42 protein-coding genes and 1 other RNA gene (1 of these 43 running past the window's edge) are annotated in these 57,671 nt (G+C 43.9%); 29 read left to right on the top strand and 14 right to left on the bottom strand.

Translation table 11 applies throughout. The features are described 5' to 3' along the window. Positions 1-37: 37 nt before the first annotated feature. The 3 genes from RMY27_RS09280 to RMY27_RS09290 all read right to left on the bottom strand — a co-directional run bounded on the left by RMY27_RS09280 (position 38) and on the right by RMY27_RS09290 (position 959). Positions 38-295: a hypothetical protein gene (locus RMY27_RS09280; protein WP_322662480.1), complete on the bottom strand. Its 258-nt coding sequence runs from the start codon at positions 293-295 to the stop codon at positions 38-40. Then, the gene (locus RMY27_RS09285; protein WP_322662481.1) at positions 267-584 is read right to left on the bottom strand and encodes a hypothetical protein; all 318 of its coding nucleotides are present in this window, start codon (positions 582-584) and stop codon (positions 267-269) included. Before RMY27_RS09285 ends, RMY27_RS09280 begins: the two co-directional genes overlap by 29 nt. A gap of 123 nt (positions 585-707) precedes the next feature. Beyond that, positions 708-959, bottom strand: coding sequence for a gas vesicle protein GvpG (locus RMY27_RS09290; RefSeq protein WP_322662483.1), 252 nt, complete (start codon positions 957-959; stop codon positions 708-710). A gap of 211 nt (positions 960-1,170) precedes the next feature. On the opposite strand from RMY27_RS09290, the gene gvpN reads away from it, so the two are divergent. The 18 genes from gvpN (at position 1,171) to RMY27_RS09380 (ending at position 26,711) form a co-directional block, all read left to right on the top strand. After that, positions 1,171-2,343, top strand: coding sequence for a gas vesicle protein GvpN (gvpN, locus tag RMY27_RS09295; RefSeq protein WP_322662485.1), 1,173 nt, complete (start codon positions 1,171-1,173; stop codon positions 2,341-2,343). Continuing rightward, positions 2,340-2,690, top strand: coding sequence for a gas vesicle protein (locus RMY27_RS09300; RefSeq protein ID WP_322662487.1), 351 nt, complete (start codon positions 2,340-2,342; stop codon positions 2,688-2,690). Before gvpN ends, RMY27_RS09300 begins: the two co-directional genes overlap by 4 nt. Continuing rightward, a complete protein-coding gene (locus tag RMY27_RS09305) occupies positions 2,677-3,111 on the top strand; it encodes a gas vesicle protein K (protein WP_322662489.1) in 435 nt (144 codons plus the stop codon). The genes RMY27_RS09300 and RMY27_RS09305 overlap by 14 nt, the downstream gene beginning before the upstream one ends. A gap of 36 nt (positions 3,112-3,147) precedes the next feature. Beyond that, positions 3,148-3,897: a GvpL/GvpF family gas vesicle protein gene (locus tag RMY27_RS09310; protein WP_322662491.1), complete on the top strand. Its 750-nt coding sequence runs from the start codon at positions 3,148-3,150 to the stop codon at positions 3,895-3,897. Positions 3,898-4,246: 349 nt separating this feature from the next. Next, on the top strand, positions 4,247-6,070 hold the full coding sequence (locus RMY27_RS09315; RefSeq protein ID WP_322662493.1) for an AAA family ATPase: 1,824 nt from the start codon (positions 4,247-4,249) through the stop codon (positions 6,068-6,070). Positions 6,071-6,345: 275 nt separating this feature from the next. Next, positions 6,346-7,035: a GvpL/GvpF family gas vesicle protein gene (locus RMY27_RS09320; RefSeq protein ID WP_322662495.1), complete on the top strand. Its 690-nt coding sequence runs from the start codon at positions 6,346-6,348 to the stop codon at positions 7,033-7,035. Positions 7,036-7,275: 240 nt separating this feature from the next. After that, positions 7,276-7,497, top strand: coding sequence for a gas vesicle structural protein GvpA (gvpA, locus tag RMY27_RS09325; protein ID WP_163931998.1), 222 nt, complete (start codon positions 7,276-7,278; stop codon positions 7,495-7,497). Positions 7,498-7,572: 75 nt separating this feature from the next. Continuing rightward, on the top strand, positions 7,573-8,271 hold the full coding sequence (locus RMY27_RS09330) for a gas vesicle protein GvpC (RefSeq protein WP_322662497.1): 699 nt from the start codon (positions 7,573-7,575) through the stop codon (positions 8,269-8,271). Between the two features lie 451 nt (positions 8,272-8,722). Further along, a complete protein-coding gene (locus tag RMY27_RS09335; RefSeq protein WP_322662499.1) occupies positions 8,723-10,054 on the top strand; it encodes a response regulator in 1,332 nt (443 codons plus the stop codon). Between the two features lie 145 nt (positions 10,055-10,199). After that, the gene (locus RMY27_RS09340; RefSeq protein WP_229538106.1) at positions 10,200-10,562 is read left to right on the top strand and encodes a response regulator transcription factor; all 363 of its coding nucleotides are present in this window, start codon (positions 10,200-10,202) and stop codon (positions 10,560-10,562) included. Positions 10,563-10,576: 14 nt separating this feature from the next. Next, the gene (locus RMY27_RS09345) at positions 10,577-11,110 is read left to right on the top strand and encodes a chemotaxis protein CheW (RefSeq protein WP_322662502.1); all 534 of its coding nucleotides are present in this window, start codon (positions 10,577-10,579) and stop codon (positions 11,108-11,110) included. Positions 11,111-11,371: 261 nt separating this feature from the next. Then, complete coding sequence (locus RMY27_RS09350; protein WP_322662504.1) at positions 11,372-16,618, top strand: GAF domain-containing protein; 5,247 nt, start codon at positions 11,372-11,374, stop codon at positions 16,616-16,618. A 15-nt stretch (positions 16,619-16,633) separates the two neighbouring features. Next, positions 16,634-19,762, top strand: a complete 3,129-nt coding sequence (locus tag RMY27_RS09355; RefSeq protein ID WP_322662506.1) for a hybrid sensor histidine kinase/response regulator — start codon at positions 16,634-16,636, stop codon at positions 19,760-19,762. Between the two features lie 29 nt (positions 19,763-19,791). Next, entirely contained in the window at positions 19,792-20,187 is a 396-nt protein-coding gene (locus tag RMY27_RS09360; protein WP_322662508.1) for a four helix bundle protein, read from the top strand. A gap of 255 nt (positions 20,188-20,442) precedes the next feature. Continuing rightward, positions 20,443-21,426: a chemotaxis protein CheW gene (locus RMY27_RS09365; RefSeq protein WP_322662510.1), complete on the top strand. Its 984-nt coding sequence runs from the start codon at positions 20,443-20,445 to the stop codon at positions 21,424-21,426. Between the two features lie 29 nt (positions 21,427-21,455). After that, a complete protein-coding gene (locus RMY27_RS09370) occupies positions 21,456-22,727 on the top strand; it encodes a GAF domain-containing protein (protein WP_322662512.1) in 1,272 nt (423 codons plus the stop codon). 163 nt (positions 22,728-22,890) lie between these two features. Next, on the top strand, positions 22,891-25,140 hold the full coding sequence (locus tag RMY27_RS09375; RefSeq protein ID WP_322662514.1) for a chemotaxis protein CheW: 2,250 nt from the start codon (positions 22,891-22,893) through the stop codon (positions 25,138-25,140). A 506-nt stretch (positions 25,141-25,646) separates the two neighbouring features. Next, entirely contained in the window at positions 25,647-26,711 is a 1,065-nt protein-coding gene (locus tag RMY27_RS09380) for a sensor histidine kinase (RefSeq protein WP_416212322.1), read from the top strand. A gap of 592 nt (positions 26,712-27,303) precedes the next feature. On the opposite strand, the gene RMY27_RS09385 is transcribed toward RMY27_RS09380, so the two are convergent. After that, positions 27,304-27,627, bottom strand: coding sequence for a hypothetical protein (locus tag RMY27_RS09385; RefSeq protein ID WP_322662516.1), 324 nt, complete (start codon positions 27,625-27,627; stop codon positions 27,304-27,306). A gap of 737 nt (positions 27,628-28,364) precedes the next feature. Here RMY27_RS09385 and RMY27_RS09390 point away from each other — a divergent pair. The 10 genes from RMY27_RS09390 (at position 28,365) to RMY27_RS09435 (ending at position 43,702) form a co-directional block, all read left to right on the top strand. Continuing rightward, positions 28,365-28,889, top strand: a complete 525-nt coding sequence (locus RMY27_RS09390; protein WP_322662518.1) for a pentapeptide repeat-containing protein — start codon at positions 28,365-28,367, stop codon at positions 28,887-28,889. Continuing rightward, complete coding sequence (locus RMY27_RS09395; RefSeq protein ID WP_322662520.1) at positions 28,886-30,052, top strand: 5-(carboxyamino)imidazole ribonucleotide synthase; 1,167 nt, start codon at positions 28,886-28,888, stop codon at positions 30,050-30,052. The genes RMY27_RS09390 and RMY27_RS09395 overlap by 4 nt, the downstream gene beginning before the upstream one ends. A gap of 60 nt (positions 30,053-30,112) precedes the next feature. Then, positions 30,113-30,296: non-coding RNA, 6S RNA (gene ssrS, locus RMY27_RS09400), on the top strand. Between the two features lie 136 nt (positions 30,297-30,432). Further along, complete coding sequence (locus RMY27_RS09405) at positions 30,433-36,330, top strand: AAA family ATPase (protein WP_322662521.1); 5,898 nt, start codon at positions 30,433-30,435, stop codon at positions 36,328-36,330. Between the two features lie 167 nt (positions 36,331-36,497). Continuing rightward, positions 36,498-37,763, top strand: coding sequence for a pitrilysin family protein (locus RMY27_RS09410; protein ID WP_322662523.1), 1,266 nt, complete (start codon positions 36,498-36,500; stop codon positions 37,761-37,763). An 87-nt stretch (positions 37,764-37,850) separates the two neighbouring features. Next, positions 37,851-39,125, top strand: coding sequence for a pitrilysin family protein (locus RMY27_RS09415; protein ID WP_322662524.1), 1,275 nt, complete (start codon positions 37,851-37,853; stop codon positions 39,123-39,125). A gap of 178 nt (positions 39,126-39,303) precedes the next feature. Continuing rightward, positions 39,304-40,260 (top strand): peptidoglycan-binding domain-containing protein, encoded by a 957-nt coding sequence (locus RMY27_RS09420; protein WP_322662526.1) that lies wholly within the window; start codon positions 39,304-39,306, stop codon positions 40,258-40,260. 716 nt (positions 40,261-40,976) lie between these two features. Further along, entirely contained in the window at positions 40,977-41,168 is a 192-nt protein-coding gene (locus tag RMY27_RS09425) for an ATP-binding protein (protein WP_322662528.1), read from the top strand. A gap of 10 nt (positions 41,169-41,178) precedes the next feature. Continuing rightward, positions 41,179-43,221, top strand: coding sequence for a GAF domain-containing protein (locus RMY27_RS09430; RefSeq protein ID WP_322662530.1), 2,043 nt, complete (start codon positions 41,179-41,181; stop codon positions 43,219-43,221). A 97-nt stretch (positions 43,222-43,318) separates the two neighbouring features. After that, entirely contained in the window at positions 43,319-43,702 is a 384-nt protein-coding gene (locus RMY27_RS09435) for a response regulator (protein WP_322662532.1), read from the top strand. A gap of 47 nt (positions 43,703-43,749) precedes the next feature. On the opposite strand, the gene cheB is transcribed toward RMY27_RS09435, so the two are convergent. From cheB to RMY27_RS09470, 7 genes are all read right to left on the bottom strand, one after another. Next, positions 43,750-44,880 (bottom strand): chemotaxis-specific protein-glutamate methyltransferase CheB, encoded by a 1,131-nt coding sequence (cheB, locus tag RMY27_RS09440; RefSeq protein ID WP_322662534.1) that lies wholly within the window; start codon positions 44,878-44,880, stop codon positions 43,750-43,752. A 58-nt stretch (positions 44,881-44,938) separates the two neighbouring features. After that, positions 44,939-47,341, bottom strand: coding sequence for a hybrid sensor histidine kinase/response regulator (locus RMY27_RS09445; protein ID WP_322662536.1), 2,403 nt, complete (start codon positions 47,339-47,341; stop codon positions 44,939-44,941). Between the two features lie 160 nt (positions 47,342-47,501). After that, a complete protein-coding gene (locus RMY27_RS09450; protein ID WP_322662538.1) occupies positions 47,502-49,082 on the bottom strand; it encodes a methyl-accepting chemotaxis protein in 1,581 nt (526 codons plus the stop codon). 21 nt (positions 49,083-49,103) lie between these two features. Continuing rightward, positions 49,104-50,510 carry a methyl-accepting chemotaxis protein gene (locus tag RMY27_RS09455; RefSeq protein ID WP_322662540.1) on the bottom strand — a complete coding sequence of 469 codons (1,407 nt, stop codon included), beginning with the start codon at positions 50,508-50,510 and terminating at the stop codon, positions 49,104-49,106. A 297-nt stretch (positions 50,511-50,807) separates the two neighbouring features. After that, on the bottom strand, positions 50,808-52,265 hold the full coding sequence (locus tag RMY27_RS09460; RefSeq protein ID WP_322662542.1) for a methyl-accepting chemotaxis protein: 1,458 nt from the start codon (positions 52,263-52,265) through the stop codon (positions 50,808-50,810). 196 nt (positions 52,266-52,461) lie between these two features. After that, on the bottom strand, positions 52,462-53,523 hold the full coding sequence (locus RMY27_RS09465; RefSeq protein WP_322662544.1) for a chemotaxis protein CheW: 1,062 nt from the start codon (positions 53,521-53,523) through the stop codon (positions 52,462-52,464). Beyond that, positions 53,513-55,072 carry a CheR family methyltransferase gene (locus RMY27_RS09470; RefSeq protein ID WP_322662546.1) on the bottom strand — a complete coding sequence of 520 codons (1,560 nt, stop codon included), beginning with the start codon at positions 55,070-55,072 and terminating at the stop codon, positions 53,513-53,515. The genes RMY27_RS09465 and RMY27_RS09470 overlap by 11 nt, the downstream gene beginning before the upstream one ends. A gap of 471 nt (positions 55,073-55,543) precedes the next feature. Between RMY27_RS09470 and RMY27_RS09475 the strand changes: the two genes are divergently transcribed. Then, a complete protein-coding gene (locus tag RMY27_RS09475; protein ID WP_322662548.1) occupies positions 55,544-55,897 on the top strand; it encodes a phage holin family protein in 354 nt (117 codons plus the stop codon). Here the strand turns inward: RMY27_RS09475 and RMY27_RS09480 are convergent. The 3 genes from RMY27_RS09480 to argS form a co-directional block, all read right to left on the bottom strand. After that, complete coding sequence (locus RMY27_RS09480) at positions 55,894-56,406, bottom strand: cobalamin biosynthesis protein (RefSeq protein ID WP_322662550.1); 513 nt, start codon at positions 56,404-56,406, stop codon at positions 55,894-55,896. The two genes, RMY27_RS09475 and RMY27_RS09480, sit on opposite strands and share 4 nt — an antisense overlap. An 8-nt stretch (positions 56,407-56,414) precedes the next feature. Continuing rightward, positions 56,415-56,978, bottom strand: a complete 564-nt coding sequence (locus RMY27_RS09485; protein WP_322662552.1) for a Uma2 family endonuclease — start codon at positions 56,976-56,978, stop codon at positions 56,415-56,417. Positions 56,979-57,083: 105 nt separating this feature from the next. Further along, positions 57,084-57,671, bottom strand: partial view of an arginine--tRNA ligase gene (gene argS, locus RMY27_RS09490; protein WP_322662554.1) — the 3' end only. The gene runs 1,167 nt beyond the window's last position; the window shows 588 of its 1,755 coding nt (coding positions 1,168-1,755); its start codon lies off the right edge, out of view — the gene reads right to left on this strand; it ends in the stop codon at positions 57,084-57,086.

A 57,671-nucleotide genomic window follows, 5' to 3' on the forward strand; every position in this document is an offset into this window, starting at 1 on the left:
CTAATTAACTCAGCCCTGCTGGGTCATTTTGTATGGCTTAGTCTAAACTCCAGTAGATTTCAAATTTGACATCTCCCCGTGCAGTTCGCATTGTTTGCTCTCGTAAACGCTCCCAACCAAGTGCATCTATATCTTGCTCATTAATCGCTAACCAATACGAAAAACCTGTATCAAACATCGCCTCAACAGGTAATTCCAATCCCTCTGATGTTACTAAATTAATTTCAAAAAGTAGTGCATCCTCATCACAAAAAAACCGGAAATCGTCATATTGTGCCGCAAGCCCCAGATTCATTAATCCGAAAAGTATAGTGTATTTTGCCTGGATGCTGTTCGCGACACCGTAATGAAACTACTTCTAAATCTTTATCAACAAAATATTCTCCACTATCCGGTTCAACTGCAACAAACCAGTTGTAGTGAGTTTCAATTAATTCTGATTTGACTTGTTCAAAAATAGGTTTACAACGTTGGTAAAAAGCCTCGCGTTCGGCTTCATGTCGTGCTTTTTGTTCTTCATCCCACTGAATTTCAGGGAATATTCGTCCCCTGCGTGCGGTACGAGTGGGTTTGGTTTCAGTCATGGCTGATTATATTCTGAATCGCGATACTTATATTTTCTCTCATCCACACATCACAGATTAAATTCGATGAAAAAACCCTCGCGATCGGGGGTGTAGTTCCTCCTGTGCCTTCTACCTCCTACCTTACTCTTGTGTCTCATCGCCTTCCTGCTTTTCTGCTTCTAGAATTGCTAATAAAAGAGCTTCTTCCTGAATTTCAAACTCTTCTTCAGGAATTTCCCCCATATCAAAAGCAAGTTGGAGTGCAAGAAGCTGCTTGCTGAGATTTTCTTTATCGTCAATTTCAGTACTCGCCTGTTCTAAAATTTTTTCCCCAAGCCACGTTACCCCCATTAATGGGCCAGTAATCGGTAATAGTAAGAAGCGCAGAACCATATTAATTTACACTTGTGTAGATTTGTTAAAGCTGTCTCACAAGACCGTAATCTTGCTGATGACATTATATAAAACATTACTTAGTCTTATGTTGATGCCAAAATGTGTTGGATTTAAGTTCAGTTAAGGCTTCTTGACATCTGTATTTTATATCCCCGATGTGCAAAAAATTACTTTTACATAAAATTATTACTTACGAGGTACTTAGAGCTTGACAACAGTATTAAATGCATCTCCCCAACGATTTGTCAATACCCCTGCTATTCAACGCATCGCTCAACGTGCTTTGCGCTATCTACAGTCGGGTTTTTCAGTACATTTACGTGGTGCGGCTGGAGTCGGAAAAACTACTCTGGCAATGCATCTAGCTGATTTGCTCAACCAGCCGATTATCCTCTTATTTGGAGATGATGAGTTTAAAACCTCAGACTTGATTGGTAATCAATTAGGTTATACCCGCAAAAAGGTTGTTGATAATTTCATCCACAGCGTTGTCAAAGTTGAGGATGAACTTCGACAACATTGGGTTGATGCACGATTAACCCTAGCTTGTAAAGAAGGATTTACGCTGGTTTACGACGAATTCAATCGATCGCACCCGGAGGTAAATAACGTTTTACTCTCCGTACTTGAGGAGAGGTTATTGGTATTACCAACAAATCAACAGCGAGCCGAGTATATCCGGGTTCATCCTAAGTTTCGGGCAATTTTAACATCAAATCCTCAAGAGTATTGTGGAGTTCATGCAACTCAGGATGCTTTGATGGATCGTGTTATTACCATCGATATGCCTCCACCTGATGAACTAACTCAGCAGGAAATTGTAGTTCATAAAACAGGCATAGATTCTGAGAAAGCAGACAAAATCGTGCGCTTAGTGCGGATGTTTTGGAGTCGATCTGGCTCTGGGCTGGGCGGTGGATTGCGTTCTTGTCTGATGATTGCTAGAATCTGCCACGAACACGAAATTTCCATCAATTTCGGAGATTCTTACTTCCAAGATATTTGTGCCGATATCCTGCTTTCTCGCACGAATCAACCTCTGATAGAAGCAACTCGGCTACTGGAAGAGGTTTTGAGTGAATTGCATCATAGTACAAATACTCAATCTCAGCCGACTGAGATCATACCAGACAGCCAAAATCAGATTGTATTGGAACAACGAGTACCTTACGAGCATGAAGTCTACAACTACCTGTGCAATTCTCCAGGAAGGCGTTTCTCTGAATTGGCAGTAGAGTTAGGGATCGATCGCAGTCAAATTGTGGCTGCACTCAAGTCTCTCAGAGAACAGGGAGTATTAGTCCAAATACAGGGCAATGCCGAGTCGCCGAACATCTCACAAACAGTTGCTCTTGATTCTGGCCATTTAATAAACAAATGAGTACTAATACTAATCGGGGAGCTATCACCACATCAACTCAAGGTTCTACCTTGGCAGATATTCTAGAACGGGTTCTGGATAAAGGCATTGTTATAGCAGGAGATATTTCTATTTCCGTAGGCTCCACAGAATTGCTCAACATCCGGATTCGTTTGTTGATTTCTTCTGTTGATAAAGCCAAAGAGATTGGAATTAACTGGTGGGAGAGCGACCCCTATCTTAATAGTCAAACTCGCACTTTATTAACAACTAATCAACAACTTCAAGAGCGTATTGCCAGTCTAGAAACAGAACTGCGATCGCTCAAAGCAGTCAATCCTATTAATCATCAGAATGCAGGCGATTAGCAAATCAAAAGGTTCAGATTCAGGTTTAGCACCGTTGTTACTGACGGTTGTTGAACTGATACGTCAACTTATGGAAGCTCAAGTTATTCGGCGAATGGATGCTGGCAACCTCAGCGACTCTGAACTAGATCGAGCTGCCGAAAGCCTGCAAAAGCTTGAGCAGCAGGTTGTTCAGCTTTGCGAGATATTTGATATTGACCCAGCCGATCTAAATATTAACTTGGGTGAAATGGGAACTTTACTTCCCCAATCTGGAGGATACTACCCCGGCGAAACCTCTATTCAACCCTCTATTCTAGAACTCCTCGATCGCCTATTAAATACGGGTGTTGTGGTTGAGGGTGACTTGGACTTAGGACTGGCTCAATTAAGCTTAGTTCATGCCAAGTTAAGATTAGTACTCACTTCCAAACCCCTATAACTTTTTTATCTACATTCTTCTTGGTAAGACATTCTTATGAGTTATGGCTTTTACATTTATGGAATTTTGACCTTGCCTGCTCCAGAAAACTTAAATTTACAGGGCTTAGATCGGCAACCTGTAGAAATTAAAATTTTGGATGATTTTGCAGTCATCTACTCGGAAGCACAGCAAGAGCGTTATTTGGCCAGCCGTCGTAACCTGCTAAGTCATGAGAAAGTCCTTGAGGAGATCATGCAAGGAGGCGATCGCTATTTACTGCCAGTGCAATTTGGACTTTTGGTTTCAAGCTGGGAAACGGTTTCACAGCAATTAATTCGTCCTCATCAAGAAGAATTGACGCAATTGCTTGCAAAGTTATCAGGTTGCCGAGAAGTTAGTGTCAAAGTTTTTTGGGATACCGAGGCAGAAATTCAGGGACTATTGGCAGAACACCCAAATCTCAAAACCGAACGGGATAAGCTAGTGGGTCAACCCCTGAGTATGGAGCGGGTAATCCAAATAGGGCAAACCATCGAACAGGGAATGAGCGATCGCAAGCAAGGGATCATAGATGTATTTAAAAGCACGCTCAACTCCATTGCGATCGAAGTGGTAGAAAATACTCCCCAAATGGACACAATGATCTACAATGCAGCCTACCTAATTCCTTGGGAAGCAGAACCACAATTTAGCGAACACGTTGAAGCACTCGATCGTCAATTTGAAAACCGTTTGCGAATTCGTTACAACAATTTCACTGCCCCGTATAACTTTGCTCGTCTTCGATTAACAATTTCCAACTGATTAATTCCTCTCGCTGTTGAATAGCAATAAAATTTGAGAATCAAAAATTATTGAAACTTTTAATTTTTTGGAAAATTTAATTTTTCTTTGCCTTGTATTTAAGAGGATGTTTGAAAAGTCCTCTTGTCGATAGCAAAACGTTCTATAACCCCCTAAATACCCCTTGTAAAGCTACGGTGTACATACAAGTTATGGAATTGGAATTACCCCTCCCTAACCCTCCCCGTATGTATTGGGGAGGGAACTAGATTTTCCGGTTTCCCCCCTTTACAAGGGGGGATTAAGGGAGGATCTAAAAGTACCCAAAATCACAGTGAAACACTCTTCAAACAACCTCTAAGTTAAATCAATGGACGACATATTTAAAGGATTTGAACACCTATTAGAAATTGCCAAAGCTTTAGAAGAAAAAGTAGAGAAAGGCGAGTTAAAAACTTCTCTTCAAATTCGCTCTCATAATCTCAGTAGTATTCCCCGACAAGGTAATATTCCCAGAACAAATAATTCCAGCCGAGTCAGATCCAATTCCACCGTTGGCACTACACCAATGGATGATACTGATGTCACTCCCCCATCAGATAAGACGAACTCAAAAACTTCTTGGCAAGATGTCGGCGGTTTGACTGATGTTCTCCAAGAAATCAGAGAGTTAGTCGAAATTCCCCTTAAACGTCCAGATTTATTGGTTAAATTAGGGTTAGAGCCTCCGCGTGGGGTTTTGCTAGTTGGCCCGCCCGGTACGGGAAAAACTTTAACAGCCCGTGTTTTGGCAGAAGAGTTAGAGTTAAACTACATTGCCATCAATGGCCCAGAGGTGATGAGCAAGTATTACGGGGAAGCAGAAGCTCGTTTGCGAAGTATTTTTGAGAAAGCAACTCGTTCTGCTCCCTGCCTAATATTTATTGATGAAATTGACAGCCTTGCCCCAGATCGTAGCCAAGTGGAAGGTGAAGTTGAAAAAAGACTAGTGGCGCAGTTGCTTGGATTAATGGATGGATTTGCCAAAACCGAGGGCGTAATTGTATTAGCGGCAACAAATCGTCCCGATTATCTCGATCCGGCGCTACGTCGTCCGGGGCGCTTCGATCGCGAAGTTCAGTTTCGGGTTCCCGATCGCAATGGACGATTGGAAATTCTGACGATTTTGACAAGTGCTATGCCGTTGGAAACTTCGGTTAATTTAGGAGCGATCGCCGATTTGGCTGTCGGTTTTGTTGGTGCCGATATTAAAGCTCTTTGTCAAAAAGCAGCCTATATCGCCCTTCGTCGTCAAATCCCCTCGCTCAACAGTCCCGTTCCTGAGAACATGACTATCATGCAGCAGGATTTTCTCGAAGCAATTAAGGAGATAAAACCCTCAGTTCTCAGGGATGTAGCAGTTGAAGTACCAAGTGTCAGCTGGGATGACATTGGTGGTTTGGATGATGTGAAACAAAAACTTCAAGAATCTGTTGAAGGCGCACTCCTCTATCCCGAACTATACGAGCAAACCAAAGCCAAGCCTCCCCGTGGGATTCTGTTGTGGGGGCCGCCGGGAACTGGAAAAACCTTACTGGCAAAAGCGATCGCTTCCCAAGCTAGAGCCAACTTTATTGCTGTGAATGGCCCGGAATTACTCAGCCGATGGGTAGGTGCGGCAGAACAAGCAGTTAGAGAACTCTTTCGCAAAGCTCGGCAAGCAGCTCCTTGTGTTGTGTTTATAGATGAAATTGATACCCTGGCACCAGCACGGGGAAGATTTACTGGTGATTCTGGGGTTAGCGATCGCGTTGTCGGTCAACTACTCACCGAACTAGATGGGTTGCATGAATGCCCGAAAGTATTGTTAGTAGGAGCAACAAATCGTCCAGAAACCCTCGATCCGGCCTTGCTCAGAGCCGGAAGATTGGACTTACAAATAAAAATCGATCTACCAGATCGAGGCAGCCGATTAGCAATTTTACGAGTCCACAATCTAGATCGTCCCCTGGTTGATGTCGATTTAGAAACCTGGGCAACAATTACCGAGGGTTGGAATGGGGCAGACTTGGCTTTGTTGAGCAATCAAGCTGCTTTAAGCGCAATTCGTCGATACCGCGCCCAAGGATTGACTGACTCCAGCTTGATTCAGATTACAAATGATGATTTCCAAGTTACATATCAGATGCTTGCCAATCAACACCAATCTCAATAGTCTCTTATTTGAAAAAAACACAGAAGTTCAGAGCGGAAGCTACTTAAGGCAATGTGCAACTTATCCTTAGAACCCCTCTCCAAACCTCTCCCCCACAGGGAGAGAGGCTTTGATTTTTGCTCCCCTTCCTTTGTAGGGAAGGGGCTGGGGGTTAGGTTTGAGAGAACGTTGCACACAACGATACTTACTTTCCGGAAACACCTTGGATGTAAAAAGAAGTGTCCCAGAGAACTTCATGTGTACAAACTTAATTACAGAATAACTATCCCAAGTTTATGTCAATATACGTTTATGCTCTTCTAGTCCCGACCGCATCACCGCTTGTTCTACCTTTAGGGATGGAAAGGAATATTGAACTAGTTTACTCTTCTGGTTTAGGTGCGATCGTAGAGCCGGAAATCTCACTGGAGGCAATACAAGCAACGGATGAGCGTTTACTTCAAGCTGTATTAAACCACGATCGCGTGATTCGAGAACTTTTTCAACAAACTCCCCTTCTTCCTCTACGCTTTGGGAGGGGTTTTACTTCCGTAGAAAAACTGCTGAATCATCTAGAAAAGCACCAAGAGCAATATCTAGAAGCCCTAACTGAGCTAGCAGACAAAGTTGAGTACACTTTAAAATTGACACCCTGTTCTTTGCTTGACGATTCTGAGACTATTGATACCAGGGGAAAAGCCTATTTATTAGCTAAAAAACAACGCTACCAAACACAGCAAGCATTTCAAGCACAACAATGCGAACAGTGGGAACTCTTGAGCCAGTTAATTCTCAAAACATATACAAATGTTATTTGTGAAACTCGACAGTCAGATGTGCGGCAAATCCACTTTTTGGCACAGCGCAACGATTCAACTGTCAGTACGCAGCAGTTTTCCCTCTGGCAGGTACAATGCTCGCACTGGCAATTGGTACTCAGCGAACCTCTGCCACCTTATCATTTTCTCAAAAACACTCTCATATAAATTCATAAAAAATAATATTTATAACTTTCCCAGAAAAAATAAAGATGAGATGATTTTTTCTTGAATTTTTGTCTAAAAAAGATATTGTTAACTTTTTAATATTTTTTTATTTTCTTATATTTATCTTATATTTTTGGGAACACTAAACTCAGGAAGAATAAAACACATTGTGTAAGTTTTACCTACTGCTCAATCAGAGCAAGATGAAACCAATAATCAGAATTGTGAGAGTAAAATAAAATGGCTGTTGAAAAAGTTAACTCATCTTCTAGTCTAGCTGAAGTTATTGACCGGATTTTGGACAAAGGAATTGTGGTTGATGCTTGGGTACGTGTTTCTTTAGTTGGGATTGAACTATTATCAATCGAAGCTCGGATTGTGATTGCTTCAGTTGAAACTTACTTAAGATATGCCGAGGCAGTTGGTTTAACATCTCAAGCTGCTGTTCCATCTGCTGCTTAATAGCACATTATAAAAAGGGAGTCTTCATGGCTCCCATTTAATGTTTCTAATTAACAAAATAGGAGATTTCAGCTGATGGCTCTCAAGAATTTATGGGAACAAAAGCGAGTGCAGCGATTGCAAATAACTGCTGAACGCCGTCAACAAGTTAACCAGTGGAAACAACTAACTCAACAAGAACTTCAGCTGCAAGCAGATATGCTTCATCAAGAATTGAGCAGTTTTGTTACCAGCCTTCACAACGACAGGAACTTACAACAGCAGCAATTTCAGCAAGAGATTCTAGAGCGGCAATTGGAAATATTGCAAATAAAAACAGATGTCTCGCAACGCCAGCAAGAATACCGCCAACAGCGTTCAGCAAAGGCTCAGGCATTATTCCAAAACTTGCAAAATTTCCGGGCAATCTTACATAACAGTGTTTGGGACGATTACAGCCCCGAACAACCAGTTCCCCCGACTCCTGCTAAAGAAGAGAAATTAGTTGTAACAGTTCCAAAATGGTCAATCTCCCGTTCTGCAATTAAAGCCACTGGTTTTCGTCCTTCCGCCAATACCATAGCTAAAAAAGTGCCTGCCTTGAATGCGGATACTGCTAAATCTAAAGTGCAGCAATACATTCAGCAAGCTGAAGGAGCTACTCTGATAGAAATTGAAGAGGTGATAGGCTTAAGCCGGGTGCAAACGATAGATATTCTGCGCTCCTTGATCAAGCAAGGGGTACTGGAACAACGCGATCGCCAATACTTTATTCGGCAACAAGCAATTTCTTGACAAACTTAATTCAAGGTCATTTTTTGTATTTGCAGACTAGCAGAATGCGATCGCTTGTGTCTCTCGCCTTAAGCAGCAGAGTAAAAAATCGATAAGCATTAAAGCTGGTCTATGTTTTGTAGTATTCAACATTTCCATCCTTTTCCGGTCTGTATTGCAACTACATTTGTACAAGCAATTTGCTCAGTAGATGTAACATGGCAACAAGTTAACCTATTAATAATTAGTTAACCTATTAATAATTAGAAAAAGAGCTTAAATCTTTGTTCAAGCTTCCGGCTTTGAACTTTAAAAATATCCGGTTGCAAAGGGATATAACAAGCTGGGGTAGCTCAATCAAGGTTTTTAACTGTGCTATTGGCGATCGCACGATGAAGTTAGTAAACTGGATTGTTTGAGCAATTTTAATCTAAATGCAAAACTCAAGATATATAAGGAGGTGCGATCCATTGTGAATCAATTGATCGAGCAACTTCAAATTAAATTATTTACAGGCAGGCTGAATCTTGAAGCAAGGGATGGGCCGACTTGGACGCTATATTTTCGTTTAGGACGATTAATTTGGCAGGCTGGCGGTTCTAATGCCGATGAGCGATGGCGACGACACTTGTTGCGGTACTGTTCTAATGTGGATGTGACACAGTTGGAGCAGCTTGTTTCTCCCCAAGAAAATTATCGCGAGTATTCCATTCTTGCTAAGTTACGAGAACAAAAATTAATCGAACAACAACAACTTGTGAGCCTGATTGCAAGCTCAATAGCTGAAGTCCTGTTTGATATAATGCAGTACATTGAAGCCAAAAGAAATGGCGACAATCCAGCAGGGCAGTTGTCACATAGTACGGTTGTTGGTGAAGTTCCTGGGGTTCTTTTAGCTGTAATACCAACAGAGGAAGTCTTGAAAAAGGCTACACAAGCCTGGCAAGAATGGCGAGATGCAGGACTGGCAAGCTACTCGCCCAATTTATTTCCGATAATTCAACAAATTGAGCTACTCCAAGGACAAGCATCCTCTAAACAGATTATTGCTCTAGTTGATGGAACAAAAACTTTACGAGGTCTAGGGCAAAAAAGCGGTCGGGATGTCTTAGCTTTGACTCGGTTATTGATGACATTGGTAAAAACAGGGGCGATCGCTTTTTCACCCACCCCAAAGCTCAGGCAGGTTGGGATTAGTAAAGAAACTGGCAACCCGTCCAGTGCAGTTAATAATTCCAATTCTTCACTAAAGACAGAAGAGGACACTGTTTTACAAGTTGCGCCCAATTTCAACAAAGTTGCTCCCCCAGCGACTAGTAAAGAAGTTTTCAGTCCGTCCAGTGCAGTTAATAATTCCAATTCTTCACTGAAGACAGAAGAGAAGACTATTTTACAAGTTGGTCTCCCAGCGGCTAGTAAAGCAATTATTGATGTCTCAAGACCTTTAGTAGCCTGTGTGGATGATAGTCCAATGATCTGTCGCAGTTTGGAGGAAATTCTCACCCATCAAGGTTATCGCTTTGTTGGCATTCAAGAGTCATTGACGGCAGTTTTAAACCTAATTAAAAGCAAGCCAGACTTCATTTTTTTGGATCTTTTGATGCCAAAAGTAAATGGCTATGAAATTTGTTCTCAAATCCGTAAAACTCCAAGTCTCAAAAATGTGCCGGTTGTCATCTTAACGGGGAAAGATGGAATAGTAGATCGGATGCGAGCAAAATTAGTAGGAGCAACTGACTTTTTGGGTAAACCCGTAGAAGCAGACAAAGTACTCAATATGCTTCACAAGTATTTAACCGTTTAGGTTGAAGCGGTAGTCATGCCAGTGGCTCTCCTACATCAATTTTCAAAACAGATTTTGGATTGTAAATTACTTTCTATATCTGGCTTGGTGTTAATTCATTTGTCGCAATAATTTGTCAAATTCTAAATTAAATAGTTAGGAAAAAATGAAAAAAGTTCTTTTAGTTGAAGATAGCCTCACAGAATCCGAAAAGATGACACGTTATCTAGAGCAAGGAGGATATTCAGTTTATGAAGTTCGCAGTGGTGAAGAAGCTCAACTCAGGTTGAAACAACAAAAACCTGACTTGATCTTACTGGATTTGATTTTGCCAGGTCAAAGTGGATTTGAGTTCTGCCGCAAGTTGAAAGCCGATCCGACAACAAAAGCAATCCCGGTAGTAATTTGCTCAACTAAAAACACAGATGTTGATAGAACTTGGGGCAATATGAGTGGTGCCGATGGCTATTTAGTCAAACCTGTAGATGAAAATACCTTGCTCCAGACTGTTAGTAAATTTATTCGCTAAAGGAAACTGGGGCAATGTTACAGAGCAATGATAGCTTTAGAGAGCTACCCATTAATAGCCAATTTCGACTTGAAAACTCTCCTCAAGGAAACAACCAGAGGTTTTTAAGATTTCCCTTGAATGGAAAGGTAAATGGGTTACTCCCATTAGCTGATTTACGGGGAGTAATTCAGGTTGCCCTCACCGAGATTTTGCCAGTACCGCAGGTAGCAGAATTCTTGTTAGGCATCATGAATTGGCGGGGAGAAGCTATTTGGATTCTTGATTTAGCAGGTTTGTTGGGAGCTACACACTGGTGTCGGCGAGAAAGTGTGCGTAACTCTGGCATGGCAATGCTTGTTCAAGTTCAGAATCAAACCATCGGGCTGTTGGTAGAGCAAGTCAATACTATTGAAGTTCACGATCCCCAAGAGCGGTTAGCGATTTCGACATCGATGTTACCTGGCCGACTAGGCTCGTTCTTACAGGGTTACTTTGTGGATTCTCAAGGTAGCCCTTTGATGTTACTTGACACCCATGTTGTGATTCAAGCCCTTCAGCCTCTATGAAGAGTGCTGAGTTCCGAGTGCTGAGTGCTGAGTTGAAAGACCGCCCACAAGGAGCGGGGCTTTTACCAAGTACATAAGTCCTGAGTACTTCTTAATTCACTCAGCACTCAGCACTGAGTATTTTAAATTTTAGAGCTTACTTACAAGGCCAAGGGCGGATGTACAAAGGCTTCTGGACGCCCAAGCCGTTCTAAAAAAGTAACTAGCCTCCGCTCTGCATTCTACTTCTTAACTCCGACAACCTTCATAGCAAGAAAGATCATGGTAGCGCAACACAATCTTAGACCGAGCCAACCTCACTCAAATCCCAGCAACGGTTATAAGGAAACCGATAACGGGCATATCGTTGATGCACCAGCAAAACAGCAAATCACCTCCGCTCTAGAAGAATTGCGAACAGAACTGGATCAAGCTGATTGGGTGGAAACAGGGCCATTGCGAGAGAGAATCCGCAAGTTAAAAGAACTGCTAAGTGTGTTGCCATATCAAGACGGAGGAGATGGATTAGAGGTAGAGCAAGTACAGGCGATCGCTAGCAAAATCCGCCAATTTTCCGATCTAGATGCCTTGCTTGCTACTGCTGTCATGGAGATACAAAGCGCACTGCAAGCCGATCGCGTGGTGCTGTATGAGTTTACGAATCCGACGCAGGGGATAGTTGTTGCGGAGGCGATGAGGGATGGCTTTACCCCAATGCTGAAGGAAAAACTGCCCGCCGTCACTTTTGGGTTGGGTTCTGCCAAGCTTTATCAACAAGAAAAATTAGTCGCGATCGCCGATACCTACACTGCAAGCTTGTCCCCTTACCAAAAGCAGTTAATGGAGCGGTTTCAGGTAAGAGCTTGTTTGAGTTTGCCGATCTTAGCAAAAGATGGGGTTTGGGGTTTGTTGGTAGTGCAGCAATGCACTACTGCTCGCCAGTGGCAGAATGCTGAAATTCAGTTACTAAAATTAATCGAGCAGGAATTAGAAGCGCAACTGCAAGTTGCCGTGATTCAGGCTACGTTGCAACAAGAAGTGGAAAAAGACCAAATCCTTGCCGGTGTAGCGAATAAAATTCTCCAGTCCAAAGATTTGGATACCATCTTTCGCGTTGCCACCCAAGAAGTGCGACAGTCACTAAAATGCGATCGCGTCGCAATTTATCGTTTCCAGCCAGATTGGAGTGGGGAATTTGTGGCTGAATCTGTTGGATCTGAGTGGGTTTCTCTATTAGAAGAACAGCGAAACAATCCAGCAATCGTTAATAACGTTAACTATTGCAGTGTTAGGAACCTTGCAGACGAAGGGGGATTGGCTGGGACAACAGGGCGATCGCACAGTGCAGATAGTTACATTCAGCACACCCAAGGCAAAAATTTCCATCGCGGACAGATTTATCGAGTCACTAATGATATCTACAGTGCTGGTTTTTCTGACTGCTATATCAAAATTTTAGAAACCTATCAAGCCAAAGCATACATTATTGTTGCCATCTTCCAGGGAGAAAAGTTGTGGGGCTTGCTCGCTGCCTATCAAAATTCTCAGCCTCGTCAGTGGAAAGATAGTGAAGTTCGCCTAATGGTACAGGTTGCAACTCTGTCTAGTATTGCGATTCAACAGGTGCAATATCAGCAACAACTTTATCACCGCTCTGAGGAGTCAGCCAAACTTGTGGAACGAGAACGTACTGTTTTCGGCATCATTGAAAAGATTGGACAAGCAACGGATCTCCGCACCCTTTTCCGCACTACAACCCAAGAGTTGCGGCGATTTTTAAAATGCGATCGCGTTGTCGTTTATCAATTTCATCCAGATTGGAGTGGAGAAGTTATCGCTGAATCTGTGGCTGCTGGTTGGTCGTCACTGTTGGAGATGCAGGAACAAGAAAGCATTTTAAAAACAGGCATGGTATCTTCAGAGCGTTGCCATGTTAAGGATTATGGCTCCCCTGTTAAACCTGATGCCGATACCTATCTTAAGGAAACGCAGGGTGGAATGTACGCCAAAGAAAAGCGCTTCCGCAAAGTCAACGATATTTATGCTGCTGGTTTTTCACCTTGCTATTTAGAAGCATTAGAGAAGTTCCAAGCCAAAGCGTACATCATTGTTCCCATTTTCCGCGCTGGTAATCTCTGGGGTTTATTAGCAGCCTATCAAAATTCTGATGTTCGGAAATGGACTGATGAAGAGACAGGTGCTTTGTTGCAGATCGGCGAATCGTTGAGCATTGCTCTCCAGCAAGCTGAATATATCGAACAGCTACGGTTAAAAAATCTAGAAATGACCCAAGTAGCTGAAGTAGAAAACGCGATCGCGCGCATGGCGGAAAGAATGCGTCATTCCCAACACGCAGAAACGATTTACCGCACTACCTTGGCAGAATTGCGGCAGTTGTTCAAATGCGATCGCCTAGCAATATATCGCTTCAACTCTGACTGGAGCGGTGAATTTATTGCTGAATCTGTAGGAACTGACTGGGTACCTCTGGTTGGCCCCGATATCAAGACCGTATGTGAAGACGAACACCTACAGCAAACCCAAGGCGGGCGCTATCGCAACAATGAAACCTTTGCCGTCAATGACATCTATACTGTTGGTCATGCCCAGTGCCACATCGACCTGTTAGAGCAGTTCCAGGCTAAAGCCTACACCATCGCCCCCATTTTTGCTGGAAACAAACTTTGGGGTTTGTTAGGAGCTTACCAAAATAGCGGCCCGCGCCAGTGGAATTCCGAAGAGGTGCGATTGCTGACCAAATTGGGCATTCAGTTGGGGTTAAGCGTGCAGCAAGCCGAGTACATCGGAGAACTGAAAACGAAGAATGCAGAGTTGGCACGGGCAGCAGAAGAGGAACAGGTGCTGACAGGGATGGTGGAAAAAATTCGCCAAGCTCAAGAAGCAGATACAATTTTCCTGAATGTGCTGCCAAGTTTACGCAAACAATTACAGTGCGATCGCCTAGCAGTATTTCGCTTTCATCCCGACTGGAGTGTGGAATTTATTGCCGAATCCGTAAAAGATAAATGGTTGTCTTTAGCTGATTCCGACATCAAAACGATTTGGATGGACGAACACTTACAAGAAACTCAGGGCGGACGCTATCGCAATCATGAAACCTTTGTTGTCAATGATATCTACACTGTCGGTCACGTTCAGTGCTACCTAGAGGTATTAGAAAAAATCCAGGCTAAGGCTTATGCGATCGCTCCGATCTTTATTGGAAACAAACTCTGGGGCTTTTTAGGAGCATACCAAAATACTGGCCCTCGCGAGTGGAAATCCAAGGATGTGCAACTGTTGCGAAAAGTAGCTGTGCAAATGGGTATAGGCTTGCAACAGGTTAAGTATATCGAACAGCTCAAGAAGAAGAATGCAGAGTTAGCCAGAACCGCAGAAGGGGAACGAGCATTAACACGGCTGTCAGAAAAAATTCGCCAAGTTCAAGAGCTAGATACAATTTTCCGCAATGCCCTACCAGAATTGCGATCGCATTTGGAATGTGATCGTCTCGCAGTGTATCGCTTCAATCCAGATTGGGGTGGGGAGTTTATTGCCGAATCCGTCAGTCGTGAATGGGTGGCTTTGGTTGGCCCGGATATCAGGACTGTATGGGAAGACGAACACCTACAACAAACCCAAGGTGGACGCTATCGCAACAACGAGACGTTTGTGATTAATGACGTTTACACTGCTGGGCATGCCCAGTGCCACTTGAAAATTCTCGAGCAGTTTCAGATTAGAGCCTATATCATCACCCCGATTATTGCCGGAAACAAGCTTTGGGGTTTGTTAGGAGCTTACCAAAATAGCGGGCCGCGGCAATGGCAAGAGAATGAAGTCAACTTGGTAGCGAAAATCGGCACGCAGTTTGGGGTTGCCGTCCAACAATCGCAATACTTACAACAAACCTTAAGCAAGAATGAGGAACTGATCAAACTGGCAGAACGGGAAGTAGCAAACGCCCGATTTTCCTATCGCCTGCCAAGTCGGTTAACAGAGATGGCCCAAAGTCATGGTAATGTTCTGGAATTTATCCAGTTTGCCACCCACGAACTTCGTCAACTGCTGAAAGTAGATCGAGTTGGAGTTTACCGTTTTGAGCCTGATTGGTCTGGAGAATTTGTAGTTGAGTCTGTGAGCGGGGATTGGCCTAAGTTGGTGGGAACTAGCCTTGCCAGAGTTAGAGATACCTATCTCCAGTACAACCAAGGAGGGCGTTATGCCCGCAAAGAAAGTTTGCGGGTTGACAATATATATACCGTCGGTCATGACGAATGTCACATCCAATTGTTAGAGATGTGGGGAACTAAAGCCTACATGATTGCTCCGATTTTTCAAGAAGATCGGTTATGGGGGCTGATGGGAGTTTATCAAAATAGCGCACCGCGCCAGTGGGAGCAATCCGAGGAGGATGTTCTCAACCAAGCCAGCGTCCAGATTGGTCTTGCCCTCAATCTTGCAGATTACCTAACACAGGTGCGTATTCAAGAGCAGCAACTAGCAGAAGCAGCAGAGCGCGAACGCACCGCCCGCGAAAAACTCCAACAAGGAGCAATACGCGTTCTCATGGCTTTGGAACCATCCTTCAGAGGCGATCTTACCGTTCGAGCGCCCCTATCTGAAGATGAAATTGGGACGATCGCCGATGGTTACAACACTACGATCCAAAGTTTGCGAGATTTAGTGCGACAAGTGCAGATTGCTGCTGGCAGAGTGAGTGAAAATTCCAGCAATAACACTACCTCAGTAGTGAAATTATCTGACCAAGCTCAACAGCAGGCAGAACGGCTCGAACACGCTCTGGAACAATTACAAATGATGGTAACTTCCACCCAGGTAGTTGCTGCTGATGCCCAAAAAGTCGGGCAGGCAGTTCAAAGAGCTAATAACACCGTCCAAGCTGGTGATTCCCTGATGGAAAGAACCGTAGATGGTATTTTGGAGATTCGGGAAACCGTGTCGGAAACAGCGAAGAAGATTAAGCGCCTTGGTGAAGCTTCTCAGAAAATCTCGAAAGTAGTAAGTCTGATTGAAAACTTTGCCACTCAAACTAATTTGCTGGCACTCAATGCTGCGATCGAGGCTACCCGTGCCGGAGAGTATGGCAAAGGCTTTGCGGTGGTTGCAGATGAAGTTCGTTCCCTGGCTTATCAGTCTGCTAGTGCCACCACAGAAATTGAGCGACTCGTGCAAGAAATTCAAACTGGCACCAACGAAGTTACCGAAGCAATGGAAGTAGGGATTACCCAAGTTGTCCAAGGCTCGAACTTGATCGATGAGACTCGTCATTCCCTGAGTGCGATCGTGGCAGCTACCAACGAAATTGGTGGACTGGTACAAGGAATTACCCAAGCAGTTTCCCATCAAAGTCAGCAATCTCAGATGTTGACAGAGGCGATGACGGATGTTTCGGCGATCGCCCGTAAGACTTCAGAAAGTGCCATCCACATTTCCGAGTCTTTTGAGGAACTACGGATGACTTCACAACAACTGGAAACCAGCGTTAGCCAGTTCAAAGTTGACTAATCTCGCAAAACTGTTATGAACCCCGATCCCAGTAATCAAGAGCAGGCTTTTCTTGCGGAAGCGGCAGAGTTGTTGCAAACCATTGAGCAGAATCTGATTGGTCTACTTGATGAAAAAACAATAGAAAAAGTTCATGCTTTGATGCGAAGCGCCCATACTATCAAAGGGAGTGCTGCCAGTGTTGGGCAAGAAACTATTCAGACAATTGCCCATCATTTGGAAGATGTATTCCAAGCGTTATACGCTCCAGAACTGGAAATCGATCCAGAATTGGGTGCTTTGCTTCTAGATGCTTATGAGTGCCTGCGAACTCCATTGAGTGCAGCCTTGATGGGCTTATCATGCAATGAGGCAGAAATACTTGATCGCACTGCCTCAATCTTTGCCCAACTCCAACATAAACTAGGCGACTTTTTTGGTCGTGAGGCTCCGCTTCCCAGTTCGGAAGAACTTGGCTTTGATGTCGTAGAGTCAATCTTTTCCGGGAGTGTACTCCAGGATTTGCAACAGCTGGAAACTGACATCCAAAGCCAAGATCCGCAACAAATTCAAACAACACTCAACTCCCAAGCAGAATTTTTTGTCGAACTAGCAGCATCTTATGGCTTATCTGGATTGGAAGAAATTGCCCAGGCGACCCTAAACGCGCTCAAAGCGCATCCAGACAAAGTATTGCCAATCGCTCAGGTGGCTTTAGAAAATTTTAAAGCAGCTCAAGCAGCAGTACTGGCAGGCGATCGCACTCAAGGGGGAGAGATATCTCCACAATTGCGAGAATGGGCAATGCTCACTACTCCTGTCCCAGAACCACAAGGGCAGCCAGTTGCGATCGCTGCCCAACCAACACAAACCACTACAACTGAGAATCAGCCATCTCCCCTCCTCAGTGCCAGCGAAGCGGAATCAATTTGGTCGTTTTTCCCGAAGCGGACTGATAACTCCGTACCGAAAACACCGGAGGTACTGGCACCTATTTCTCAGGATTCGGTAGTAACCCCCTCTGCCATAGATCGGATTTTACAGTCAATCTGGATCGGAGATCCACAGACATCCAGCCGATACTCAGACTCAGATCGGCCAGCCTCTCCACCACCAGCGCCAAGCCTCCAGGCTCAGTCATCGGCATCACTTCCCAGTATCCGAGTAGCGATAGAACAGCTCGATCGCCTCAGCCATACAATTGGGGAATTGCTAATCAGCGAAAACCAACAAAACCTGCAATCTAACCACATCCACAAAGCAGCTCAAGACACCCTACTACAGTTTTTGTACTGTCAACAACAACTTAGTAAAGTTTTTACTTGGTCGGATCGACATCTGCTGCTTCCCGAACGCAAGCAGCGACAGATGCATGTATCTCCCCGCTCAGTTCCAACTACCGAGGCAGAATCCAATTTTGATGCCTTAGAAATGGATAACTATAGCGAGTTGCACATTCTCCTGCAAAATCTTACAGAAGACATGGTGCAATTAGGAGAACAGATTGAGGCTTTTAATGCTTTAGTTCAGCAATCTCGCTTCAGTCTCGGAAAGCGCAAGCAACTGCTTTCAGGAGCGCAGGAAGATTTGCTGCAAGCCAGAATGGTTCCACTGGGAACAGTGTTGAATCGATTACCCCGCCTCCTGCAACAGATGGTAGCAACTTATCATAAGCCTGTTGAACTCAAGCTTGGCGGTACGAAGGTACTGGTGGATAAAGCCATTTCTGAGCAGTTGTACGATCCCTTGCTGCACATGATTCGTAATGCCTTCGATCACGGCATTGAACCGATAGAAACCCGCCGCCAGCAAGGTAAACCCGAAACCGGAACAATTACAATTCAAGCTTATCATCAAGGTAACCGCACTACTATTGAGGTACGGGATGATGGTCGAGGCTTTAACTGGGAATCTATTCGTGAGCAAGGTATAGAAAAACACCTGCTGACTCCCGAACAAGCCGCCTACGCCTCCGAAGACCAACTAGCAGAGTTATTATTTGAACCAGGCTTTTCTACCGCCAAGCAGATTGGTGAGTTATCTGGCCGCGGTATCGGCTTAGATGTCGTTCGCACTCAATTGCAAGCTTTACAAGGTTCGATTGTGGTGCGATCGCTTTCAGGGCAGGGAACCACCTTCATCCTGCAATTGCCCCTGAGCTTGACAACAGCACGCTTGCTCGTTTGTCAATCTCAAGGTATTACTTATGGCTTGCTCTCTGAAGGAGTTAGCCAGGTTTTATTACCGCAGCCAGAGCAGATTCAAGTCCAGCAATCTTTACATGGGCAAGGCAGCCAGAAATTCTGGCAGTGGGGAGAAGGGCAAAGTCAGCAACTAGTTCCCATCCGCCCGCTTGCTAATTTGCTGGATTACAAATATCCTTTATTCACCCAAGACCACAATTTAAACCTAAGTCCTTTTCCAGTCAAACAACGGAACACCGTCGAACCTCTGCTACTGTTGGAAACAGAGCATCAATACCTGTGTTTGCAAGTCGATCAGATTTTAGTCGAGCAGGAATTAGTAATTAAGTCCCTCGGCAGAGTCCTGACTTTACCTAGTTACATCCAAGGCTACAGCGTGTTGGGCAATGGTAGTCTTACCCTAATCGTTGACCCGTTGGAGTTAGTTCGGCAAACTTGGGAAACAGATATGATGCCGACTTCCCCGACTTCAAGTCTTGCAATATTGCCCGCGCCTGAGCCTATTCTTGCTCTAGAGGGGCAGCAATCCGAGCTAACTACGCAACCGCAGCAACAGCCGATGGAAGTTAATACAGCCGTTGCTCAACCTAACCGACTGACGGTGTTAGTGGTGGAAGATTCGGTTGTACAAAGGCAAAGTTTGGTGCAGACGCTCCAAAAAGCCGATTATCAAGTGTTGCAAGCAGGCGATGGTCGAGAGGCGATCGCTCAAATCCTGCAACACGGCGATGTTGATTTAGTGATTTGTGACATTGAAATGCCGCGTATGAATGGATTTGAGTTTTTAGAACACCATCGCCAAGACGAGCGTTTGTCCGGGATTCCTGTGGTGATGCTGACTACTCGTAGCGGACAGAAGCACCGCCAATTAGCTTTAGCTCTAGGGGCGAAAGCTTACCTGACCAAACCCTATTCAGAACAGAGCTTTCTAGCCGCGATCGCTGAACTGGTTAATGAGTAAAGGGTAAAGGGGAAGGGGGAAGGGAAGGAATGGAAAGGAAAAAAATTGAAACTTTTGAGGATTTAAAAGTATGGCAAAAAGGTATTGACTTAGTTAAGCAAATATACTTAAGGGCTAAGGAAGGTGAACTGAGTAGAGACTTTGGTTTAAGAGATCAGTTAAGACGTGCATCCGTATCAATACCTACAAATATTGCAGAAGGATTTGAACGATATTCTCGCAAAGAATACTTAGACTTTCTAAATATTGCTAAAGGGTCTGCCGGTGAAGTTCGCAGTCTTTTAAGAGTAGCGTTAGAAGTGGGCTATCTAGACCAACCAACTTATACACAACTTTCTAATCAAGCTATAGAGTTGAGCCGTATGCTATCTAATCAAATTCAATCTATAAATCAGTCAATGCCCTTCGGGCAGGGAAAAGGTTAAAGGGGAAAGGGGAAAGGGAACCCCATAACTCAAGTTAGGGGCTTGAAGTAAGGATGCCTCAATTCTCGCGCAATAGTTTGGAATTGAATCTTTTTCCCCTCCATAAATAAAGTTTAGGGGCTTGCACCCTTTCCCCCTTCCTCCCTTTCCCCTTTCCCCTTTACCCTTTCCCCTTTCCCCTTTCCCCTTTACCCTTGCCCCTTTACCCTTGCTATGCTTAACACTCCCTTTCCGTTTAAGCGATTATCTGGCGCTGTGAGCGAGCGCGACTCATTACGAGTCGTTGTTTTTGCGATCGCAGACTATTTATTTGCCCTGCCAGTTGGGGCAGTTCTCAAGGTGATGGCTTGTCCTCCTATTAGCAGTACGGTTGAAAGTGGTATTGGGATGGTTGATTTGGGAGCGCAAACGATCACAATTGTGGACTTGCGCCAGAAGTTCATTCAGCAAGTACAAGGCCAACAGGCGCATCAAGTTCCCTCTGCGGTTGATACTTCAGGGCGCTTCTTACTTCTGACTCAAACGCGGACTGGGGAAATTTGTGGCATTCCTGTGGACAAGCCCCCTGCCTTAATCGATATTCCTTTGTCAGCTGTGCGTCCGGTGCCTTGGTCTTATCGGCAAGTGGCGGAGTTAAGCTGTGTGAGCCACATGGCTGTTTTGCCTGTAGCACCAAACGAGGAACCACTCAAAGTACTTCTTTTTGGTATGAGCCAGATATTGGCTGATAAGTTGGGGTTGCCCGGAACAACCCCAACCTTGGCTCCTGGATTGACATCAGGCGAACAACGGCAAAGATTTCTCCGTTTTTCCTTGGGGAATCAAGGAAGTGGATTGCTACCATTTGACTCAATAGTGGACATGATTCATCTTGCTAGCCAAGAAATTTCCCCAGCCCCGGCCTTACCAAGTTGGATTTTAGGTTTCTATAATTGGCAAGGACAGATGCTGCGGCTGGTTGACTTGGAACATTTGCTTGGTTATGCGCCACTTTTGAAGCGGCAGTCACGACCAGAAAAGCCAATGGTTCTGGTTCTCGAATTGCAAAATCAGGTAGTCGGGTTTTTGGTGGCTCATGTCTACGATGTAGAGTGGCAGGATTTACAGCAAGCACAATCGGCACCAACCGACTTTTCGCCAAACAAACTACTAAATTTTGTTCGAGGTATTCTGCCAGGCGATCGCTGGATTTTAGACACCAGAGCGATCGCCCAGACATTGCAATGGCAAACCCACTGATTTAACTTGATGCTGCCAAGGAGTTTTCTGTGACGATCGCAACTTTAGACCCTAATTCTGAAACCCAGCCTGTTGAAAATGAAATCCAGATAGAAGAAATTTTGGCTAATGTGGCTCTAATCAAAGCAGTCTTTCAATCTGCTAAGGGGCCAAAGGTCGCTCAATTGCAGCAGAAGGTAAGTCAAATCGAAGCTTTTATCCAAGCTTTGGCCAAGGATTCGCCCAGTGACAACGATCAAAATGTTCAAGGGGCTTTTCAACTCCAGCGAGAACAACTTGCGGCCATCGATCGGCAAATGCAGCAGACAAAAGGTCAAGCTAAACTTTTGGAGGTTACAGTCACCGCCCTTCGAGATGTTCTCAACGCCGATCGCGTCCTGATTTATCGTTTTGAGGAAGATAATCGCACTCGAGCGATCACTGAAGCTATACAAGCGGGTTGGACATCCCTGCTCAACCAATCCCTACCGATAAATTTGTTTGTTAATAAACCCGATGTTGGCGACGGACAAAACTCGCAGGGCAACCTCACTGAAGTATTAGAATTAACTCCCCGCCAACAGCAATTTTGGCAACGCTTTCAGGTACAAGCTAGCCTCTGCTTGCCCTTGATTGTCAAACAACAGCCTTGGGGTTTGTTAGTTATTCATCATTGCCTTCAACCCCGACAATGGCAGGAAGCAGAGCGCAGTTTGCTACAACAAGTAGGAATGATGTTGACAATTAACTTGCGCTGGGCTGAAATAGTAGCTCCACCTGCTCAACAGCTGTCACCGCCTCCCCAAAAGGCTGAATCTTTTGATCGCTCACAGTTACTAGTGCCATTTCAGCAGGTGAGCCAGGCTGTACAAGAAGGAGCCAGAATCGCCGAGCTTGCCAACGAGCATTTAATGTCTATTCAAGATAGTGTTGCTGTTACTAATAAACAGCTGCAATACCTTGGTGAATTTTGCCAGCAAGCTTCTGGCTTTGTTCACCTTGTGGAAGGCTTGAGTAGCAAAATTCAGATTTTGTCCCTGAATACAGCTATCGAAGCCACAAAAGCTAGCGATCGGGAAAGAGGTTTGTTAGCTGCTGCCGAACAGGTGGAAATTCTCGCCCGTCAAGCTCGCGACAGCACGCTAAATATAGAGGAATGGTTCCAAGAACTCCAGGTGGCAGCAGCAGACGTTGCTTCTGCTATCGAACCTTGCGATCGCCAAATCAGTGCTGGGCTGGAGTCAATCGCGCAAATTCACGAGCAATTCAGAGCGATCGCCGACATCGCTGCTTGTAGCCTCAAATCAATGTCGAAGCCATAAGACCTCTTGCAAAAGTGCTTTTTGCAAGAGGTGGGAAAAGGGTAAAGGGGAAAGGCAAAATACAGAACCTTTCCCTTTCCCCGTTCCTCTTCCCCCTTTTCCCGACTTCTGCAAGAAGTCCATAGAATTGTCACAAACCCCATAGAAACTGAGAGTTGTTTTCATGAGTACCGATTTTGTCCCCCAACCGCAGAACGACGATCGCTTTCTAGAAGAAGCAATCGATTTGTTACTGTTCTTGGAGCAGGAGTTGCCTAACTATACAAAAGACAGTAACCCTGGTACAGCTTTGGCTCTCATGGAAGCTGCTCGCTCTCTGCATTCGATTGCCATAGCAGCTGAGTTAGATGCCATTGCCATAGTTGCGGTTGCACTAGAAGAGATTTTTCAGCTTTTGCATCAGTATCGAGCAACTGTCAACGCCCCCATCGCCTCCCTGTTGTCGGAAGGATTAGATTGCCTACAGATGCTGTTGATGGCATTTTTAACAGCCTCGCAAATTGACGAAGTAGAAATTCTGGAGCGGATGTCTGCCATTGTTGCTCGTCTACAAGCAGAGTTTGGCGATCGCCAACAAAGCGTTATCTCCCAGGAAACAAACCTTGAGACATCGGTAGAGCAACCGCAAGAACATCAACCAGTTATTCAGTTTGGCGATCGCTTGGCCGAGGTAGAATCTTCTGCGGCTCTACCAGAGCAAGTTATTGTTAAAGATAAAGAAAGTCTTGACAGAGAACTAATAGGTGAAACTAGCCCTCAGTCTGACAGCCTTGTTCGCGTAGATACCAAGCAGCTTCCCATCAAGGTAGGGGAACTAGCAAACCCGAAGGAGTATGGGGAAGAAGATTTTCATGCTTGGTTGGGGGATTTTTCCTTGCCTACTGAAACTTCTGTTGCATCTCTAGTTAAATCTGTTGGCGATCGCCATCCACTCTCTTTGCAAGAATCCATTTCTACCATTCTTGCAACAAGTATTCCAGCCGCTACACCCATCAATATTAAGCATCTCGAACAACTAAACGCGCTAGTTGCAACATTATTAACTACATATAATCAGCAAGCCTGTCAGGAAGAACAACAGCAACATACGATCGGGCGGTTGCTCCGACAAGTTAAACGATTACAACACCTGCTGGATAATCTACAGGAATGGTCAGGACGTTTAGCAGCAATTTCAGATACCCTTTCTCCTCTAGCTGCTTCTCGCTCTCAGCAATTATACAGTACTCTGCAATCTGTTTTGGCTGAAGCGTCTCAGGTGGCATCAACTGTTCATTCGCTTAATAACAATCATCACCAACTCAAACAAGAACTTATACAGCAGAAAAAATTACTTAACCATTCTTCCAATTTAGTCAAAAAAGTTACAACTATTCCTTTAAAAGTAGCCTTAGAACCGTTGCATCGGCTTTGGTCTCAGTTACAAGCTCTACAAGATAAGTCTGCTACACTACATTTACAAGTTAGCGATATCCAAGTCGATCGGGCATTTAGCGATCGCCTCCGTACCCTCCTGTTGCATATAAGTTGCTATTTACTAGAGCAAAGTATAGAGTCTTGCCAAACGCGCCAAGACCTTGGTAAAAATAGCAGTGGTATTATTGAAATTCAGGTTTATCAGCAAGGAAATCAACTAATTATTGATGGCTGTGATGATGGTGCAGGACTTAACTTATCTCAAATCTATCAACAAGCTTTAGCCCAAGGACTCACCCTGACAAAACCAGGGGATATCTTACAAGAACTGGTAATTGAACCAGAGGTTTCATCTGTTTTATGCGATCGCGCTGCCTTAGAGTTAGGAGTAGAATTAACTGAAGTTTGCAAACAATTAACAGCTATTCAAGGAAGAATAGTACTGAAGTCTAAAGCTGGACATGGTACAGCCTTCTCGCTCCAAATTCCCCTCGATCAAAAAATTGCTCAACTTATCGTCTGTCAAGCTAACTCCAGAGTCTATGCATTTATTGCCGATTCTGTAGAGCAGATTTGTTTATCTCAGTCCGAACAAATTATCCAAACTCAAGCGGGACGTATGTTATTTTTGCAGTCTTCTGGCACCAGTGGCTTCCTTGGTTGTGCTGATGAGGATTTAACAACAGAAATGCTCGTCCCTATCCACTTATTGACTGATGTGCTGATTTGTCCTAACCACCTTCCCACCTCAGTTACTACTTACAGCACAGATACACTAAATGCTTTCAAGCAAGATAAGCCTTTATTAGTATTTCATTACTTAGACAAACGATGTGCTTTAGAAGTAGATTGCATCATCGGCAAACAATCTTCTGCGATCCATCCTCTGGGGGAAGCAATCCCAGTTGCTGCTTATATCCAAGGAACTAGCGTTCTTGCCAATGGGCAACTTACCCTGGTTTTGGATGGTCAACTTCTCGCAAAATCTCTAACTTGAACTCAATATCTGCCGAAATGTTTGTTGCACATAAATTACAGCAGTTTGACCCCACCACTACCTAGAAAAATCTTGACGAAAAAACAAGCTAGATTAAAAAACGTCGAAACCCTTGCTATGAAAGGATTATTATGCTTTAGATGCGTTTGCCCTACGACATCCGCGACTTTGAGCAGATGCTTTAGCGGATCAAAGTTCAGCTTGAGCGATGATTTGGGAATACTATAGTTGCACAATACACGAAAATCCCAGCAATTTATAGCATGATGTTAGCATTTTTCAACTATCCCTTCTATTCAAATGGTTTTATTCCTCATGGACATTGTTACCTCTGGAAGACAAGCTTAGTTTGGTTACACATCTTATCAGATTCTTTAATTGCTCTTGCCTATTTCTCTATCCCCATAGCGCTTGTTTACTTTGTTCGGAAGCGGGAGGATTTACCCTTTAAATCAACACTTTTACTATTTGGAGCTTTTATTATCTTTTGTGGTATAACCCACATAATGGAAATTTGGACGCTTTGGTATCCAACTTATTGGCTATCTGGTTTTATAAAAGCTTTGACTGCTTTGATATCGGTTTATACAGCTTTCACATTAGTGCCGATAATTCCCCAGGCGCTAGCTTTACCAAGTCCAGCACAACTAGAAGTAGCTAACAGCCAACTAAAACTTACTCTCAAAGAACTTGCAGATACGCAAACTCAACTTATTCAAACTGAAAAAATGTCCTCTTTAGGGAAGTTAGTCGCAGGCATCGCCCATGAAATTAACAACCCTGTTAGTTTCATTTATGGTAATATCGGCATTGCGAATGAATATACTGAAAACTTATTAAAATTAATTTCAGTTTATCAACAATGCTACCCACAAGCCCTATCAAAAATTCAGATTTTAGCTGAGACGATAGAATTAGATTTTATTAAAGAAGATTTACCAAAAATGTTATCTTCAATAAAAATAGGAGCTGAACGCATCTGCGCAATTGTTTTATCATTACGAAGTTTTTCGAGGCTAGATGAAGCCGAGATAAAAAGAGTTGATGTACACGAAGGTATTAACAGCACTCTCTTAATTTTGGGAAATCAATTAAAAGGTCAAGGAAAATATCCAAACATTGAAGTTATTAAAGAATATGCTAATCTCCCTCAAGTCGATTGCTATCCTGGGCAACTTAATCAAGTATTTCTGAACCTTCTGACTAATGCCATTGATACTTTGAGAGAGTCAATCGTCGGTTGTTCGATGCCAGAGAGCAATATTATAAGCGCTGAAAATGAGCAACCAACGAATAACAATCCCCAAATCCGCATTGTCACTGAAGTTTTAGATAGCCATCAAGTAATGATTCGAGTTATTGACAATGGCTGCGGGATGACAGAAGAAGTAAGGCAAAAAATCTTTGACCCTTTCTTTACAACTAAACCTGTTGGCTCAGGTACAGGTTTAGGAATGTCAATTAGCTATCAAATTGTAGATAAACATGGTGGTCAGTTGAAGTGTATTACACAACCACTTCAAGGAACAGAGTTTCAAATCCAGATTCCGATTAGGAGCAAGCTCTATTGAAGGTACATTCGATCTGCTCGCTAAAAGTAGATGCAAGTTATCCTTGATACAATATAAAAGTAATACTTTCATAGGCTATTGAATAAGCCTACCATTATTGCAGCATTTTTACTACTAATCCCCTAATTGTCAAATTGGTATGTACAGCAGATAAGCTGAAAAAGGAATCTACCAGCAGCAAAGATTTGAAAAGGCTTTCAGCTTAAGTTGATACCAATGACTACACCCCAATACTTGCAACCCCATATCCTTGCTCCTTTTCCAGATACCATGAAAAGTCAGGGGCGTTTAGCCCATTCTGGCTTCTGATATCATGTCCGCCTAATTAGTTATGATTTCCACAGTCATTGCACCCCACACGCCAGATGCTCCACTTGGGGAGACCCCAAGACCGCACTGGCTCCCCTTAATCCCCTCCCCGCTCTTCGGGAGGGGAGACGAAGCGTAGCTTTGGCGGGGTGGGGTTCTTCGGGTTTAGTAAGTAATCAAGCGAACATGATATGACTCCTGAATTCTTTCTTCTTAAATTAAAAACTACTCTTGCTGAAAATAGACAAGAGCAGTTTTTAATAGCAAAGCCCAACATAAAAATTTAGGCATCTTCAAGTTCAAATTGAGCCACCGTAACAGCATTAAAAGCGAAAGCTAAAACTAATGGCATCGGCGACTGAAACCAAAAGGTAAAAATAACAGCTAAAATTGTGCCAGTTACCGCGGACATTGACCACAATCGCTCTTCAAAAGTCAGTCCTTTTTCGGCTTTAATCAATCTGAGAACATGAACTGGAATTGGCTCCGGCATTACCCCACCCGGAGGGAAAGCCCAGAAGTTGTTACGTCGCTCAACAAATAAATCTGTCCAGCCATTTTCTTGGCACCATGCCTCGATCCATTGAAGTGAGTAATGATTCATCATCGGGTTTCAGAGTTCGGTTTGTGGAAGTTGTGTGCTTGGTGAATGTAAACTCTTAGAGATTCCTGAAGAACTAAACTAATCGCTATAAAATTAACGCTAATTATCGAACTTTAAGCTTTCTTAAGCAGTTGAGACGCATATAATTTCGCTCAAACCTTGCTTTCATTAATTAAAAGACTAACAGTTGATCGGGGCTGTTGAATTTAAATGACAACAAACTTTACTTGAAAAATGGAAAGTCAAGAATTGTAAATAAATCAGTGAGTATTACTGCTCAATAAAACTCTTGATATCTTGAAATTCAAAGCTCCAAATGAAGAATTGTAAATAAGTCAACAAAGATAGGCATAGCCCATAGGAAACATTGCTTTATTCAGCTAAATTATTCCTTGAGAGTTAGGAATTTCAAGTTTTATCTTCATCAAGAGCGGTAACTTAAGCTCCCCGTCTCTGTTTTGCTAAAGCTTGCTTGATGTAACAAGTAATTTATACTCAGTCATTGCAATCTGTATTGTATTTAATAATTATTGTTCTGGATATCTAATTTTAGTGCGATCGCAGATTGTTACTCTCTACCTCAAGTAGCAGGGATAATTTTGCTAAAGTAAGAAGTTTATGCTCTTTTTGCGTTACAAAATATTAAGCAACGGCAATACACGTTCTCCAAGTCCAGTAGCAAGGCTGCGAGTCTCAATTAGTACGATCCAGTCTTGCTAATATTCAAATGCGGTAATTAAATGCGGCGATTATACACTAAATTGGCTCTCAATATATTTTGGCGGCAAGGGTTGGCATTCCTTCTGGGAATTATTATCTGGTGTGTGGCCGATCCAGCAGTGGCAGTAGACTGGACTCATCCATTGTCATTTAGCAATGCAGAGTTATCAAGACGTGATTTTTCTGGACAGAGTTTGCAAGCTGCGGAGTTTTCTAACGCCAATATGGAATTGATTAACTTTACAAACGCTGACTTACGCGGAGCAGTTATGAGCGCTTCAGTGATGACAAAAGCAAATCTCCATGGAGCGGATTTAACGAATGCAATGGTCGATCAGGTAAACTTGACTAAGGCAGATTTGAGCGATGTAGTTTTCAAAGAAGCTCTTTTGCTCCGCGCCATATTTAATGATGTAAATATAGACGGTGCAGATTTTACAGATGCAATTTTGGATAGAGCGCAAATTAAAGAACTGTGCGAAAAAGCCAGTGGTGTGAATTCCAAAACAGGCGTGCAAACTCGTGATTCTCTAGGATGTCAATGAAGCGTGTTGGTGTAATTGGTGGCGGACAACTAGCCTGGATGATGGCGGATGCAGCAGAGAAGCTAGGAGTAGAATTAGTAGTACAAACTCCAAGCGTTCACGACCCGGCTGTGTCAATCGCTCAGGAAACTGTTTTTGCGCCAGTTGATGATGCAAGTGCTACGAAAATATTAGCTCAAAAATGTGATGTCATCACCTTTGAAAATGAATTTGTTAACCTGCAAGCTTTATCTGGTTTAGCACAGCAAGGCGTTTGTTTCCGTCCTAAATTAGAAGCTTTAGCTCCTCTTTTAGATAAATATGATCAGCGTTGCTATTTACGTGATTTGGGCTTACCAGTTCCTCAATTTTTCGCTCTTGAGGAGGTGGAAAATATTCAATCCAAAATAGAATATCTAGGTTTTCCAGCAGTTCTGAAATCCCGCCGTCATGGTTATGACGGTCAAGGTACTTTCATAATTCAGGATTTTGCTGCTTTAGAACAAAAGCTAAGTCATGAAACCATAACAAAGACTTTAAATCAATCACTTTTCTTGGTAGAAGAATTTGTCCCCTTTGAAAGAGAACTAGCAATAATTGCAGCTCGTTCTGTAGAGGGAGAAATTGTCACTTACCCAGTAGTGGAAACCCAACAAGAACAACAAGTATGTCGGTGGGTGATTGCACCAGCCGAGATTGCGCCTAATCAGGTAGCAGAAATCCAAGCGATCGCACATACTCTATTAAATAGCCTAGAAGTAGTGGGAATTTTTGGAATTGAGCTATTTCTCACGGCTGATGGCAAAGTACTGGTAAATGAAATTGCACCACGTACCCACAATTCTGGACATTTTTCTCTTGACGCTTGCGAAACATCTCAGTTTGAGCAACACCTCCGAGCCGTTTGTGGTTTACCTTTAGGGAATCCGGCTTTACAATGCGCGGGTGCTGTAATGGTCAACCTACTGGGGTATGAAAATTCTTATAGCGACTACCAAAGCCAGCGTCAACAAATAGCAGAAATTCCCCAAGCGCACGTTCACTGGTATGGGAAGACAGAATCACGTCCTGGGCGGAAGTTAGGGCATGTCACTGTTTTGCTGGATAATCACGATACAGAATCGGCAGGTGTATACGCCAACAACATCGCCCACAGCATAGAATCTATCTGGTATCGCAGGTAAATAGATCAGAAAGTTTCGATATTGAACACACAACATCTTTTGAAAAGCTATAATGAGTGAGTTGCACTACGACGTTGGTGACTGCCATCAAGTTTTTTGATCTATGCCTTTAATGACAAGGGAGTCAACTGTTCTCGTGGCAGTATACCGGGCATGTACCCGGAAACTTTAAACGAGGAATTTAGGTTCCCACCTGGATAAACCCAGGTCATAAACTTAGGTAAAACGGCGTCGCGGTGAACTTAAAATTATTAGCTCCCAAAGTCAGTTAGAATTTGGGGGCTTTAATTATTTCAATCAATTTAAAATCAGCGAACTGACAGTAAAGATTGCGATGTTTTTGGGAAACCTAGATACTGAGGTTTCAAGAATTAAGCCCTATGGTCAGCATTCCCGGATATCAAGTTAGCAAAGAACTCTACAACGGTTCTCGAACCTTGGTTTATCGCGCTAATCGAGAAACTGACCAAAAATCTGTAGTGATTAAGCTGATGAAAACTGCTTATCCCAGCTTCAGCGAATTGGTACAGTTTCGCAACCAGTTCACCATTGCCAAAAATTTGAATCTACCTGGAATCATCCAAACCTATAGTCTGGAACCCTATCAGAATGGCTATGTGTTAGTGATGGAAGACTTTGGGGGAATTTCTTTGAAGGAATGGGGACTTGTACTGAGCGTTCGCGTAGCGTCTCGTAGAGAAGCCGAAGTAGTCGGGGGAAGGGTAGAATCTCTGATAGAGTTTTTACAAATTGCGATCGCACTGTGCAATACATTAGATATTCTAATTCGTCATCGGATCATTCACAAAGATATTAAACCCGCCAATATTTTAATTAATCCAGAAACTAAAGAAGTTAAATTAATTGACTTTAGTATTGCATCTCTACTGCCACGGGAAACTCAAGTACTGATGAGTCCTAATGTGCTAGAAGGGACACTCGGCTATTTGTCTCCAGAGCAAACTGGACGGATGAATCGGGGAATTGACTACCGAACTGATTTTTATTCACTGGGTGTAACTTTTTACGAGTTATTAACAGGGCAATTACCATTTAAATCGCACGAGCCGATGGAATTGGTACATTGTCATATTGCCAAACTTCCGTCTTTAGTGCATGAGATTAATCCACAAATTGCGCCTGTACTCTCATCTATTGTCAGCAAATTGATGGCAAAAAATGCCGAAGACCGCTATCAGAGTGCATTTGGGCTGAAATATGATTTACAAAATTGTTTAGACCAGCTAAAAGAAACAGGGGAAATTGCCAGTTTTCCAATTGCCCAACGGGATGTGTGCGATCGCTTCATTATCCCAGAAAAACTCTATGGTCGCGAGCATGAAGTTGAGACTCTGCTTAAAGCATTTGACCGCGTTACCAACAATCAGACGGAATTAATGCTGGTAGCTGGTTTTTCTGGTATTGGTAAAACTGCTTTAGTCAACGAGGTTCACAAACCCATTGTCCGACAAAGGGGTTACTTTATAAAAGGCAAATATGACCAATTTAATCGTAATATTCCTTTCTCAGCTTTTGTGCTGGCGTTTCGAGACTTAATGGGACAATTGCTTAGTGAAAGTGATACTCAATTGTCAACTTGGAAAAGTAAAATTTTACAAGTGCTGGGTGATCAGGGGCAAGTTATTCTTGAAGTAATTCCAGAACTAGAACAAATTATTGGTCAACAACCACCTGCAACGGAACTTTCACCAAGTGCAGCACAAAATCGCTTCAATTTACTCTTCCAAAAGTTCATTCAGGTATTCACCACAAAAGAACATCCATTAGTAATTTTCCTAGATGATTTGCAGTGGGCTGATTCTGCATCACTCAAATTGATGCAGTTGTTGATAAGCGAGTCAGGAAGTGGCTCATTACTTTTAATTGGGGCTTATCGAGACAATGAAGTATCTACCGCGCATCCGTTGATGTTAACTTTAACGGATATTCGCAAAGCTAATGCCACAATTCATAGCATTACTTTAGCCCCGTTAAGTAAAGCTAGTTTAAATCAATTGCTGGTTGATACTTTGAGTTGTTCAGTTGAAACTGCCCAACCTCTAACGCGACTCATCTATCAAAAAACTCAGGGAAATCCATTTTTTATAACGCAATTTCTCAAAGCATTGTATGAAGAGGGACTAATTAGTTTTAATTTGGAACAAGGATACTGGCAATGTGATATTTCTGCTGTGAAGGCACTTGCTCTGACAGATGATGTAGTAGAGTTTGTAGCACTACAGTTGCAGAAATTGCCAACAACAACGCAAAATGTATTGAAATTAGCCGCGTGCATTGGCAACCAGTTTGATTTGCGAACCTTAGCAATTGTTTCTGAACAATCGGAAACCGAAACGGCAGCATCTTTATGGAAAGCTTTGCAAGAAGGATTAGTTTTACCTACTACTGAAGTTTATAAATTCTTTCAATATAGTGGAGATGATTCTGACTCAAATCCATTAAATTGTGATTTCCAAGTCCCCATCTACAAATTTTTACACGACCGTGTGCAACAAGCTGCCTATTCTCTGATTCCAGGTGAGCAAAGACAATTTACCCATCTTAAAATTGGTCAATTACTCTTACAAAATACCTCTAAATCACAGCAAGAAGAGCGAATTTTTGAGATTGTCAGTCAGTTAAATCGGGGAATATTGCTAATTAGCCAGCCGACTGAACGTCAACAATTAGCTCAGTTAAATCTGAATGCTGGTCGAAAAGCAAAAGAAGCTACCGCTTATAGTGCAGCAATTCATTACTTGTATTCTGGAATGCAGCTGCTACCGATTAATAGTTGGGAAATCGCCTACGAATTGACTCGAAGTTTATACGAAGAAGCAGCCGAAGCTGCTTTTCTCAACAATGAATTTGAGCAGATGGAATCTCTTATCCAGGTTGTCATCGAAGAAACAACCACTTTACTGGATAGAGTGAAAGTTTATGAAGTGCAACTCCAAGCTTATCAGGTGCGGAATCAATCATTCAAAGCGATCGCAACTGGACGCGAACTTCTGGCTCAACTTGGGGTAACATTACCTGAATCAGTAACACCTCCAGAGATTCAGCAATATGTATTCAACACGCTCTCGACTTTGGCAGCCAGAAGTATTGAGGGCTTAGTTGATTTGCCATTGATGGATGATACCAAAGCTTTGGTTGCTTTGCGGATTATGGCTAGCATTGCTCCCGCCATCCACCAAACTGCCCCTTATCTGTTCCCAATTATTGCCTGCGAAGAAGTGAATTTATCTCTTAAATACGGCAATGCACCACTCTCTGCACCAGGGTATGCAGATTTTGGAATTGTACTTAATATTTGTAACCAACTAGAGTTAGGCTACGAATTTGGCCAGCTAGCTTTAATGCTTGTGGATAGATTTCAAGCAAAATCTGTTCAAAGCATGACTATATTTAAGGTGGCTGCATTGAATCAATGTAATAAACAACATGTTCGCACTTCAATTAGTTTATTACAAGAATCCCATAGTCTTGGATTAGAAACAGGCGATTTTTTTCATGTGCTGTCATCGATGATTTTCAAGTTATTCTATGTTTATTTAAGTGGCACAGAAATTTTGGAACTTCTCTTGGCAGATATTAAAGCCTATGAGTCTAATTTTGCCCAAAATCAGCGCTTATTAACTTGGTCGAATCTAATCTGTCAAAGCATTAATAATTTAACCGAATCTAGCGATAATCTAGAGAACTTCATTGGTGAAGATTATCAAGAACAACTTTTATCTGCGCTCCTCCAAGAAAAGGACGAATTAACACTCCATATATTTTTCTTAAGTAAGTTAACACTCAGTTATTTGTTTGAGAATTTTTCTGCGGCGGTTGAGAATGCAAATCAGGGAGAGCAATACCTCAACGGTGGCATAGGAATGCTATCTGTGCCTGTTTTCTACTATTACGATTCTTTATCTCGGCTGGCTGTCTATCCAACGGCTGAACCGTCTCAACAGGAGCAATTACTCTTAAAGGTTGGCGAAAATCAAGAAAAATTGCAGTTTCGAGCCAAATTTGCACCGATGAATTTTCAGCACAAATTTGATTTGGTGGAAGCAGAACGCCATCGGGTTCTGAGCGAAAAAATGGCAGCAATGGAACTGTACGATCGCGCCATAACTCTTGCAAAAGAAAACGAATATATCCAAGAAGAAGCCTTGAGCAATGAGCTTGCTGCCAAGTTCTACCTCGAATGGGGCAAAGAAAAAATCGCCCAAGTTTATATGCAAGAAGCTTATTACTGCTATGCTCGTTGGGGTGCTAAAGCCAAAACTGAAGACTTAGAAAAACGCTATCCTCAACTCCTGGCTCCCATCTTGCAAGGGCAGCATCATCGCTTTCAACTGAGTTCAACTGTCGATGCGTCATCATTTCCACATCAAACCATCCACACAAACCTTTCTAGCAGCAGTATTTCTGAAGCCCTCGATTTTTCCACCATCTTTAAAGTCTCACAAGCTCTTTCCAGTGAAATTCAACTAGAGCAATTACTTACTACCCTGTTGCAAGTGGTGATGGAAAATGCTGGAGCAAAAAAAGCTGCCCTACTTGTACTCGAACAGGGCAACTTAGTGGTTAAAGCTGTTGCCACCATTAATGAAGGGGTGACTCTAGTATCTGTACCATTGTCAAGCAGCCAAAACATTCCGATCGCATTGGTAAACTATGTCAAACACAGCTTAAAAACTGTGGTGCTGGATGATGCAACAGTAAAAAACGATTTTACTACTGACCAATATTTGATGCAGCAACAACCCAAGAGTGTGTTGTGTACGCCGATTTTGCATCATGGCCAATTAATCGGGTTACTATATCTGGAAAATAAGTTGACGATTGGCGCATTTACAAGCGATCGCACTGAAGTAATTCAACTGTTATGCGCTCAAGCCGCCATCTCTCTAGAAAATGCCCGCCTTTATCAAGAATCTCAAAATTATGCCCATCAACTAGAGCAATCCCTAGCTCAACTTCGTGTTACCGAAGCCCGCTTTCAGAAACTCGCTGATAATATTCCTGGGGCAATTTACCAACTACGTTTAAATCCTGACGGTTCAGCTTCAATGCCTTACGTCAGTTCTGGCTGCTACAACCTTTATGAGGTGACAGCAGAAGAAATAATGACAGGAACGCAAAGTCTCCGTTCTCTGGAACATCCAGATGATTTTGCCAGCATTCAGCAGGCGATGATTTACTCTGCTGAAAATATCACACCATTTCGACACGAATGGCGAATTATCACACCTTCAGGAACCGTGAAATGGCTTCAAGGTGCATCCCAACCAGAGCGACAAGCTGATGGCTCGATTATATGGGATGGCGTAATCATAGATATTAGCGAACGCAAACTTGCTGAAGCCGCACTACAAGAATCTGAAGCTGATTTACGGCACAAATCTCAGGATTTAGAAGAAGCGCTGCAAAATTTCCAACAAGCCCAATTACAAATGGTGCAAAATGAAAAAATGGCAACCTTGGGCAACTTGGTTGCAGGGGTGGCACATGAAATTAATAATCCTATTGGATTTCTCAAAGGCAGTGTCAACAATGCCGAAGAGTATATTCAAGACTTACTCGCTCATATCCAATGCTACCAAGAACATTATCCTAATCCAGCGATCGCAGTCATTGAGCATAGCGAAGAAATTGACCTAGAATTCCTGACTAAGGATTTACCAAAGCTAGTAGGCTCGATGAAAGTAGCTTCAGGACGGATTGAAGACATTAGTACCAGCCTTCGCACCTTCTCCAGAGCCGATACAACCGAAAAAGTTGCTTGTAATCTCCATGAAGGGATTGAGAGTACCCTGTTGATTTTGAAGTATCGCCTCAAAGCTAACGAAAAACGTCCAGCAATTGAAGTTATCACTGAATACGGTAAATTACCACCAGTTAAGTGCTTTTTAGGACAATTAAATCAAGTATTTATGAACATCCTGGCTAACGCAATTGATGCCTTAGATACATCCATTGAAGGGCGTTATTTTGCTCAAGTGGAAGCCGAACCTCAGCAAATACTGATTCACACCGAAGTATCCAGTGACCAAAAGATAGTGAAAATTCGCATCAAAGATAACGGTCAGGGAATACCAGAGGAGACTAGAGCAAGGATCTTCGACCACCTATTTACAACTAAAGAGGTTGGCAAAGGTACGGGATTGGGACTCGCGATCGCTCGTCAAATTGTCGAAGAAACCCATGATGGGCGGTTGAGTTGCAATTCTGTGCTTGGCGAAGGAACAGAATTTGTCATTGAGATTCCAGTATTTTAACTAATTTGCGATTTTCCTTTCAATGCATAACGCTTCTAATTTTTCGGTAATCTGGAGAACAGCAATCGCATAATTCTTCTAAATCTGTATAACTTGATTCTAAATGAGGTAGCGTTCAGAGTTAGAATGACACAATTGCGTTAAATTGTGGTCAAAACTACAAAAAATTGTTAAAACAACTAACTAATACCGTATTTCCAGCCTCGATCTTCCGACTAGACAGTGGTTTAACTTTTATTCATCAAGAAATTCCCACTACTCCTGTAGTTGTGGCGGATGTTTGGGTGCGTGCTGGAGCCAGCTTAGAGCCAAAACCGTGGTTTGGCATGGCACACTTTTTAGAACACATGATTTTTAAAGGTACGGCGACGCTACCCCCTGGAATGTTCGATTCCAAAGTTGAAAACCGGGGTGGCGTGAGTAATGCGGCGACAAGCTATGATTATGCTCATTATTCACTCACTACAGCTGCCCCTTATTTAAAAGATACTCTGCCCTACTTGGGAGAACTACTACTCAATGCGGCAATTCCAGAAGATGAATTTAGCCGGGAACGGGATGTAGTCCTAGAGGAAATTCGCTCATGTCAGGACGATTCCGACTGGATAGGATTTCAAGCTTTAATTCAAAGCATCTATCCGCATCACCCTTACGGACGTTCGGTGTTGGGTACCGAGCAAGAACTGATGCAGCAATCGCCAGAAGCAATGCGCTGTTTTCATCACGCTCACTATCAGCCGGAAAACATGACGGTGGTAATTGCTGGGGGTATTGCCCAGCAACCAGCTTGGGAAATGGTAAATCATTCATTTGCTGATTTTGCCGAACGCTCGAATTGTCCGCAGTTTGAGAAAGTGACAAAGCCAGCGATCGCCGGAATTCACCGTCAAGAACTGTGTTTACCACGCATAGAGCAAGCGCGATTGTTGATGGCGTGGCTGGTACCCGGAGTAGATGATATCCGTACTGGCTATGGTTTAGATTTTTTGTCAGTGTTATTGGCAGAAGGACGGAGTTCGCGTTTAGTGCGTGATTTACGAGAAGATTTGCAATTGGTACAGGGAATTTGCAGTAGTTTTTCTCTACAACGAGAATCAAGTTTATTTACAATTACTGCCTGGTTAGAACCAGAAAATCTGGAGAAAGTTGAATCTTTAATTTGCGCTCATTTGGATGATTTGCAGACTATAGGAATTAGCGAACAAGAACTTGCCCGCACACGCAGGTTGCTATGTAATGAGTATGCGTTTTCTACCGAAACACCAAATCAACTTACAGGGCTTTATGGATATTACAATACCATTGCCCAAGCGGAATTAGCTGTGACATATCCCCAGCAGATTCAGTCATTTGATGCCCAAGAATTGCAAAAATTAGCTAAACAGTATCTATCGCCACAGAATTACGCAGTTACGATACTTAAACCATGTTAGTCATTAGTTATTAGTCATTACCAAAAGACGAATGACAAAAGACAAATGACAAAAGACAAAAGACAAATGACAAAGGACAAATGATAAATGACAACCTTGCTGCAAAAATCACCCATCCATCGCACCGTATTGAACAATGGACTTGTTGTGCTGGTGGCAGAAAATCCGGCTGCGGACATTATTGCAGCGCGAATCTTTGTGCGTGCTGGTAGTTGTAACGAAAACCGGGAGCAAGCAGGATTGGCACATTTGTTATCAGCAGTGATGACAAAAGGATGTGATGGACTTTCTAGCTTGGAAATTGCAGAAAAAGTTGAGTCTGTAGGGGCGAGTTTGAGTGCGGATGCTGGCACTGATTATTTTTTGCTATCTTTCAAAACGGTAACATCCGATTTTGGGGAAATTTTAACATTGGCAGGGCGGATTTTGCGATCGCCGACTTTTCCCGAAACTCAAGTGGAACTAGAACGGCGTTTAGCACTCCAAGATATTCGTTCCCAAAAAGAGCAACCGTTCAATGTCGCCTTTGAACAAATGCGACAGGTAATGTACCAAAATCATCCCTACTCGATGTCAGTGCTAGGAGATGAAACCACTATGAGCCGCTTAAGTCGTGCAGATTTAGTGGAGTATCATCAAACTTATTTCCGCCCAGATAATGTAGTAATTAGCATTGCTGGGAGAGTCACACCCACAGATGCAGCAACGTTGGTGGAAGAAGTTTTTGCTGATTGGCAAGCGCCAGCCCAAGCACTACCAATACTGAATTTACCTGAGATTAAGATAGAACCGCAGGTAAGGCTCAAGCCAGTACAGACACAGCAATCAATCGTGATGCTTGGTTATTTAGGAACATCAGTGAATTCTGTAGACTACCCTCCATTAAAATTGCTGTGTACCTACTTGGGAAATGGGCTTTCTAGCCGCTTGTTCGTCGAATTGCGGGAAAAACGAGGTTTAGCTTACGAAGTATCTGCCTTTTACTCCACAAGGCTCTTTCCAGCGTCCTTTGTAGTTTATATCGGTACAGCACCGGAGAATACCAGCATTGCCCTAGAAGGACTGCGTACAGAAGTAGATTTATTGTGTACTACTGAAGTATCCGAAAGCGCACTCCAAGCTGCTAAAAACAAGATATTGGGGCAATACGCTTTAGGTAAACAAACGAACGGGCAAATTGCTCAGATATACGGCTGGTATGAAATTTTGGGCTTAGGAATTGATTTTGACACCAAGTTTCAAGAATTGATTGCGGCGGTGAGTGCCAAGGATGCGATCGCTTCAGCCTGTAAGTATTTAAAAGAGCCTTACTTGTCTTTGGTTGGTCAAGAAGAAGCAATTAATCGAGCGATCGCGAACTGAGAATGTGCCGCAGCCACGCCCGTCGGACATATTGTAAAATGCAGCAGCTGTTTTTTAGACCAAGCGGCTGTACCATTAGCATGAGAATATTCTGGGAGTGAATTCCATGCAACGCAGCCTGACAGCAAGTATTTTGAGTTACTTAAAATTACTATATCCAACTGTAAATCGCTGTAAAATGGAAAAACGGCCAAAGAGGTCTAAATCTTTATCAGCCATTGAAATACTCTTGTTTTCCGCTACGCCTCTGCTCATTGCCTCAACGACTCTAGTATCAATAGCAGCGCCACAAAAAATTGCCCAAGTAAATCCTCAAGATAGTATTAACCGTCCTAGCCTGAAAGTTGGTAGCCAAGGCGAACGTGTATCTGAACTTCAGGCAGCTCTAAAACTTTTGGGTTTTTATTCTGGTGCAGTAGATGGTATTTATAGTGAGAATACAGCTAGTGCTGTTTCTCGGTTTAAACAAGCAGCTGGCTTGAATCCAGATGGCGTTGTTGATGCCAGCACTTGGCAACGACTTTTTCCTAATCAGCCAGTAGCAGCATCAATCGTCCCTTCATCCCAGCCAAGATTTAACTCAGCTACAAATTTTCCTGTTCCCACCCAGGCTAGTAACCTCACCAACGTTGCAAATCCCAACCCCAACCCTCCGAGACAAGCTGTAACACAAGTTCCGACCAGACTAGAACCAAGACCTAGTACCCCAAAAAAAGCTGTAACACAAGTTCCGACCAGACCAAAACCTACTCCTCCAAAAAAAGCTGTAACCCAAGTTACGACCAACCCTGAACCAAGACCTGCTACTCCCAGAAAAACTACGACTTCTAGCACACAGAAACCGCCGAAGCGTACTACATCAACTACTAGAACTCAGTCAAACACAACTACAAAACGAACTCCTGGTATTCAATACACCTCAGAAGGATTACCAATTTTGCGTATAGGATTACGTGGTTCTGAAGTTGTTAAGTTGCAACAACAACTGAAAAAGCTTGGTTTCTTGAAAGGTAATGCCGATGGAGACTTTGGCGAGACAACCGAAGCAGCGGTAAAAGCAGCACAAAAGCGCTATGGCTTAGAACCTGACGGTGTAGTTGGTGGCTCTACCTGGGAGGTTCTTTTGCGGCGTTAGGTTTCCCTACTCTTAAAGCTTTGAATAGGGTGTGATATCGTGTCCGATTAAAGACTTATCATTAAGACCGCAGAGGGGCAGCACTTCGGCTTCCTTCTCTACGAGAGGCTGCGCCAACGATTACGCTACCTCGGCTTTGCTCGGCACAAGTCAGGGCAAGTCGCTCAGTGGCCGAGGGGCAGAAGGGAAGGGTTTTTGGTCTTTTTGCATAGATTCGGGAATTATAACTAATTAGCCGGACATGATATGAAAGTTAATGTTTTAAAAATCTAGAATTTAGATTCTTAGCGCCTTTGCGTCAGCAGTCGCTCATGGGGAGCCAGTCCGTTCCGGGGGTTCCCCCCGTTCTAGGAACTGGCGTGGAAACCCCAGACGCTCTCTACAAGACGCTACGCCAACGCGATTAATATACCCCGTGATTTCAGTCACTTCAAACGGCTGAAACTCTCATTATGTTATTCAAAGGATCGAGCTTGAAAGTTTTTGAAGGCTCCAATCTCAGTACAAATGTTTCAAAATGCGAATTGCTATCTATGTTCAGCCTCAGTCGCATTGTTACAAAACTTGTGAATAATGCCTACAAATATACGCCATCAAAGGGAATCATTACAGTGTTAGCCAGAGTTGAGAAGTCAGCACGGGCTAAACCTTAGCTATCCGCTAACAGCATCTTTTCACTCCTTGTTAAAGTCAGCAACACCGGAGTTTAAATTAACTTGGAAGAAAAATCCTGCATCTTTGATCAGTTCTACCGCATTCTCAACCACGATCCCTGGAAATATAGCGGTAGTGGCTTGAAACTAACACTGATCGAGAAGTTGGTGGAACAAATCGCTGGCGCGATCGCGGCGGAAAGCACCATCAAAAACACCTGTTTCACCGTCAAATTGGCGATCGCACCTCAATAAAAATAAAACTATGAAAATCCCTGAATTACTACTTGATTCCATGCTCTCTTGTACAACGATGCCCTGCTCCAGCGAACTGACACGCCTCAAAGCAGTGTATCAGTTTCAGGGTTTGGATTCTGTACCCGATCGGGCATTAGATGACTTGACAGCACTGGCGGCCGATCTGTGCCAAACTCCAATGGCACTGGTGAGTTTTATTGGAGCCGATCGCCAGTTAATTAAGTCTAAAGTGGGAATCGCATTAACAGAAATTCGACGAGACCTCACATTTTGTAACTACACCATTCGCCAGTCAGATGTATTTGTGATTCCAGATACCTTGGCTGATCCCCGCTTTGCCACCAATCCCTTCGTTATAAATGCTCCCAATATCCGATTTTATGCCGGAGTTCCCCTGATAACGGCTGGCGGTTGCGTTCTGGGTACACTCTGCGTCATGGACTTTGAACCGCGCGATCTGGGCCAGAAACAACAGAAAGGATTGCAGACACTCAGCCATCAAGTAGTGGCGCAATTGGAGCTAAAGCGCAACACCACGAAGCTGCGTCAAATGATCCCGGAAATCAAACAACTAAAACAGCAATTGATTATTCAGGAATTGGTTGGTCAACAAGATTCAATTCTGTTTAATCTGGCAAATCAAATCCGTAATTCTTTGGATCTGGACACGATTTTACAAACGGCAGTAAATGAGATTCATAGTCTGTTGCAAGTCGATCGCTGTGACTTTGTGTGGTGTCTGCCCAACAAAGATCGGTTCAACTTTATGGTGACTCATGAAGCGACTAACCCAGAGATTCAGATGGTGTTGGGAGAACTTTCCCTTGGGCCAGGCTCCATTCTGGCAGAAACTATCTTAAATCTAGAGATGCTACGGATTGAGGATGTTTCTACTACCTCAGAAGCACTCACCCCGGAGGATCGCGCCCTGCTGCATCAACTGGCAGTAACCTCGGTGCTGTTGCTACCACTGAGAACCCATTCTGGTCAATTGGGTGCTATTGTTTGCCATCACTGTCGCGGTTCGCGCCAATGGACTGATAGCGAAGTCCGGTTACTCAAAGCTGTCACAGATCAAGTAGCGATCGCTCTCGATCAGGCAGAACTGCTTGCCCAAACACGAGCAACCGCCTTTGCCGCTCAAACTCAAGCCACCTATCTGGGGAATGCACTGAGCCAGTTACAAGAAACCCAAATGCAACTGGTACAGCAAGAGAAGATGTCGAGCCTGGGACAATTGGTGGCCGGAGTTGCCCACGAAATCAACAACCCGGTCAACTTTATTAACGGTAATATTGCTTATGCAACCAACTATGTTCGGGATTTGCTGGAACTATTGCATCTTTATCAGGCAACCTATCCCAATGGAACTGATGCTATTCAGGAAAAGATAGAGGCTATGGATCTTGATTTCTTGATGCAAGATTTGCCTAATTTATTGTCGTCGATGCAAATGGGTGGAGAAAGAATTCGGCAAATTGTCCTATCTCTGCGGAACTTCTCGCGTCTGGATGAAGCCGAGATGAAACCTGTGGATATCCATGAAGGGATTGAAAACACGTTGTTAATTTTGAAGAGTCGCTTGAAATTAACTAGTGCCAAGTTTGAGATTCAAGTGATTAAAGCATACGATAATTTACCGCCTGTTGATTGTTATGCGGGGCAATTGAATCAAGTATTTATGAATCTTTTGGGTAATGCGATCGATGCCTTAGATGAAACGCCTAATCCGATCGTTACCATTCAAACAGAACTCATTAGTAGAGAAAAATCGGGTAATTCCGATCTATCTCAATTTTCCCACGCAGATAGTGTAGTGATTCGGATTCGAGATAACGGTTCTGGGATGACAGAAACAACCCAGCAAAAACTGTTCAATCCATTCTTCACCACCAAACCCATCGGCAAGGGAACCGGGCTGGGACTGTCCATCAGCTACCAAATTGTGGTTGAAAAACATGGCGGCATTTTGAAATGCTCCTCAGAACTTGGGAAAGGCAGCGAGTTCTTGATTCAAATTCCGGTTGAGCCTCTGGTTAAAAGTACTTAAAGTATGTATAAAATTATCAACATATCAATTGTTCAAGTCTGACTTTGGGAATGCTAGGCTAAATGCCAACGATGATTGACTCATCGACTTGTAAAGTATGTCAAATGGTACGACAAGCTCACCGATTGTTCTCGCGCTTGATGATAGCCCTGTGATTCATCAAATGATTAAACGAGCGTTAGAACCGGACTATCAAGTAATAACAGCCGCTAACGCGGTTGATGCTCTGTCGGTCATTTATCATCAACGGATTTCAGTCTTGCTATTGGATGTGCAGATGCCGGATGTAAACGGGTTGGAGTTTTGCCGCACGGTGCGGAGCCTGCCCCAATTTCAGCATTTGCCCGTGATTATGGTGACTTCTCAAGATTCCCCCTTCGACCGGGTGAAGGGTCATCTGGCGGGTGCAACAGAATATCTGATCAAACCTTTTGATGCTGAACAATTGCGCGAAGCTGTACGAAAATTTATTGGCTCCTGATTACAGACATTACACAGATGATAAAATATCAAATGGACAAAAGATGTCTAAGAATGTTTAGAGTTGATGTAGCAGATTCGATTCAGTAGCATGGGAGCAATTTCGCCGATCGCCAAAATATGTTGGGCGGCTCCCAGAGCGATCGCTTCTTTGGGCATCCCGAAGACAACGCAGGTTTGTTCATCCTGGGCAATGGTAGTGCCTCCGGCTTGGGCGATCGCTTGTAATCCATCTGCACCATCCCGTCCCATGCCAGTCAGCAAAATACCAACCGCCGATCGCGGGTAGCAGGTGGCAACGGCTTGAAACAAAGCTGTAACGGAGGGACGATGCCCGGAAACAGGAGGGGTGCTGATGGCGGTTAATCGCCCTTGACTGTCGAGTTGCAGGTGTTGTCGTTCGGGAGCAAAGTAGACAGTACCCGGTTTGGGAAATTCTCCCGGTTGGGCGATCGTCACCCGCAGGAAACATTCTGCTGCTAGCCAATCTACCAGTCCTTGCAGAAATCCTTCGCTGATATGTTGGACGCACAGAATAGGTACGGGAAAGTTTGCAGGCAGTTGTTTTAGGATCGCGTACAATGCCTGGGGGCCGCCTGTGGAGGCTCCGATCGCCACGACTTTGGGCAGCGACGGGGAATTACGAATGGGGAATTGCGAGTTACTGACAGGTTTTGAGTTGAATGGTTCTGGCTTACTTTTGGGGCTAACAGGATGCATTCTGGGTTCTACCGTCGCACGGGAAGTGTGGCGAGTAAAGACTGTAACCCCTGCCAGAACTTTGATCCGGTTGATTAATTCGTGCTTGACTTGTTCATAGTCGGAAAGTGAGTCAATGTTAGGTTTGGGAAAAACATCCAAAGCACCCGCTTGCAGCAGTTTAAAAACATTGCGGGAATCTTCTTGAGTGTTGACGGAGGTGCTGATCACCAGAATGGGACGGGGATAGTCTGCCATAATCCGGCGGGTGAGTTCCAGTCCATCCATTTTGGGCATGTGTAGATCGGTGCAGATTACCTGGGGCTGTGCGGCTGGAATTCGCTCTAATGCTTCCACACCATTGGAAGCAGTTCCCACCACATCCACTTCCAGGGAACTCGCCAGAATCCGCTTGAGGATGGTTAAGGCGACGAGGGAATCCTCCACCAGAAAGACACGAATCGGGGCAGGGTTTTTCATCAATTGACAGTAAGTTGAGATTTTAAGAGAAAATTATTCTTCATTCATCCGAAAACCTCTACACTAACCGTTTGAGGGTTGACAGCAAGGCTTCTTGATTAAAGCTGCCTTTGATAATGTAGGCATTGGCTCCGGCTTCCGCACCCCGGCGTTTATCTTCATCGCTGGCAAGCGAAGTAACCAGGATAATTGGAAGTTCGCTATATTCTTGATATTGGCGGATTTTGGCAGTTAACCCCAAGCCATCGAGATTTGGCATTTGCACATCGCTAACAACGGCATCAACAGCGTGCGATCGCAGCTTGTTCAATCCATCCAAACCATCCACAGCAGTAATTACTTGATAGCCTGCGGTTTCTAAAATCCGCTTTTCTTGCGTGCGTGTGGCAATAGAATCTTCAACTAATAAGACGGTTGGTTTTGTAGGCGCAACTTGACGAGTGTGGGTAGAAGAGAGGGATTGCGATCGCGATCGGGCTGACTTTACCAAATCCTGGGGATTCAGCACCATACACACATCTCCAGTGCCTAAAATTGTTGCCCCGGAAACATTGCGGACTCGTTTAAGTAAATGACTTTGGGGTTTAATCAGTACATCTTGCTCATCCACTAAGGCATCCACCACTACACCTAGTTGTGCTTGCCCAACCTGAAGAATAATACAGGAAAGTGCTGTTTCTTGAGTTAACCCAGATGGCATCGGGGGCAGTTCTAATAGATCGGCCAACTGCACAATCGAAATGGGTTGACTATCCCGAATTATTGTGTCCCGTCCCTCCAAGGGAAAAATCTCTTCTGACTTGATTAAGCAAGCGGTTTGTACAAACTCCACTGGGATGGCATAGGGCATTTGGTTCACTTGCACAATCAAGACATGGGCGGTTGCCAAGGTGATACCGAGATTGACGCGCAGCGTACATCCCAGTCTGGGAAACGATTCTACCTGAATCGTACCTTTCAATTTCTCGACATTGGTTTGCACCACATCCAACCCCACACCCCGTCCTGATACTTCTGTCACTAGGGGGGCTGTTGAAAATCCTGGTGCGAAGATCAACGCCTGGATCTGGCTGGGAGTCATTGCTGCTGATTCTTCCTCCCCGCAAATGCCCCGTTTCACCGCTATTTGTTTGATTTTATCCAGGTCAAGCCCCCGGCCATCATCACTGATTTCCAGCACAATGTTAGTGGGGGTTTGATAAGCTTTGAGCCGAATCGTTGCCGTTGTTGGTTTTCCTAGCCGTTCCCGTTCTTGTGGTGACTCAATCCCGTGATCGATCGCATTTCGCAGGATGTGCATTAGCGGATCTTTCATTTCTTCCAACAGGCGTTTGTCGGCAAGGGTGTCTTTGCCTTCCAGGATTAACTCCACCAATTTTCCCTGCTGCTGCGCCAGATCGCGCACCATCCGTGGGAAGAGGTTGAAAATCGTTGCAAAGGGCAGCAATCGCAGGGTACGAATACCTTCTTCTAGATCACTACTTAGTTGTTCCAGTCGGGTTGTGTCTTCCGAAAGGGAACTCTGCAAGGTTTTCACCAAATGGCCCAATTGCTCTAATCGTTTTTCCGAGTGATGATGAAAAGTTTCTAGACGTTGGAGGGCGACATCGCCTTGTTGCTCTCGGCTGAACGCAAACCGATTAGTGAATAAATCTCGATTCCATTCTTCCCACAAATTAGCGATCGCCTCAATTTCTCCCAGCCGATGAGCAATCCGAATTTTGGTTACAGTTAACTCTCCTGCTTGCGTCATCAACGTATCCAGGTGGCGAGTACCAACGCGGATGGTTTCGATGCGGTAGCTAGAAGAGTGCTGAGTGCTGAGTGCTGAGTGCTGAGTGCTGAGTGCTGAGTGTGGAGTGCTGAGTGCTGAGTGTGGAGTGTGGAGTGTAGAGTGTAGAGTGCTGAGTGTGGAGTGTGGAGTATGGAGTGTAGAGTGTGGAGTGTAGAGTGTGGAGTGTGGAGTGTGGAGTGTGGAGAATGCAGAGAGGATCTTTTCATTCTCCGTATCTCCTTGTCCCCTTGTCCCCTTGTCCCCCTCATCCCCCTCATCTACCCCTGCTCCCCTTGCTCCCATCAATTCTGCCAGAACAGAAAAGGTATCAACCCTGGCAGGTTCTCCGGTGACGGCTTCATGAACGAGTTTGCGGATAGCGGCGATCGCATGAGCAAGGCGTTCATAGGGCGTGTCTGTTGTGCCATTGCCCAACGAGGATGCAGGGTTTTCTTGTTGCTTGAGTTGAGTCAAAACATGCTCAATTTGATGTGCCAGAGTGCCTATATCTTTGATTCCTAGCATATTGGCATCGCCTTTGAGAGAATGCGCCTCTCGCATCAAGGCTTCCAGGACAGCCAGATCGTCGGGATGGTTTTCCAGATGCAGCAATCCATCATCCAGGTTTTGCAGGTGTTCTTCGCTGGCTACTTTGAAAACGTCTCTCAGTTCTTCATCATCGATCATAATAGTTTTAAGTAGTTAGAGGTTGAGCCAATACGCTTCGGATAAGCATTTTTCACAATCGAGTTTGGTCTGGGGAATGGGGTTGCGGGTAAAGGATGTATTCAAAAACTTTCCCCTTTTCCCTTTCCCCTTTAACCAAACCATAGTAAGGGTTGAGCGACTAAATGGTTGCCTTGAGTGCTTGCGCTGACTCGTTTAGTTGTTGAGTACCAGAGCGGATCTGGCTAATGCCACTGGCAGTTTCACGCGCAGCAATATTTAGGTCATTCATGGCAGAGACAATTTGCTGAATGGCGATCGCTTGCTGGTTGATATTGAGTGAAATCTGTTGACTATTGATGACGATGTTATTCACTGCACCTTCTACACCAGCAAAGGATTCTGACGTTTCCTGGGCAATTCGCGTCCCTTCTTCCACAGTTTTAGTGCCTTCATGGGTGACAACGACAGTGATGTTAATGGCAGATTGAATGTCCCCTACCAAGGTGCTGATCTTTTCGGTTGATTTTTTGCTCTGGTCTGCTAATTTGCGAATTTCCGCAGCGACAACGGCAAAGCCTTTACCATGCTCCCCTGCCCGGACTGCTTCTACAGCCGCATTTAACGCCAGCATATTAGTCTGATTTGCCAACTCGCCCACCAGACCGGAGATACTGTCAATCTGCTTGGTTTGTTCATTTAAGCGTGTGATATGCTCCGCAATGGCTGCGACTTTCTGCTGTAGGGTTTCCATGCCCTTGAGGGTGCGTTTTACAGCATCAGCACCGTTACCTGCAAGGATCAACGCCTGCCGTGCGCCTGCTACCGCCGATTCTGCCTGTTCGGCTGACTGCTGCGATGAGGCTCCCAATTCATCGATGGTGATAGTGGTTTGATTGACAGAAGTTGCCTGCCGAGTCGCAGTCCGTTCTTGCTGCTCAACCGTAGCGGCGATTTCATTGGTAGAGGCAGCCATTGTTTGAACAATTTGAGCAATTTTGCCTGTCAACGGTTTAGCAATTTTGTTGCTCAGAAAAAATCCTAGTAAGATTGCCCCCAGAGGCCCAGCAATAATACCAGTAAGCACCCAACCTGTGGTCAAGCGGGTATCGTCACTGGCAGCTTTATTTGCATCTTCAGCAGTATCCTGATTAATTTTGATCAGTTGCAACAATGAGTCAGTTGCCGCCGCAAAGGAAACATCATTTTCGATAACAGCGTTTTGTTTGAGTTTTGTCAGTCGATCGGCAGCAGCGATCGCTACCTTCATTTCTGGAGAATTTTCTCGCTTCTGGCTGGTCAATTCCAGCTGTCTGGCAGTGGGGTTTACAACACCTAACCGGGCAAAATCCTGGTAAGCCTGAAGATAGGCAGCATGATCTTGCTTCCACGCCTGCCACTGTTGCTTAAACGTCTGATAGAGTTTATCCTCGTCGCGCGTGCGGGGCGTAGTTTCATATTCCTCAAGACCTGCGTCAATCTGCTTCCAGGCTGCCTGCATTCGATTTAACTCAGACTGTTTGGTTGCGGAGGGTAGTTCGGGGTTGGTAATCGCTCGTTCTGCCGACTGGATCTGAGTCTGCCCTTCATTAACTCTCCACAATCCGTCGATGCTGGGGAGGCTGTTATTACTGAGGGTGTCGATATGGCTACTTAATTGATGAGTACCCCGCCAGCCGAAAAACCCTACGACCATGACGATACCGCCCATCAGCAAAAATGAACCCATCAATCGTCCATGCAGAGACATATTTTTTAACATAGCTGTAACTCCAATATATTTTTAGACAACGGCTTTTAGTTCTTGGGCGGCATCATTCAGTCTTTGGGTGCCGACTTTAATTTGACTAATGCCAGAGACGGTTTCTCTGGCGGCAATGTTGAGTGAGTTCATGGCTTCTACCACCTGTTGCACTGCGATCGCTTGTTGATTGGAAGTAAGGGAAATTTGTTGACCATTTATTGCGATCGTTTTGATGGCATCTACAATCTTTTCTACAGTTTTCGTGCCTTCACCAGTCACCATGACGGTGGAATTGGTTGATTTTTGAATGTCTAAAACCAGTACATTAATTTTTTCAGCCGATCGCTTACTCTGGTCTGCGAGTTTGCGAATTTCGGTAGCAACAACCGCAAAGCCTTTGCCATTTTCCCCGGCTCGCACCGCTTCTACTGCCGCGTTGAGCGCCAGCATATTAGTTTGACTTGCCAAGTCGCTAACCAGGGTGGAGATCGTGCCGATTTGATTGGTTTGTTCGCTCAAATGGAGAATTTGGGCGGCAATGTCGCCTACTTTCTCGCGTAGACTCGATTTGCTGAACTGACCCTCTTGAGTGCGACCGTCTACCAGCAACAACACCTGCCGCGCGCCTGCGGCTGAGGCTTCTGCTTGTTCGGCAGACTGGCGCGATGAAGCCGCCAATTCATCCATTGTGGTAGTGGTTTGGTTGACAGAGCTGGCTTGTTGCATGGTGGTGCGTTCTTGCTGCTCAATTGTTGTGGTAATTTCGATTGTAGAAGCAGCGATCGCGCTGGCAGAAGCGTTCATCTGACGGGCAGTGCGGCTAATGACCCAGATGCCAATCAAAACAGATAGTACTAGGGAGACTCCACTTGCTAACATCACCGTGAGCTTGAGAGCATTAAGCGCCTCTTGCTGCTGTTTCGCGGCGTTTGCAACAATCTGGTCTTCTCGAAGCTGTATTTGTTCGATCAGGTCTACAACATCCTCAACTAGAGAGTGGGCATTTCCCTTGATCCAGGTTTCAACGGCTTCTCTAACTTTGCCCTCATCTACCTTTGCAATCAGGTCATACTGCAAAGCAGTTAGGTTATTCAGCAGTCCCTCCAGTTTGGTTAAAGACTGTCGTTCCTTTTCTGATCGGGCAAGTGTCATCATTTTTGCGAGAAATTCCTTGGAGTCCTTTTGAGACTGGCGGTAGTCCTCAAGCGACTGTTGATTTTTTGCCAACAAATAGCCTCGGATTGACTTAGCACCACTTTGCACATTAACATTAAGGTCACTAACGACTGAATTTACCTCGTAAGAAGCAACTAAGTCTTCCGATCGTTTGTTCACAGTGTTGATATTCATAATCATCACACCGGCAGAAATTAACAATGCCAGCACGGGAACGGCATACCCGCCAATAATCCAGTATCTTAGTCTCCAGTTTCGCTTGCTTTCCATCTTGTTGTTATCTTTTGTGAGTGAATGAGTTCAAGGATTTCTAGATATTGCCATCACACAATTTTGGATTTTAGATTGACCCCATAAAGCTAAGGTGTACACACAAGTTTCTTGATCTGCACCTTTGTTGCATCGACTCGCACCTTTGTTGCATCGACTCGCACCTTTGTTGCATCGACTCGCACCTTTGTTGCATCAACCTGCACCTTTGTTGCATCGACCTGCACCCTTGTTACATCGACCTGCAAATAATTAACGAGGAAGGGGTCATTTCCCCCTGCCCTCTGCCCCCTGCCCCTACACAACACTCTGTAATTTGTAGGCTGCATCATTGAGTTGGTGAGTGCTAATGCGAGTCTGACTGATGCCGATCGCTGTTTCTCTAGCAGAGCTATTAAGTGCATTCATTGCCTGTAAAATTTGCTGAACCGCAGTGGATTGCTGGCTAGCGTTTAACGAGATTTGCTGAATATTCAATACCATCCGGTTGACGGACTCGGTAACACTGGTAAAGACCTCCACCGTCTGCTTAGTTATTGCCGCCCCCTGTTGAGCAGTTTTTGTACTTTCATCTGTCATCACAACGGTTGAGTTGATGGCGGATTGAATATCATTGACCAGCACATTAATTTTTTCAGCCGATTTCTTGCTCTGGTCTGCCAGTTTGCGAATTTCAGCGGCGACGATTGCAAAGCCCTTCCCCTGTTCCCCCGCGCGGACTGCCTCTACTGCCGCATTTAGCGCTAGCATATTGGTTTGATTTGCTAAGTCACTCACCAACCCGGAAATACTGCCAATTTGCTTAGTTTGTTCGTTCAGGCGCAGCATTTGGTCTGCTACAGCACTGACTCTGTGGCTCAAGGCTGCCATTCCTTCCAAGGTGCGGTTCAGTGATTGATTGCCTTGATCTGCTAAATTTAAGACCTGTTGAGCGCTGGTTGAGGCAGTGGATGCTTGCTGGGCAGATTGTTGGGCAGAGGCGCTGAGTTCGTCCATTGTAGTGGTGGTTTCGCTAACCGAGACTGCCTGTTGATTGGCAGTACGCTCTTGTTGCTCGATTGTGGCGGCAATTTCAGTCGTCGAGGTGGCGATGGCACTGGCTGATTCATTTATCCGTTGAGCAGTGCGGCTAATTATCCAGATGCCAGTCAAAACCGACAACAGCAAGGAAAGTCCAGTGGTGGACACAATTGTGAGCTTGAGTTTATCAAGCGCTACTTGTTGTTGCTTGGCAGCCACAATCACATTCTGGTCTTCTCGGCGCTGAATTTCATTGATTGCACTTGTCAGGCGATCAACCATACTGCGGGCATTTTCGTTACTCCAGGTTTCAATAGCTTCCTGAACCTTGCTTTGATTCACTTTGCCAATCAAATCATCCTCGACAACCATTAAATTATTTAGCAGCCCCTCTAGCCTGGTTAATGACTGTTGCTCTTGCTCTGTTCTGGCAAGCGACATTAGCTTTGACAAAAGCTCATTGAAGCTTCTTTGAGATTTTTGGTATTCGTCAAAGGATGTCTGATTTTTTTCTAACAAATAGCCCCGAACTGACTTAGAACCGCTCTGTACATTCGTGGCAAGGGCATTAATCGCTGAATTAACGTTATAGGAAGAAACTAAATTCTGCGCTCGCTGACTCACTAGGTTGATATTAATGAATATCAGCCCCGCAGAAATTACCAACGCCAGAATGGGAACTGCATAGCTACCCATAATCCAGTATCTCAGTTTCCAATTTCGCTTACTTTGCATCTTGTTATCTCTTGTGAATGAATGAGTTCAAAAATTTCCCAATATTTCTATCATTTGTAATCTTTGCGATCGCACTTTTGAATCAACGGAAAATTGCACAACATTTTGTAGTTTCTGGGCTACATTATCTCTGCGAATTTGCTGCGAATCTCATTGATGATCTGTGAAACGAAACCTAACCCTAGATTTATAAGCGTTAGACTTCTTCATTGACAACTAACACCTCTGAAGTGAGCAATTTAGATAAATTGATGATGCTCATCATGCGATCGCGATAAGGTGCGACACCCTGGAGATAGTCGTCTTTGGCAGAATTCAGGGCAATTGGAGCCGTGGTTATTTGGGAGGGATGAACATACGTCACATCAAAAATGTCATCCACAGCAATGCCCGCCACTCGTTGATCCAGACGCACAACAACAGCTTGCTGATGCAATCGCACCCCATTCATGGGCAGATCAACCACATTATTGATGTTAATTAAGGTGACAATTTCGCCCCGCAAGTTGATGTTGCCAACAATGTGCGGCGGACAGCAGGGAATCGGGGTAATCTTGTGAATCTCGGTAAACTCATGCACCGTTTCCAAGCCAAACCCGAAGTACTCACCCCCCAACCCCACAACAGCCAGAGGCAAGAGCGACGCCGAATCTTCGTCATCAATCGAACATCGGAGAGCTTCAGTTCGCTCTTGCAAAATCTGTCGCTCCTGCGAATCAAAATGATCGTATAAGCCTTGATTTAGGGCTGAATCAGAGGGGTGTTTTAGTGCGTCATTGACTGAGCCGTTGTTAAAATCAGAATTTAGATTGAAAACAGTCTCTATAAAGGCGTGTTGCACCAACAATTCGGGATTGAGCAATGTAACGATGCCCTCCTCAACGTTGGCAATGCCAGTCAGCAATCTATCCGGCAAACTCTCTTTTGATTGACCACAAACATTAGCAGCAATCCGATCGGGTGCGATCACTTGCACGCTATCCACTTGATTGACGATGATTCCGATTCGTTGAGTTTGCCACTCCAGGACAATCATGCTGTCAGTCAATTGAAAAGGGGGACGTGCTTGTTCTAAACGGTGATATAAATCCATCACGGGGAGAAACTTTCCTCGCAGGTTAATCACGCCTAAAATTGTGCTGGGAGTTTGTGCGATCGCAGTCACTTCTGGCAGAAAGAAGAGTTCTTGCACGGCTGTAGCCGGAATGCCATAGCGTGAGTGATTGAGGTTAAACATTAAATAAGATTCATGGCTCATAACTAGTTGAATTTAAGTGCTTAAGAACGTGTGCTTTTAATTCAGCAGTGGTTTGCTGGTTATGGGAATCGATCGCTTGTTGGGGTAGATTTTGCAAAATTTCTAGAAGCGATCGCCAGGTTTTTTGAGCCTGTTTTTCATTTCCCTCTCGTTCGTATATAGAACCCAATTCCAGGTGAGCAGTAACAGAATTAGGAGCGAGATAAATAATACGTTTTAAAAATAATTTGGCGCTGTCGCGATCTCCTTGCTCTTCAGCGATTTGAGCCAATAAATGATAGGGTTCGATCGCCAATGGGCTGATCTGGAGTGCCTGCTGACACGCCTGATTCGCCTGGGAGTAATCGCCAAAATTCGCGTAAGCTTCTGCCATCAAACAATATGCCTGAAAGTCTTGGGGGGCAAGAGCAATCAGTTGTTGCGCTATTTGAATGACATCGGCATAAGCTTCTTGAATTAGCGATTTTTTGGCTGCATCTAAAAGAGTTTGAGTGTTTGCGCTCACGTCGAACCCCATCCCCAAGGTTGAGAGAGAGGGGGAAGAAATTTTGGTTTCCCTGCTCTCAATGGCAGCAGGTGTTATGCTATTCAAGACTTTGCTATGCTCGTTGAGCAAGGTATGCCTTTGATAAACCGCAGATTGCGGAAAATTTTTGACTTTAAACGGTTCAGTTTTTTGCCCGTGTAATTCGGTGTGGCCTGTGAGCAGAAAACCTCCCGGTGTCAGAGAGCAGTAAAATTTGTCTATAATTTGTGCGATCGCGTTGAAGTCAAAATAAATAAACACATTGCGGCAAATAATCAAATCGAAATCGTGAATCCTGGATGCATAAGCAGGAAAGTTATCCTGCATCAGGTTTCCAGGTTGAAACGTAACCATTGCTTGAATAGCAGGATCGATTTTCCAACCTTTTTTGTGGGATCGAAAGTAGCGATTTTTGATCTCTGGAGTGGTTGTCCGAAAAGACCAATCGCTGTAAATTCCTTGTTGAGCCAGGGCGATCGCGGGTTGATTAATATCTGTGCCTAAAATCAGAATGTCCCATGTCTCATTGTCAGGGATCAGTTCCTTCACCAGAATGGCAAGTGAGTAAGCTTCTTCACCAGTGGAACACCCGGCACTCCAAAGCCGTAATGTCGGCCGATAAAATTCTCCATTAGCAGGGTTGCGCTGAGTTAAACTAAGCTCCCGTTTGCGCTCGATTAACTCTGGCAGCAGCTGATTTTTGAGCAGCGACATCTGCCCCTGATCTCGAAAAAAATAAGTTTCAGTGACAGTGAGTAAAGAGATTAGTTCTCGCCACTCTGTCGCACCAGGAACTAATTGATTTCTTGCCACCAAGAACTGATAGTATTCATTGAGTGAGGATAATCCCAGTGCCCGGATGCGAGTTAAAAGATTTTTCTTTAATGTATCTTGATAGTGTGGCTTGATGTGAATACCGAATGTATCAGCAATCAGAGCAACCATTTGTGACAAACTAAAGTCATCACTGTGTTGAGAATTGGATTCAAATAAAATGGGGCGATCGCTGCCTATCTGATTCATCGCTACATGATTTTTGGGCGGATAGGCTTAGGTTTCCCATTTCAACTACCGTTACATCTATTTGATGACATCAGCTTAGAAACAGGGTTTTTTGTATATCGACTCTAAAAGCAGGGCTGCTTCATTCCCTAAAACAGGTAAAATAGCTAGTATTGAGGGAATAAAAAATTATGAGTGCCAATCTGATTGAAGCAGGAATCACGACACTTCGAGTGGTGTGAGGTTTAATCCCCACATTGCCAAAAAAACTTGTCAGTCAATTATAGATACTGGCAATCCTGCAATACGATCGAGATACACCAATTAGAAGTATCTCTCTATGCCAGTGCTGAAAAATTACATTGCTTTTGGGCTGATAAAAGATGATGGCAACTTTAGAAGCAAATACAACGACACTTAGTAGTGTTAAAAATCACAACTTGCAATAGTAAAATTAATTAAACTTACTGCTAATTCCTCTAAAAACAACTTATGCAACACTTTTTATTAACTTGGCTTGGTACTGCGGTAGCGTTATTAATTACTTCTAAAATCGTTGATGGTTTCGTTGTCAATAATTTTGTTGTAGCCCTTGTTGCCGCACTAGTTATCGGGCTAGTTAATGCCTTTATCAGACCAATTTTGCGTCTTTTGACATTTCCTATTACCTTACTCACCTTTGGTTTATTTACATTTGTGATCAATGCTTTAACCCTTTGGTTAGCAAGTGCCTTAACTCCTGGTTCTGGTTTTGAGATTCGGGGCTTTTTACCTGCTTTGTTAGGTTCAATTGTGCTAGCTATTGTATCTAGCATAATTAACTATTTTTTGAGAGTTGTTGACTAGAAAAATTGGGAAATTGTAATACTAATATTTGAAGCTTGGGCAACAGCTAGCGTTACCGCTCCTAGTTGCCCTTGTATTTGGAAAATTTGTTTAGAAACTAAGAACTTCACCCGCAATGCTTCTGTGCTGGTAAAAGCGTAAGCACTCAACAATGGGGTTTGAGTAGCTGCAAGAATAGCAGCTGCCTCTGCTACGCTAGGTGTACCTACTTTATCGTCGGTAATTGTGGCAGGGTTGGGAACACAGACAGAGCGAAGGATTTGGGCAGAAAAGGTTTTTAGGGGCAAATTGCGTCGGTTGCAAAGTTCTATTAAACCAACTTCCGAGGCTTTAGTGTCAATGGTAGCAATCCCTGCGATCGCACTTGGAAAAAGTTGATTTTCTCGAAATACTTGCTCAATTGCCAGATCAATCAACTGCCATGATGTTCCCCGTTTACAACCGATTCCTACCCATAAAACCTGTTGTAATTGGTGTATTTCCTTACTCAGTCCGTCAGAGTTTGACATGATTGGGTTTACTCCAACAGCCAACCAAATAAATTTCCTACCGTCAGCCTCAACTCACTTGCAAAATCTGGCACTGGAAGTAAACTTTCTAGTTCATCCAACATGACTGGCTGTTGATTGCGGATGTACACAAATACCGTTTGTTCTTCTGGATCGATCAGCCAACCCATTTGTGTTTCATAATTCAAGCAATGTAAAATATTTTTTGTAACTTTCGTTTGTCTTTGGTCAGGCGATAGAATCTCAATAGTCCAATCAGGAGCGGCTGAAAATAAATTTGCTACCCTGCCATTTTCTTTGCGAGGTATTCTCTCCCAGGTAAATACCGCTACATCCGGGACAATTGATCTGCCGCCAAAAGTACACCGCAGTTCTGGATATGCTCGTGCAACTTTTTGGGGTTTTAAGATAGCATTAATCAAAATAATCAGTTCACCTTGAATAGTGCTATCTTCTCCCTGTGCCATTGGTTTTTGAATAATTTGGCCATCGAGGTATTCACTAGCAAGCTTGGTTTCTGGTAAGATTAGAAACTCTGCCAAAGTTATATTTTTTGATGGTGTCCGTACCATAAGTGATCGCCTCCAGTCCAGCAATTCTAATTAAAAAACGGCAAAGTACACAAAGAAAAAATCAGCTTAACTCTTACTCTGCGTACCTTTGCGTTAAAAAAAATATTACATCCTTTCCAATACCTGAATTCCCAATAAAGATAATCCCAACTTCAGAGTTCTAGCAGTCAAATCACACAGAATCAAGCGAGATGTGCGCTGCGGTTCCTCCACTTGGAGTATAGGACAGCGATCATAGAATTGGTTAAACTTCTGACTCAGTTCAAACAAATACTCACATAAACGATTGGGCAGCAAATCTTGCTCTACACTACTAATAACTTCATCCAGTTGAAGTAAATATTTTGCTAGTGTTAATTCTGTTTCATGCTGCAACAAAATGGCATTATTTCCCAACTCTTTAAAATTAATATCACCCTTACGACTAATCCCATGAATCCGTGCATAAACATATAGCATATAGGGCGCAGTATTACCTTTAAGATCCAGCATTTTGTCGTAGCTGAAGATGTAATTACTGGTGCGATTTTGGCTTAAGTCTGCATACTTAACTGCGCTGATTCCAACTACCCTAGCAACTTCATTAATAAATTCTTCAGTTTCTTGACGTTCTTCTTTTTGTAATCTAGTTTTTAGGTCAGCATGGGCACGAGAAACAGCTTCATCTAATAAATCCCGCAACCGTACAGTATC

Source organism: Nostoc sp. DedQUE09 (assembly GCF_034530915.1).
GTDB lineage: Bacteria > Cyanobacteriota > Cyanobacteriia > Cyanobacteriales > Nostocaceae > Nostoc.

Coding starts and splice junctions, on each gene's coding strand:
- RMY27_RS09350 (WP_322662504.1), top strand. CDS start 11,372: ATGGTAGCGCAACACAATCTTAGACCGAGCCAACCTCACTCAAATCCC.
- RMY27_RS09305 (WP_322662489.1), top strand. CDS start 2,677: ATGCAGGCGATTAGCAAATCAAAAGGTTCAGATTCAGGTTTAGCACCG.
- RMY27_RS09450 (WP_322662538.1), bottom strand. CDS start 49,082: ATGTTAAAAAATATGTCTCTGCATGGACGATTGATGGGTTCATTTTTG.
- gvpA (WP_163931998.1), top strand. CDS start 7,276: ATGGCTGTTGAAAAAGTTAACTCATCTTCTAGTCTAGCTGAAGTTATT.
- RMY27_RS09415 (WP_322662524.1), top strand. CDS start 37,851: ATGACAACCTTGCTGCAAAAATCACCCATCCATCGCACCGTATTGAAC.
- RMY27_RS09405 (WP_322662521.1), top strand. CDS start 30,433: ATGGTCAGCATTCCCGGATATCAAGTTAGCAAAGAACTCTACAACGGT.
- RMY27_RS09435 (WP_322662532.1), top strand. CDS start 43,319: ATGTCAAATGGTACGACAAGCTCACCGATTGTTCTCGCGCTTGATGAT.
- RMY27_RS09320 (WP_322662495.1), top strand. CDS start 6,346: ATGTCAATATACGTTTATGCTCTTCTAGTCCCGACCGCATCACCGCTT.
- RMY27_RS09385 (WP_322662516.1), bottom strand. CDS start 27,627: ATGATGAATCATTACTCACTTCAATGGATCGAGGCATGGTGCCAAGAA.
- RMY27_RS09390 (WP_322662518.1), top strand. CDS start 28,365: ATGCGGCGATTATACACTAAATTGGCTCTCAATATATTTTGGCGGCAA.
- RMY27_RS09300 (WP_322662487.1), top strand. CDS start 2,340: ATGAGTACTAATACTAATCGGGGAGCTATCACCACATCAACTCAAGGT.
- RMY27_RS09375 (WP_322662514.1), top strand. CDS start 22,891: ATGAGTACCGATTTTGTCCCCCAACCGCAGAACGACGATCGCTTTCTA.
- RMY27_RS09330 (WP_322662497.1), top strand. CDS start 7,573: ATGGCTCTCAAGAATTTATGGGAACAAAAGCGAGTGCAGCGATTGCAA.
- RMY27_RS09465 (WP_322662544.1), bottom strand. CDS start 53,523: ATGAGCCATGAATCTTATTTAATGTTTAACCTCAATCACTCACGCTAT.
- RMY27_RS09315 (WP_322662493.1), top strand. CDS start 4,247: ATGGACGACATATTTAAAGGATTTGAACACCTATTAGAAATTGCCAAA.
- RMY27_RS09485 (WP_322662552.1), bottom strand. CDS start 56,978: ATGGTACGGACACCATCAAAAAATATAACTTTGGCAGAGTTTCTAATC.
- RMY27_RS09345 (WP_322662502.1), top strand. CDS start 10,577: ATGTTACAGAGCAATGATAGCTTTAGAGAGCTACCCATTAATAGCCAA.
- RMY27_RS09455 (WP_322662540.1), bottom strand. CDS start 50,510: ATGGAAAGCAAGCGAAACTGGAGACTAAGATACTGGATTATTGGCGGG.
- RMY27_RS09340 (WP_229538106.1), top strand. CDS start 10,200: ATGAAAAAAGTTCTTTTAGTTGAAGATAGCCTCACAGAATCCGAAAAG.
- RMY27_RS09470 (WP_322662546.1), bottom strand. CDS start 55,072: ATGAATCAGATAGGCAGCGATCGCCCCATTTTATTTGAATCCAATTCT.
- RMY27_RS09430 (WP_322662530.1), top strand. CDS start 41,179: ATGAAAATCCCTGAATTACTACTTGATTCCATGCTCTCTTGTACAACG.
- RMY27_RS09290 (WP_322662483.1), bottom strand. CDS start 959: ATGGTTCTGCGCTTCTTACTATTACCGATTACTGGCCCATTAATGGGG.
- RMY27_RS09420 (WP_322662526.1), top strand. CDS start 39,304: ATGGAAAAACGGCCAAAGAGGTCTAAATCTTTATCAGCCATTGAAATA.
- RMY27_RS09280 (WP_322662480.1), bottom strand. CDS start 295: ATGAATCTGGGGCTTGCGGCACAATATGACGATTTCCGGTTTTTTTGT.
- RMY27_RS09310 (WP_322662491.1), top strand. CDS start 3,148: ATGAGTTATGGCTTTTACATTTATGGAATTTTGACCTTGCCTGCTCCA.
- RMY27_RS09355 (WP_322662506.1), top strand. CDS start 16,634: ATGAACCCCGATCCCAGTAATCAAGAGCAGGCTTTTCTTGCGGAAGCG.
- RMY27_RS09395 (WP_322662520.1), top strand. CDS start 28,886: ATGAAGCGTGTTGGTGTAATTGGTGGCGGACAACTAGCCTGGATGATG.
- RMY27_RS09480 (WP_322662550.1), bottom strand. CDS start 56,406: ATGTCAAACTCTGACGGACTGAGTAAGGAAATACACCAATTACAACAG.
- RMY27_RS09380 (WP_416212322.1), top strand. CDS start 25,647: ATGGAAATTTGGACGCTTTGGTATCCAACTTATTGGCTATCTGGTTTT.
- RMY27_RS09285 (WP_322662481.1), bottom strand. CDS start 584: ATGACTGAAACCAAACCCACTCGTACCGCACGCAGGGGACGAATATTC.
- RMY27_RS09360 (WP_322662508.1), top strand. CDS start 19,792: ATGGAAAGGAAAAAAATTGAAACTTTTGAGGATTTAAAAGTATGGCAA.
- RMY27_RS09475 (WP_322662548.1), top strand. CDS start 55,544: ATGCAACACTTTTTATTAACTTGGCTTGGTACTGCGGTAGCGTTATTA.
- RMY27_RS09445 (WP_322662536.1), bottom strand. CDS start 47,341: ATGATCGATGATGAAGAACTGAGAGACGTTTTCAAAGTAGCCAGCGAA.
- RMY27_RS09460 (WP_322662542.1), bottom strand. CDS start 52,265: ATGCAAAGTAAGCGAAATTGGAAACTGAGATACTGGATTATGGGTAGC.
- cheB (WP_322662534.1), bottom strand. CDS start 44,880: ATGAAAAACCCTGCCCCGATTCGTGTCTTTCTGGTGGAGGATTCCCTC.